Below are 56,478 nucleotides of genomic sequence, written 5' to 3' on the forward strand. Positions count from 1 at the left end.
ATCGATTACGGCCAGTTGTTCTCGGCGACCTCGCTCATGCCCTCGCACGTCATCGCCGACGAACTGGGCCTCGGCGACGCCGGGGTCACCAACGCACTGCAGACCGGTGACGCACCCACGGTGGACCGCATCGCGCAGGCCTGGAACACCGTCTGGGATCTCAAACCGGACCTGGATCTCAAGCGCTTTCCATCGTCGGGGCCGTATCGGCTCGATTCGGTGTCGGACGGCGGCGTCGTCGTCCTGGTCGCCAACGAGCAGTGGTGGGGTGGCAAGCCGATCACGGGCAAGGTCGCGGTGTGGCCGCGCGGCGCCGACATCCAGGAGCGGGTGAACGAGGGCTCGTTCGACGTCGTCGACATCGCGAGCGGATCCTCGGGGCTGCTCAACCTGCCCGACGACTACGTCAGCACCGAAGCCCCGTCGGCCGGCGTCGAGCAGCTGATCTTCGCGCCCGGCGGACCGCTGGCCGCGACACCCAACCGGCGCGCCGTGGCGCTGTGCACGCCGCGGGACGTGATCGCGCGCAACGCCGAGATGCCGATCGTCAACTCGCGGTTGAGCCCGGCCGGCGACGATGCCTACAGCGCCGCCGAGGGAGCCGCCGAAGCAGGCCAGTTCGTGGCGGCCAACCCCGACGCCGCGCGTGCCGCGCTCAACAACCAGCCACTGACGGTCCGGATCGGCTACCAGACCCCGAACGCCCGGCTGGCCGCGACGGTCGGCGCGATCGCGAAAGCGTGTGCGCCCGCGGGCATCACCGTGCAGGATGCCGGTTCTGAATCGGCCGGGCCGCTCGCACTGCGCAACAACGAGTTCGACGCGCTGCTGGCCAGCACGGGAGGCGCCGCGGGCAGTGGCTCGTCGGGCTCGTCGGCCATCGACGCCTATGCGCTGCACGTCGGCAACGGCAACAACCTGTCTCGCTACGACAACGAACGTGTCGACGGCATCATCGACGCGCTCGCGGTGACCTCCGATCCGAAGGAGGTGGCGCGACTGGTGGGCGAAGGCGCGCCGATCCTGTGGGGCGACATGCCGACGCTGCCGTTGTACCGGCAACAGCGCACAGTGCTCACGTCGACCAAGATGTACGCCGTGAGCAGCAATCCGACGCGATGGGGAGCCGGCTGGAACATGGACCGCTGGAAGTTGTCGAAGTGAGCGACGTCTCCGCGCTGGTCGCGTCGCTGACCCGGGAAGTGCCGGACTTTCCGGACCCTGGCATCCAGTTCAAGGATCTGACACCGCTGCTGGCCGACGCCCACGGGCTCAACGCCGTCACCGATGCGCTCGCGGCCAGTGCCGACGGTGCGGACCTGGTGGCCGGTCTCGACGCACGCGGGTTCCTGCTCGGTGCCGCGGTCGCCACGCGGCTCGGCACCGGTGTGCTGGCGGTGCGCAAGGGAGGCAAGCTGCCGCCGCCGGTGCACAGCGTGAGCTACCAGCTCGAGTACGGCACCGCGACGCTGGAGATCCCGGCCGACGGGATTGACATCGCCGGCCGCAACGTTGTGATCATCGACGATGTGCTCGCCACCGGCGGGACGCTGGCCGCCGCGGCGCGGCTGCTGCGGGCCGGTGGTGCCACCGTCACCCGCGCGGCGGTCGTGCTCGAATTGACGGCCCTGGGCGGGCGGAATGCGGTCGCACCGCTGCCGGTTGACAGCCTGCACACCGTGTGAGGGATATCCTCGAAATCTGGCGATGAACGGGAGGTGACACGTGGCTGAGGATTCAGGCACAAGCCAGGTCGTGCAGTCGCTCCCGGCCGCCAAGACCGAGGCGGCGGCCCCCGCCGCGCCGAAACCCGCCGAGACCCAGGCGCTCGACACCACCAAGAGCAGTGCGTCGCGCCGTGTCCGGGCGCGCCTGGCCCGCCGGATGACCGTCCAGCGCAGCACGGTCAACCCCGTGCTGGAACCGTTGGTGGCCGTCCACCGCGAGATCTACCCGAAGGCCGACCTGCAGTTGCTGCAGCGGGCCTACGAGGTTGCCGACCAGCGCCACGCCGACCAGCTCCGCAAATCCGGTGATCCCTACATCACGCATCCGCTCGCGGTCGCCAACATCCTGGCCGAGCTCGGCATGGACACCACGACGCTCGTCGCGGCGCTGCTGCACGACACTGTCGAGGACACCGGCTACACGCTCGAGGCGCTGACCGCGGAGTTCGGCAGCGAGGTCGGCCACCTGGTCGACGGTGTCACCAAACTCGACAAGGTGGTGCTCGGCAGCGCGGCCGAGGGCGAGACCATCCGCAAGATGATCATCGCGATGGCCCGCGATCCCCGGGTTCTGGTGATCAAGGTCGCCGACCGGCTGCACAACATGCGCACCATGCGGTTCCTGCCGCCCGAGAAGCAGGCGCGCAAGGCCCGCGAGACGCTGGAAGTCATTGCGCCCCTTGCTCACCGGCTCGGTATGGCGACCGTGAAGTGGGAGCTGGAGGATCTGTCGTTCGCGATCCTGCACCCCAAGAAGTACGAGGAGATCGTGCGGCTGGTGGCCGACCGTGCGCCGTCACGCGACACCTACCTGGCCAAGGTGCGGGCCGAGGTCGGGGTGGCGCTGTCGGCCATGAAGATCAACGCCGTGGTCGAGGGCAGGCCCAAGCACTACTGGTCGATCTACCAGAAGATGATCGTCAAAGGCCGCGATTTCGACGACATCCACGACCTGGTCGGCGTCCGGATCCTGTGCGACGAGATCCGCGACTGTTACGCCGCGGTGGGCGTGGTGCATTCGCTGTGGCAGCCCATGGCGGGCCGCTTCAAGGACTACATCGCCCAGCCGCGCTACGGCGTCTACCAGTCGTTGCACACCACCGTGGTGGGGCCCGAGGGCAAGCCGCTGGAGGTGCAGATCCGGACGCGTGACATGCACCGCACCGCCGAGTACGGCATCGCCGCGCACTGGCGGTACAAGGAAGCCAGGGGACGCAACGGCGTCCTGCATCCGCACGCCTCGGCCGAGATCGACGACATGGCCTGGATGCGGCAGCTGCTCGACTGGCAGCGGGAAGCCGCGGACCCCGGTGAGTTCCTCGAGTCGTTGCGTTACGACCTTGCGGTGCAAGAGATCTTCGTGTTCACGCCCAAGGGGGATGTGATCACGCTGCCGACGGGATCCACGCCGGTCGACTTCGCCTATGCCGTGCACACCGAGGTCGGGCACCGCTGCATCGGCGCGCGGGTCAACGGCCGCCTGGTGGCGCTGGAACGCAAACTCGAAAACGGGGAAGTCGTCGAGGTGTTCACCTCGAAGGCGCCCAACGCGGGCCCGTCACGGGACTGGCAGACCTTCGTGGTCTCGCCGCGCGCCAAGGCCAAGATCCGGCAGTGGTTCGCCAAGGAACGCCGCGAAGAGGCCCTGGAGACGGGCAAGGACGCCATCGCCAGGGAAGTGCGTCGCGGTGGACTTCCGTTGCAGCGCTTGATGAATGGCGAGACCATGGGCGCGCTGGCCCGAGAGCTGCGCTACACCGACGTCTCGGCGCTCTACACCGCGGTCGGTGAGGGGCACGTGTCGGCGCGCCATGTGGTGCAGCGCCTGCTCGCGCAGTTCGGCGGGGACGACGCGGCCGAGGACGAACTCGCCGAGCGGTCCACGCCCGCCACCATGCCAGTGCGGCAGCGCAGCACCGACGACACCGGTGTCGCGGTCCCGGGCGCCCCGGGCACACTGACCAAACTGGCCAAGTGCTGCACCCCGGTGCCGGGCGACACCATCATGGGGTTTGTGACCCGCGGCGGCGGGGTCAGCGTGCACCGCACCGACTGCACCAACGCGGCGTCGCTGCAACAGCAGGCCGAGCGCATCATCGAGGTCCAGTGGGCGCCGTCGCCGTCGTCGGTGTTCCTGGTGGCCATTCAGGTCGAGGCGCTCGACCGGCACCGGCTGCTGTCCGACGTGACGCGCGTGCTGGCCGACGAGAAGGTCAACATCCTGTCGGCCTCGGTCACGACCTCCAACGATCGAGTGGCCATCAGCCGCTTCACGTTTGAGATGGGCGACCCCAAGCACCTCGGGCATCTGCTCAGCGTCGTGCGCAATGTGGAGGGCGTCTACGACGTGTACCGCGTCACCAGCGCGGCCTGATCCAGCAGGTCGGCATCGGCGCCCGCGGGCGCGGAGATGAGCAGCCCGATCGGCACGGGTATTCCGCTTACCCTGAGCGGCACCGATATTCCACACGTACCGAGGTAGCTGAGCACCATCGTGGTGCGCAACGTGGCGGCATTGGCAGCGTCGTAGCGTGCCTCGGAGGCCAGCAGCGTGTCGATGCGGGGCGGTTCATGGCGCACGGTGGGGCACAGCAGCAGCGCACCGGCCAACTCGGCGCGGAACTGCCGCCGCAGCCCGGGCATGCCGGCGCGTACGGGTGCGGCGTCGATGTGGGCGTTGCGCTGCAGGCGACGGCGCGTGGCCGGTTCGATGTGGGGTGACGAGACGAGGTGGCCGTAGCGGTCGTGGGCTTCGGCACCGACGATCGTGCCGTGACGGTCGAGCAGGCGTTGCGCCGCAGCCAAACTCGCGATGCGTTGCACTGATACCGAAAATCCCTGGCCACGGAGCAGTTCCACGGCAGCCTCGAACGCGCCGCGGACTCCGGGGGTACAGTCGTCGATCCATTCGCCGGCAGGCACGACGAAGCGCGGCGGATCGCTCGCACCGTCGGTTCCCGCGGTGCCGGCGAGCAACCGGTCCAGCGCGCGGATCGGGGCGACGGTGCGCGCGAGGATCCCGACACAGTCCAGCGTGGGAGACAGCGGCGTGAAATCGTTGGGGCCGTATCGGTTCGGGCTGGCGCGGAATCCGACGCATCCGCAGAACGCGGCGGGGATCCGTACCGAGCCCGACGTGTCGGTGCCGATCGCGACGGGTGCGATGCCGGAGGTGACGGCCACGGCGGAACCGGCCGACGAGCCGCCGGGCACGAGCGCGGGATCCAGCGGGTTGGCGGGCGTGCCGAAGTGCGCGTTGATGCCGAGGCCCGAGAACGCGAACTCGCTGAGATTGGCCTTGCCGAGGGTGACCAGCCCAAGACGCCCGGCGCGCCGGACCAGGGGACTGTCCGATGCCGCGGCCGGACGGGCCGCGTGTGACGCCGACCCGCACGTGGTGACGGTGCCGGCAACGTCGAAGAGATCCTTCCACACGATCGGCACCCCATCGAGCTCGCTGCGGGGCCGCCCGGTGCGGCGACGGGCGTCGCTCAGTTCGGCCTCGTGCACGGCCCGCTCGGCGGTGGTGGTGATCAACGCGGCCCGGGCCGCAGGTGCGGCGGCCCGGGTCAGCGATTGCTCGCACCGTTCGGAAGCGCTGGTGGGGCTCGTCATGCGTCGACGTCGTCGCTGACCAGAGCGGGGGACCGGCCCGGGGCCGAGGTGTCCGACAGCGCGCGGCCGCGAGTCTCCTCACCGAGGAGCACCGTGATCGCGAGTCCGATGACGTTGACCGCGGCCAACAGCCACATCACGCCCCCGAGTCCGGTGCCGGTCAGCACGAGCGGCAGAACGAACGTGCTGATAGCCGATCCCACCCTGCTGATGGCCACGACGGTACCGGTCGCGCTGGCGCGCACCGCGGTGGGGAAAAGCTCGTTGGGATAGATGATCTCGATGAAGTTGCAGGCTCCCGACGTGATCGCGTAGAGGGCCAGCAGGGCGAACAAGACCGGAGCCGGCGCGTGGGGATTGGCGGCCATCACGATGAACGCACCGCTCATGATGGCAAATGTCCACAGCAGCAACGGTTTGCGTCCGATCTTGTCGACCAGCAGGAGCCCGGGCACCCCGCCCACCAGGAACAGCACGCTGATGACCAACTCCGCGACGTACACGTTGTGTGCGCCGACACCCATCTCGGCGAGGATGTCCGGACCGAACGTGTACACCGCGAACAACGGGATGACGTGCGCGGTGAAGAACACTCCGACGAAAACCACTCGTCGGAGATAGACGCCACGAAACAGTTCCGAGTACGACGTGGCGCGCGGCTCGGCGGGAATCAGAGACGTGTCGGCCTGCGGACCCCAGACCTGCCGGCAGACCCGCTGCGCGTCGGCCTCGCGGCCCTTGCTCAGCAGCCACCGCGGAGATTCCGGCGTTCCCGCCCGCATCAGCAGGGTGATGACGCCGAACACCGCGGGGCTGGCCAGCATCAACCGCCAGGCGTCAGGACCCAACGCCGACAGGGCCCAGCCCACCGCGGCCGCCGCGGCCGCACCCGCAGCCCACACCACGAACAGCGAACCGAGCAGCCTGCCGCGGTAGCGGCTCGGGATGAATTCGGCCAGAAGGGAACTGGCGATCGGATAGTCGGCGCCGATCGCCACCCCGAGCAGGAAACGCAGCAGCACCAGCTGCCACGCGTCGGTCACGAACGCCGAGGCGACGGACACCGCGACCAGCATGGAAAGGTCGGCGACATACATGATCTTGCGGCCCACGCGGTCGGTGACGTATCCGAAGACCAATCCGCCGACGAAGATACCGATCAGTGCCGCGGCACCGATCAAGCCGACGTCGACGGAGTCGAGACTCAGCCGGTCCTTCATGGAGACGAACGCGATGCCGATGATGGTCAGTGCGAACCCGTCGAGGAACGGTCCGCCCGCCGAAAACACCGTGAGCCGCTTGTGGAATGCGGTCAGCGGTCCGTCGTCGATCAACTGCGACATCACATCTCCTGCCGGGTGAGGGGTTGCAGACGGGCGAAATGTGCGGCGGTACGCGCGAGCGGATCGAGCCGGCTCATTTCCACCCGGCCGTCGGCGTCCAGCACGCCGTGGTCGAGGTGGAACGCGACCACCTCGCCGATCACCAGCCGGTCACTGCCGGGCTGAATGGTGGTGTGCAGGCGGCATTCCAGGCTTATGGGACATTCGGCGATGCGGGGTGGGCGGACGTGCCGGCAGGGTATCGCGGTGACCCTTGCCAACTCGAACTCGTCGACTGACGCGTCGAACTGTTCGCTGGTCAACTCGACGGCCGGTGCCATGGCGGCCGGTGCGATGTTGACCACGAACTCTCCGGTGGCTTCGATGTTGGCGGCGCTGTCCTTGAGGTGACCGCTGCACAGGTACTCGAGGCTCAACAGCACCAGAGGCGGTTCTGAGGAGACCACCGTGAAGAAGCTGAACGGCGCCAGGTTGGGGACGCCGTCCGGGCTGATGGTCGACGTCCAGGCGATGGGACGCGGCACCACTGCGGCTTTCAGCAGCCCGAAGGCTTTGCGTGCGGTGAGTTCTCCGGCGTCGATGACCGTGAATTGCATGACCGGGAACACTAGGGCCGCGGGGATACCCGCGATATGGAGAAATATCTACCGAATCGGGGCGCATGGTGGATGAACAACCATTGGCGTGCGTCGGGGCCGTCGCTTGAATGGCGAGTCATGGAGTTCACGAACACGACGAGACGAACAGCGGTGCCTGCAGGCACCGGCCGCGCGGTGATGCTGCGGCACGGCGACCGGATCCGGGTGGTGGACGTCGAAGGGGGCCAGGTGGGCGACGTATTCGCCTTTGCAGCAGGGGATTTCAGCGAGTACCTGAGCGCGTCACACACTCGTACGACAACCGGCCGGCTGTTCCCCGCGGTGGGCGAGCAGTTCGTCACCAACCGGCGCAGGCCCATCCTGACCCTGGCCGCCGATACCTCACCGGGCATCCACGACATGCTGATCTCGGCATGCGACGCCGAGCGCTATCGCGCGCTCGGTGTCTCTGACCATCGCTCGTGCGCGGAAAACCTGCGAAACGCCGTGGAAGAGCTCGGCGCCGGCGTGAACGATGTCCCGCAGCCCGTGAATGTGTTCATGAACATCCCGGTCACCGATGGCGGTGTGCTGTCATGGTTGCCCGCGGTGAGCCGAGCCGGTGACGCCATAGAGTTCGAGGCGGTCATGGATTGCGTGGTGGTGGTGTCGGCGTGCCCGATGGATCTCAACGGCATCAACGGACACCGGCCCACCTCACTGGCCCTCGAGCTGGCGCCGCTCACGGAGCGGGTCGCGTGATGGCGCCCCATCCCGCGCTGACCGCGGTGCGCCTCGGAGGCCTCGAGCTGGCGAACCGGCTTGCCGTGGCGCCGATGAGCCGGGTCTCGGCCGCGCCGGACGGCACCGCGACCGACGCGATGGCCGACTACTACGCCGAATTCGCGCGTGGCGGCTTCGGATTGGTGATCACCGAAGGTACCTACCCCGACACCGCGCACAGCCAGGGGTATCTCAACCAACCCGGGCTTGCCACCGATGCGCACGTGGCGGGCTGGCAGCGGGTGGTCGACGCCGTGCACGGCGAGGGCGCGCCGATCGTCGCGCAGCTCATGCATGCCGGGGCGCTGTCACAGGGCAACTCCTTTGGTGTGGGCACGATCGCGCCGTCGGCAGTGCGTCCCCGCGGGACGATGCTCGAGGAATACGGCGGGTCGGGCCCCTGGCCGGTGCCGCGGGCGATGGATCACGACGACATCGACGCCGTCGTCGCGGGATTCGCCACGGCGGCCGAGCGGGCGCGCACGGCAGGCTTCGACGGTGTCGAGATCCACGCTGCCAACGGCTATCTGCTCGATCAGTTCCTCACCACGTACACCAATGAGCGCACCGACGCGTTCGGCGGGTCGGTGGCAGCTCGAATCAGGCTGACCGCGCAGGTGACAGCGGCCGTCCGCGCGCGAGTGGGCGCAGACTTCCTGGTCGGCGTGCGCCTGTCGCAGACCAAGGTCAACGACTTCGGCTACCGGTGGCCCGGTGGTGCGGCCGACGCGGAGGTGATCTTCGCCGCGGTCGCCGAGGCCGGCGTCGACTATCTGCACATCGCGAGCGAAGGCCGCGACTTCATCGACACCGCGCGATTCCCGGACGGGCGGACCATCACGGCAGTGGCACGGCAGGTGACGGGCCTGCCGGTGATGGCCAACGGTGGCATGCACGATCACACTCAGGCCGCCGACGTGCTCGAGGGCGGCCATGCCGACCTGCTGTCGCTGGGCCGCGGGGCGCTCGCGAATCCCGATCTACCGCACCGCCTTTCGTCCGGAGCGGTACTGGATCGGTTCGACCATGCGATGTTGTCGCCCATGGCGACGATCGCCAATGCTCACGCGTGGTCGGCCGCCCGATGACCGCACCGTGGCATGGTGAGGCCTGTGCGGTCGCGACATTGACGTTCGACGTCGACGCCGAGACACCGATCCTCGCCGAGGCGAGCCGGTACGCGGCGCACATGATGGCGATGTCGCATCAGTCCTACGGGCCCGAGGTCGGCGTGCCACGCATTCTCGACCTGCTCGACGACTTGTCGGTTCCTGCCACGTTTTTCATGCCGGGCTGGGTCGCCGAACACCGCCCGGGGCTTGCCGCGTCGATCGTCGAACGCGGACATGAGGTGGCCCATCATTCCTACAGTCACCGGTCGCCAGTCAGCATGACCGCCGCCGAGGAGCGCGCCGACTTCGAACGCGCCCTCGCGGTGTTCGCCGCGCAGGACATCGACATCGCCGGCCACCGAGCCGCATTGTGGGGCGCCAGTTGGCAGACGCCCAGGCTCATCGCCGAGCACGGCCTGCAATACGACTCGTCGTTGATGGGTGACGATCGTCCGTATCGGATCGCGACCGAGGCCGGGCCGATCGTGGAGCTGCCCGTGCACTGGTCCCTCGACGACTGGGAGCAGTATGCTTACCTGCCCGATCCGCACATCGGCTCGGTGATCGAATCCCCGGTCAAGGTTGCCGAGATGTGGCGAGCCGAGTTGGACGGCATGCGGCACTATCGCTGCCTGTTCAATCTGTGTGTGCATCCGTTCCTTTCGGGCCGGCCCGGCCGGATCCTGGCCCTGCGGGGATTCATCGAGTACGCCCTGGAGTGCGGTGACGTGCGGTTCGCGCGCTGCCGAGACGTCGCCGAGGCCGTGCGCGCCGATCCGGCGATCGAGCCGCGCACGCTCACCCCGCCGTCCGTCGACGCCTACTGACCGAGTGAGTCGGCCTCCAGCGCGAGGAACAGGTCGACGCGGTCCTCGAGCCGCGTGACATCGCGACCGGTCAGTTCGTTGATCCGGCCGATGCGGTTGCGCAGCGTGTTGACGTGGACATACAGGGCCGCAGCGGTTTTGGCCCAGTGCCCGTCGTTGCCGAGAAACGTCCGCAGGGTGCGTTCCAGTTCTGCGGCGTTCTGTTCGTCGTATACCCGCAGTGGGCCGAGGATGTCGTCGGCGAACCGCCGTAGCACCGAGCGGTCGTGCAAGCCCAGCAGCATGCGATGCGTACCGACGTCGGCGTAGGTGCCTGCCCGGGATTCGGTCGAACGGCGCCACATGACGTGGCAGACCTCCCTGGCTCGGATCAACGGTTCCCGCAGTGCGGTGGCGTCGACGGCCAGGTCGCCGATCCCGACCACGGTGCGGTCGGTGGGGAAGCGGGTCGTGAGAGTCTCGACCAACTCCTCCCCGAGGGGGACCAGCGCCGCGGCATCGTCGTGCCAGCCGAACACCACGACGGTGTCCTGGCTGCCGGGCACCACGACCGCGGGGATCCCGCGATGACTGAAGAAGGCCTCGATCTCGTCGGTCGAGCCGGGTGGCCGCAGCTCGTCGGCGCCGACCACGACCGTGTACACCGCAAGTGGTGCTGACGGGTCGATTCCGAAGGCGCGCAGCCGTTCCGAGACCTCGCGGGCCCGCGCTGCCCCGGACAGCACCATCTCGAGCAGCTCGCTGGAGAAGCGGGATTCGATGGCCTGCAGTGCCTGCTGGCGCGTGACTTCCAGGCTCAGATAACGGGCCGCCTGATCGAGTGCGTCACGTTCGGCCGGCCGCAGTTCGGTCAACGGCCGCAGGCAGAACAGGCCCGCGTCGATGTCGCCCATCGCGCCTTCGACGAGGTACACCGCGGCCGGGCCGACTTCGGGTATGTCCACTTCCAGTGGAGGTGGATGCCGGTTGAGTGCGTCGGCGGCGGTGTGGATCTGAGCGTCGTCTGCGACGATGCCTGCGAGCCGGCGGCCCAACCGGTCCACCACGAGCAGCGGCAGGTCGTGGTCGCGGCGCAACACGTCGAGAATGCCCTGCGCACCACCGCCTCGCGAGATCGAACTGGCCAGCGCATTGCCCCGCCGCACCAGCCTGGACAGGGCGGATTGCCTGGCCTCGGTCTGCACCCGCGCGGCGGCCTGTGTGATCGCGGTGAACGGCACCGCAATGGACACTGTCGCGAGCGGCAACCCGGCCGCGGCGCAGGCCTCGACCAGATCTGTTGGCGCCGAAGGCGTCTGGTCGGTGAGGCCGAAGATCAGGCCGGACGCCCGGGCGCGCTGCAGCGCGTCGACGAACGCGGCTGCGGTGACCGCGGCGTGCCAGAGCCCATTGGTCAACACCAGCTCGGTGGCTCGGATATACGGCGAGGGGTCGGGGAGTTCGGTGTTGTGCAGCCACAACACCTCCTGGTCGACCGCCCCGGGCCGGCCGGCGACCAGCAGCGTCAATTCGAGTTGCGGATCGTCGATCAGCGCACTGAGGCTCAACATCGGTGTACGGACGTCCAATCAGGTTGGGTTGATCATGGATGTTTATACACTCGTTCGCGGGGGTTGGCAGTGTTTCGATGGGCGGAATCCGAGCAAAGGAGCCCTCGATGTCGACTCGACCGACCGAATCGTTGACCACGTCCGAACCACCTCCGTCGCCTGCTGGAGTGCCGTTCGACGCGCACGGCATCGAGCCGGTCTCAGCCGAAGGCCGTGATTGCTCACCATGGGAACTGTTCTGGATCTGGTGCGGCGCCAATATCGCGCCGATCAACTGGGTGCTCGGTGCGCTGGGGATAACCCTGGGTCTCAGCCTGGTGGAGACCCTCGTGGTCGTCGTGGTCGGCAACGTGATCGGTTGTGCGGTCTTCGGTGCGTTCAACGTGATCGGGCACCGCACGGCCGTCAACCAGATGGTGCTGGGCCGGGCTCCGTTCGGATTGTCGGGCGCAGTGGTTCCCGGGCTCGTCCAGTTCCTGCTGACGATGGGCTGGGTGGGCGTCAACACCTGGGTCGTGCTCGACCTCGTGCTGGCGGTCTTGGCCGAATTCGGCGTAACGGGTGGACTGTGGTTGGAAGTCGTTGTGGCAGCAGGGATCATGGCTGTCCAACTCGGGCTGGCGCTCTACGGCTTCTATGCCATTCGCAGCTTCGAAAAGTACACGGTTCCCGCCACAGCGCTGGTGATGGCGATCATGACGGTGCTGGCCCTGGTGTCCACCGACGTGCACTGGTCGCTTGCCGGTGAGGCGATGACCTCAGGGGAGAAGTTCACGGCCGTCACGCAGTTGCTCACCGCGATCGGTGTCGGTTGGGGGCTGACGTGGATTCCTTACGCATCCGACTACAGCCGTTTCGTCCGCGTGACCGCGTCCGCCCGGTCGGTGTTCTGGTCGTCGTCGCTCGGCATGTACGTGCCGACCGTCTGGCTGGCGGCCCTGGGTGCTTGCCTGGCCAGTGCGGGCAGCGGCAGTGATCCGTCGGCGCTTGTGGTCAGCACGTTCGGCGTGATGGCGGTGCCCGTCCTGCTCCTGCTGGTGCACGGCCCGATCGCGACCAACATCCTCAACCTGTACTCGTGCTCGCTGGCTGCGCTGTCGATCGGGGTGCGGGCCGCACGGTGGAAGGTCACGCTGGGCGCCGGTGTGGTGGCGGCGATGGTGCTCGCGGTGTTCATCGAGGCCGACAGTTTCGCGCACGCCTTCGACAACTGGATGGTGTCCATCCTGGTGTGGATCAGCCCATGGGCAGCAGTCATGCTGGTTGACTACACATTGATCCGGCGCGGGGCTCTCGACGTCGGCGGCCTGTACCTGCCGGCGAGCGAATCCCCTTACGCCCGATGGAACAAGGCCGGGTTGATCAGCCTGGCGGCGGGTATCGCGGCCGGCTGGGCGTGGCAGTACGGGCTTGTGCCCGCGATGCAGGGGCCCGTCGCGATCGCGCTCGGCAACATCGACTTCTCGTGGCTTTCGGGCAGTGTGGTGGCCGGTGGGCTGTACTGGACCCTGAGCCGCCGCGCGACCTGACCGATTTTCCTCGCCGAGCAGGGAATCTTGAGTCAGCCCCGCTCCAGGACGGCCCGCAGGAACGTCCGCGTGCGTTCGTTTTCGGGATCGGAGAACAGTTTGTCCGGCGGCGCTTCCTCGACGATGTTGCCGCTGTCGAACATCATCACGCGGTCGGAAACCTCACGCGCGAAGTCCATTTCGTGGGTCACACACAGGAACGTGATGTCGGTGCTGCTGGCGATGTCCTTGAGCAGCGCGAGCACACCGGCGATCAGTTCGGGATCCAGCGCCGAGGTCACCTCGTCGAGGAGCAGCACTTCGGGTTCCATCGCCAGCGCGCGGGCGATCGCGACGCGCTGTTGCTGACCACCGGAGAGCTCGGAAGGATGGGCGTCGGCCTTCTCGGACATGCCGACCAGGTCGAGGAGCCGCCGGGCCCGGGCCTCGGCCTCGTCCTTCGGCAGGCCCAGCGAATGCACGGGGGCTTCGGTGATGTTCTGCAGCACATCCATGTTGGGGAAGAGGTTGAACTGCTGGAACACCATCCCGATGCGCTGCCGGATCTGCCGTTGGTATTTGTCGTCCGCGGGCACTTCGCGTCCGTTGCGGGTCATGTGGCTCAGACATTGTCCACCTACGTTGATATGTCCGTCGCTGACCTGTTCCAGCGTCATCAGCAGCCGCAGAATCGTGGTCTTGCCCGATCCGCTCGGACCGATCAGGCTCACGAATTCGCCTGTACCCACCGAGAAGTCGAGCCCGTCGAGCACCACGTGGTCGCCGAACCGCTTGACCACGTGGTCGAACCGGATCATCTCAGGTGTTGTAGCGGACACGTCGCTCCATCCATCGCACGAGTAGGGACGCCGAATAGCTCAACACCAGGAACAGCACCCCGGCGATCGTGATCGGTTCGACATATCGGAACGCCCGCGAGCCGACTTGATTGGCCGCACCGACGATGTCGAGCACCCCGATGGTGAGCAGCAGCGGCGTTTCCTTGAGCATCGAGATCGTGTAGTTGCCGAGTGCCGGCAGCACACGTGGAACGGCCTGGGGGAGGATCACCGCGGTCCACGTGCGGCGTACCGGCAGGTTCAACGCGACCGCGGCCTCCCACTGCCCGGCCGGCACCGCCTCGATTCCGGCCCGGTAGACCTCGGCGGTGTACGCCGAATAGTGCACGCCGATGGCGATGACCCCGGTGATCAGTGGGTCGAACTTCAGGCCGACGCTGGGCAGCACGAAGAACAGGAAGAAGATCTGCACCAGCAGTGGTGTGCTGCGGATGAATTCGATGAACGCCCAGGTCGCGGTGCGCACCACGGCGACGGGCGATCGGCGCAGCAGCGCCAGGGCCAGCCCGAGCGCATAGGCCACGATCGAGCCGAACACCGTGGCGCCGAGCGTGATTCGCAAGCCGTCGAGGACGATCTTCGGAAAGATCTCGGCGGCGAAGTGCCAGTCCCAGATCACGGGGCGCCCCGCAGACCGGCCAGCGCCCGCCTGGGCGCGGGCCGCCGTCCGACCCGCGCCGCCGTGCGTCGTTCGAGGCCGCGCATCGCATAGGTGATGACGATCGCCAGCGCGAGGTAGAACAGCAACACCAGCGTCCAGATGAGTGCGGCCTGCGAGATGTGGTTGTTGATCAGTACCTCTCGCGCCTGGTACGTCATCTCGTGAACGGTGATGACGGTCAGCAGCGAGCTGCCCTTCAACAGCTGGATGAACAGGTTGTTGAACGGCGGCACCATCTCGGGCAGCGCCTGCGGCAGGATGACGCGCCGCATGCGTTGTGCGCGCGTGAAGTTCAGGGCGACGCAACCTTCATACTGTGCGCGCGGTACGGATTGGATGGCGCCGCGCACGATCTCGGCGCCGTAAGCCCCGTGGTTGAGACCGAGCACGAGGATGCCCGCGGCCAGCGGCACGATCTGATAACCCACCAGGATCGGCAGCACGAAGTAGATCCACAGTAGCTGGACCATTTCCGATGTGCCGCGCCAGATCTCCACATAGCAGCGGGCCACCGCGCGCACCGGGGTGGACCTGGACACCATGGCCAGCCCGGCCGCGAAGGACAGCACCGTCGCGATCACGATGCCGCCAACGGTCGCCTCGACCGTCAGGAGCAGTCCGTCGGCGATGGTACCGACGAACAACCCGATGTTGTCGAACATGGAGTGACCCTCAGGCGGCCGCGCAGAGCTTCTCGGTGGTCACGTCGTCGGGCACCAGGTTGTCCTCGGTGAACCCGAAGGGTTTGACGATCCGCAACCATTCACCGTTGTCCTGGAGCTTCTTCAGCTCGGTGTTGAACGATTCGACGAGATCGTCGTCGCCGGGGCGGAACACGAAGCCGCCTGCCTGAATCCGCTTCTCGCCGTTGACTTCCGGTACGAATCCCGGCGTCACCTCAAGCGGCGCACCCGGATTGTCGGCGAGCATGCGGCGCAGTGAAATATCGGTCAGCGCACCGCAGTACGCACGCTGGTCGCGCAGCGCCTGGAACATCTCGGGCTGGCCGCGATAGGGCTGGATGTTGCCCGCGGGGATGCCCAGCTCCTGCGCGACGGCCTCTTCCACGGTGCCCGACAGCACCGCAAGGGCGACGCCGCGGGCCTTGACGTCTTCGAACGTGTTGATCCGCTGCGGATTGCCTTTGGGCACCAGCAGCGCGGTGGGGGTGACGTAGTCGACGGCCGAGAACTGCGCGTTCTTACACCGGTCGGGCAGGATCGCCATGCCTGCCGCCACCATGTCGTATTGGCTGGCGTTGAGCGCGGGGATGAGCTGGCTGAACTCCACCTGGGTAGCCTCGACGCGGTCGATCCCCATGGATTTGAAGACGGCCTTGGCGACCTCGGGCGCTTCGCCGGTGACCTGGCCGTTCTGGGTGAATCCGTAGGGCACTTCACCGGCGATGCCGATCTTGACGACGCCTGCATCCTTGATCCGGGCAAGCGTGCCGCCGGCGCCGGATTTCGGCACCTCCGTACATGCTGCGAGCAGTCCCGTCGTCGCCAGGGCCGCTGCGCCTGCGACCCCGCCTGCCCGCAGAAAATCTCGTCGTGTCCAGATCATCGTCAATCCTTTTGCATCCACACGTTCACGTCAGTACCGACCACAGTTCGGTTTGAACGTATGCGGATTGAGCGGCGACGTCAAAACCCTGGCGGCTGGATGGCGCTTTCGGATGCATCGGGCTTGCGGCGCAAGAGGTACACCGCGGCCGCCACGACGAGCATGGCCAGGACGGCTCCCGCGACGATGACGACCACCCGGGCGACGATGAAAGACGTTGGAGCCGAGATGGTTTGAGGATCGGACGAATCGAGGCTCAACGGCAACGGCAGCGCGCCGGAACTCAGCACGCTCGCGAGTTCGTGTGCGGAGTCGGCGGTGAACTGCCCGGTGATCTGGGTGCGACCACCGGGGATCGACTCCCTGATCCACGTGCGGGCACCGGCATCGTCGAACTCCATGTCGACGACATACTGACCCATCTGTTTGTCCAACCCTGACGTCGCGCCCGCGATGTCCGCGCCGCTCAGGATCGACTTGTTGAGCAGGTACACGGTTTGGCCGTCGGCCGAGCATGTCACGAGCGGCAGGTTCGGGTCGTCGTGTCCGGCCAGCACGTCATCCTCGCCGCAGCGGGTGGCCTGGAACTGCAGCGCCAGGATCTGCACGGTTTGGTCGGTGGTCTGCCGCAGTTGCTTCTCGTCGGCGATCCGCTGTGGTTCGGTGGCTTTCGGCTGGGTCGGTGGCGGCGGTGTGCCGGCCTTGCTCGGCATCGCGTGGATGACCGGACGGATGTAGAGCTGCCCGGGCTTCAGTATTTCGCGCACGGCTTCGGCGTCGACGTTGCGGTTCGCCACGGTGGCGACGATGGTGCCGTTCTCGGCGACGGCCTTGGTGTGGGTGAGGCCGAGGCCGGCCAACCTGCCTTCGAGCACGGGCAGAGTTTCCGCGACGGCGTCGGGCGACGGCGCCGAGCCGTCGGGTGTCTGCGCCGTGAACGTCAGGCGGGTGCCTTGGCGCTCACCCCAGATGTCCTTGGTGAGGAAAACCGCCAGGAGGTAGCCGACCAGCATCAGCGCGAGCAGACAGACCACGACGATCTTGACGGCTGTGGATCTCTGATCGGGCATCGTCAGTCCAGCCGTGCCGAGGTGATCGTCACGGGCGTCGCGGGCTTACCGTCGGCGCCGCCACCTTCGACGCCGTCCGCGGCGATCTTGTCGAGCGTCGCGAGGCCGGTCTGGTCGACCGTGCCGAACACGGTGTACGTCGGCGGCAGCAGTGAATCCTGGTACACCATGAAGAACTGGCTGCCGTTGGTGTCGGAACCGGCGTTGGCCATGGCGAGGGTTCCGCGTGGGTAGACGACGGGATTGCTCAGTGCCTGCTCGTCCAATTGGTTGACGGGATACTCGTCGGCGAACGAGTAACCCGGTCCGCCGGTGCCGGTGCCCGCCGGATCCCCGCACTGCAGCATCGACAGGCTTCCGGTCGTGAGTCGATGACACGGAGTGCCGTCGAAGTAGCCCTGCTGGGCGAGGCTCGCGAAGTTGTTGACCGTGCACGGCGCCCGGCCGTTGGCCAGTTGCAGGCCGATGTTGCCGCGATCGGTGCTGACGCTGGCGCTGACAGTCGCCGGATCGGTCGGCACCTGTCCGGTGCGCGGCGGGGCGGCCGGTCGGGCCGCGGTCTCATGGGTCGCGGGGTACTGGCAGTTGGCGCCGAGATCGGCAGGCGGACGGAACGCGGGCAACGCGCCGCCGGACGTCGGTGGATTTGGCAGAGTGGGTGCCGCGGTGGCGGTGGATGTCTCCGATTTGGGGAACATCGCGTCGTCGAGCTCTTCGATGGTGTACCGCACCGCGATCACGGAGAACACCAGCGCGACGATGACCGCGATGATCGTCACCACCGTCAACACGTATCCGATGATCAGTCCGGCCATCGCCAAGCCGCGGCCCTGCTCGCCGCTGCGCTTGATCTGTGACAGCGACATGTGGCCGAACACGATGCCCAGCGGGGCGAACAGGAACGCGCACACCACCGACGCGATGGCCAGGCTGTTGGTGCGCGGCGACACCGGCGGCGGATACCCGGGCTGATCCAGGTATCCGCCGGGCGGCGGTGGGAGTGTCACGTCAGTCGAGCGCGACCGACTTGATCTCCACCGGCGTCGCCGGGGCGCCGTCCGTGCCGCCACCTGCGACGCCGCCCGCGGCGATCTTGTCCAGTGTGGCGAGACCCGTTTCGTCGATCGTGCCGAACTTGGTGTAGTTCGGGGGAAGTTGCGAATCCTTGTACACCAGGAAGAACTGGCTGCCGTTGGTGCCGGGGCCGGCATTGGCCATGGCCAGCGTCCCGCGCGGGTAGGAGATGGGCTGCTGCGATTCGGGGCTGCCGGGCGGGAAGTCGGTCGCCGGGTACTCGTCGGCGAACTGATAGCCCGGGCCGCCCGTGCCCTTGCCGGTCGGATCGCCGCATTGCAGCACCGAAAGGCCGCCGGTGGTCAGCCGGTGGCACGGCGTGTCGTTGAAGTAGTTCTGGCTGGCCAGGCTCGCGAAGCTGTTCACGGTGCACGGCGCCTTGGCGTTGTCGAGCTGCAGGCCGATGTTGCCCTGCGTGGTCACCATGCTGACGCTGACCGTGGCGGGGTCGGTGGGCACCTTGCCGGTGCGGGGTGGGTTGACCTGCTTGCTGGCCTTCTCCTGCGCGGCCGGGTACTGGCAGTTCTCGCCGACGCCGGTGGGAGCGGGGCCGCCGGGCGTCGTGGTGGCCGCCGATGCGGTGGTGCTGCCGGAATCGCGATTGACGACCACCAGGGTCACCACGGCAGCGATCGCGGCGACGGCGACCACGGCCGTGCCGGTGATGGCGAAAATGCGCTGTTTACGGGCCTTGGCGGCACGGCGTTCCAGCTGGCGTTCCAGCTTTCGCTTGGCCGCGGCCCGGCGTTGTTCATTGGTCGGCACCGGCGTAGTCCTCTCCGTCGGGTGCAGGGCAATAGGGCATTCCAATTGGCTCCGAGTGTGCCAGGCGATGCTGAACACAGGCCTGCCGACCCGCGGGAACCGCAGATGGGAGACTTGCGGTGTGTGGATCACCGGTTTCCCGGCCGGGATGCTGGCATGCAACTGCTACGTCCTGGCAGAGCGGCCCGGAGCCGACGCGATCGTCGTCGACCCCGGGCAGCGGGCCATGGGCCCGTTGCGTCGCATCCTCGACGAGAACCGCCTGACTCCGGCCGCGGTACTGCTGACCCACGGCCACATCGACCACATCTGGTCGGCGCAGAAGGTGGCAGACACCTACGGTTGCCCGGCCTACATCCATCCCGAGGACCGGTTCATGCTCACCGACCCGATCAAAGGGTTCGGTCCGCGGCTGGCGCAGCTCGCGGTCGGTGTGCTGTTCTCCGAGCCCAAGCAACTCGTCGAGCTGGATCGGGACGGGGCCTTGGTCGACCTCGGTGGCATCGGCGTCACGGTCGACCACACGCCGGGGCACACCAGGGGTTCGGTGGTTTTCCGGGTGTCCGGTGGGCACGACGACGTCGTCTTCACCGGCGATACGCTGTTCCGGTCCTCGGTCGGGCGCACCGATCTGCCGGGTGGCAGCGGACGTGACCTACTCGGTTCGATCGTGACAAAACTGTTGGTGCTCGACGACGAGACCGTGGTACTACCGGGACACGGTCCACGCTCGACGATCGGGCACGAACGCCGTACCAACCCGTTTCTCGAAGGTTTGACTCTGTGACATCTGCATTCCAGGCGCCCAAGGGCGTGCCCGATTACCTGCCACCGGATTCGGCGCAGTTCGTCGCCGTCCGCGACGGCCTGCTGAGCTCGGCCCGGCGCGCCGGCTACGGCGACATCGAGTTGCCGATCTTCGAGGACACCGCGCTGTTCGCGCGCGGCGTCGGCGAGTCCACCGATGTGGTGTCCAAGGAGATGTACACGTTCGCCGACCGCGGCGAGCGCTCGGTGACCTTGCGGCCCGAGGGCACCGCGGGCGTGATCCGCGCCGTCATCCAGCACCGCCTCGATCGCGGTGCGCTGCCCGTCAAGCTCTGCTACTCGGGCCCGTTCTTCCGCTACGAGCGGCCGCAGGCCGGGCGCTACCGGCAGTTGCAGCAGGTCGGGGTCGAGGCCATCGGCGTCGACGATCCCGCGCTGGATGCCGAGGTGATCGCGATCGCCGATTCCGGTTTCCGGGCGCTCGGACTCGACGGCTTCCGGTTGGAGATCACGTCACTGGGCGACGACACATGCCGCCCGGCGTATCGCGAGCTGTTGCAGGAGTTCCTGTTCAAGCTCGACCTCGACGAGGAAACCAAGCGGCGCGCCGAGATCAACCCGCTGCGCGTGCTCGACGACAAGCGCCCCGAGGTGCGGGAGATGACCGCGGACGCGCCGCTCATGCTCGACCACCTGTCCGACAGCGCCAAGCAGCATTTCGACACGGTGCAGGCCTACCTCGAGGCGCTCGGTGTGCCGTATGTGATCAATCCACGCATGGTGCGCGGTCTCGACTACTACACCAAGACGACGTTCGAGTTCGTGCACGACGGCCTCGGCGCGCAGTCCGGGATCGGCGGCGGTGGCCGCTACGACGGATTGATGCGCCAGCTCGGCGGTCAGGACGTCTCGGGCATCGGCTTCGGGCTGGGCGTCGACCGGACCCTGCTGGCGCTGCAGGCCGAGGGCAAGACGGTCGGCCGGTCAAGCGCGGTCGACGTCTTCGGGGTGCCGCTCGGCGATGCCGCCAAGTTGGAACTGGCGAAGCTCGCCGCGCAGTTGCGTGGCCGCGGCGTCCGGGTCGACCTCGCCTACGGCGACCGCGGGCTCAAGGGTGCGATGAAAGCGGCCGACCGGTCGGGCGCCAGGTATGCGCTCGTGGCAGGCGACCGCGACATCGAGGCGGGCACCGTGGGCCTCAAGGATCTCGGCACCGGCGATCAGGTCGACGTGGCCGCCGACTCCGTTGTGGCCGAGGTGATTTCCCGGCTGGCGTAGCACCGCGAGCGCGCTCGTCGTTACAGTGGTCCATGCCGCTGATCGCGCTCGAAGAGCACTACGCGTGGGATCCCGCCAGCGCGGGCAATGTCGTGGGCACGTGGCTGCGCACCAACAACCCGGCGGCATACGAGCGGCTGTATGACCGGTCGGGGCTGCGCCTGGAGCAGATGGATGCCGCCGGGATCGACTTCCAGATCCTGTCGTTGTTCGACCCTGGCGTCCAGGACGAGTCGGACGTCGCGTGCGCCGTCGACCTGGCGCGGCGCGCCAACGACGACCTCGCCGAGACCGTGCGGTCGAAACCCGACCGGTTCGGCGGCTTCGCGACGCTGGCGACCCAGGATCCGGCCGCCGCGGCGGCCGAATTCGAGCGTGCCGTCACCGAATTGGGACTCGTCGGCGGGTTGATCAACGGTCACTGCCAGGGCCGTTATCTCGACGATCCTGACTATCAGGGCCTTTTCGAATGCGCGCAGGAGCTGGGTGCGCCCGTCTACCTGCACCCGACGACACCGCATCCCGCTGTCATGGACGCCTGGTTCGCGCCGTACGTGGGCGCGGGCCTGCACCTGGCATCCTGGGGCTTCGCCGCGGAGACCGGAACGCATGTGCTGCGGCTGATCTACTCGGGGCTGTTCGACAAGTTCCCTGGGCTGCAGATGATCATCGGCCACCTCGGCGAGATGCTGCCATTCGCGGCCTACCGGATCGACCGGTACTACGGACTCGGTGGCGACGCCGACGCCGGTGCACGCTTGAGCCGGCCACCCTCGGACTATCTGCGCGACAACTTCCACATCACGACTAGCGGCAACTTCTGTCCTGCTGCCTTCCGGTGCACGCTCGACGTCATGGGTTCCGACCGGGTGATGTTCTCGGTCGACTATCCGATGGACGACAACCAGGCCGGTGCACGGTTCCTCGCGGACTATCCGATGGACGACCCCACGCGGCGAAAAGTCAGCTCGGAAAACGCGATCCGATTGTTCGGCAGCCGCCTGCCCGCGCACCTCGGGGCCTAGAGGGCGAACACCTGGCCATCCCGGGCCACCGTGACCTTGCCGGTGTAGTTCTTGCCGACCGCGTCGAGCCATTGTGAGTCGGGCAGGTCGGTCGGCGAATAGTGGCTCAGAACAACGTGTTTGGCGTTGGCGGCGGCAGCGACCTCGCCGACCTGTTCGGCCGACGTGTGCGAGCTCTTCAGGTAGTTGGGCGGAAACCTGTTGTGGTAGTACGCGTCATCGAGGCTGAACTGTGCTTCGTGCACCAGGATGTCGGTGTCCTTGGCAAGCGCGATCAGATTGTCGGACTTGGTCGTATCGCCCGAGAACGTCACGGACTTCCCTGACCCTTTGAGGTCGAAGCGGAAGCCGAAGGCCGGGTAGACGTCATAGTGGGACACCAAGGTGGCCGTGACGGTGACGTTGTCGTCGGCGATCACGGGGAACGGGGCGGTCTTGGGTGATCTGTCGCGGTAGTCCGACCCCGGCGGCACCGCGATCTCGACGACCTCGATCAGACCCTCGATGTCGTCGACGCCCATGTCACGGATGAAAATGTTGCTGGTGTAGGCGTAGGCCTGCAGCAGGGCCCTGGTGGTGGCGGCCAGACCGGGCGACGGGTTGGCGGGTTCGATGGTCGCGGGGTCGGGGTTGCCGACCTGGCTCGGCGGCAGTCCGCCGGCCGGGCCGGGACCGTAGACGGTCACCGGCGCCTTGCCCGGTGCGGCCGTGTAGCCGCCGGAGAGGAAGAAGCTGTAGTAGTCGACGATGTGATCGGTGTGCAGGTGCGTGATGAACATGCTCTTGAGGTCGTCGAACCGGAAGCCCGCATTCGTGAAGGCGTTCAGTGACCCCAACCCGCAATCGATTTGATAGACGTCGTCGCCGATCTTGAGCGCCGACGAGATCCCGGTCTTGTGCGGGACCGGTGGCGGGCCGGCCTGGACGCCCAAGGTCACCAGGGCGTTGTCGGGCATCGTGGGGGTTGCCGTCGGCTGTTCGGCCGCACTGCAGGCCGAGGCGCCGAGCACCGCACCGCCGAGGACCGCCGACATCGAGGCCGCCAGCATGGATCGCCGGGAGATCGAAGCGGGCTCGGGGGAGTCGTGACCACCACAGGCGCATTCCACGTCCGTAGGTTAGCGGTGGCGGGTTTGCTGACGCTCGACTTTGCGCGAACGTGCGTGGCTGCGGTCAAGCTCACCGAACGTGCACGGCCGCCGTGAGTATCGCGTCGAGGTCTCCGATGCCACCGTTGAACGGATTGCCCCGCTTGAGGATCCGGTCCCCGTTCGGCGTGGCCGCAACGAGCTGGGGTGAGCTCGAGCCCAGCTGCATGCGGCGCTGGAACTGCACGTGCGCGAGCGGCGCCACCACCACGCCCTCTGCGTCGGTGAACACGCCGCGGGCCCGATCGAAAACGGCCACCGGCCGGTAGTTGCCCAGCGGACGGCCACGTTTGGCCCTGATCCGCCGCACCACCGCCAACGTCGCGGCGGCGAATACCAGGCCGACGGCGAGGAAAACCGCGCTCACGACGAGCGGTATGTCCGACGCGGCCCCGGTGGCTCTCATCCCGAACGTGACGGCGCCGAAGCCGCCGAACGCCGCCGCGAACACCCCGAACACGAATGCCGTTGTCGCCAGGGGGCCGGTCGCCCGGTCGATGACGAGGACGAGTGGGCCCTGTTCGGCCACCACGGTGCCGCCGGTTTCGGCGAGAATCCGGGGCGGCGCGGCGTGGGTCATGGTCGAAGTGTGCCTGTCAGGCCGCGCGAACGTGCGCGAAATGTCGACGCTGCGACTCAGATGGCCATGGCGGCGCGGACGTCGGCTTCGGATGCGGAGCCGCCCGTGCCGCTCGAGGTGATGCGCCCGGACTCCAGGATGTAGTAGCGCTGCGCGGATTCCAGCGCGAACCCGATGTGCTGCTCCACCAACAACACCCCGAGGTCACCCCGTGCGGTCAGCGCCGTGATCGCCGCTTCGATCTCGGCGACCACCGACGGCTGGATGCCTTCGGTGGGTTCGTCGAGGATGAGGCACTTCGGCGTCGTGATCAACGCGCGGGCGATCGCCAACTGCTGGCGCTGACCGCCCGACAGCAAGCCGGCCCGGCGGGGCAGCAGATCCTTGAGTGCGGGGAACAAATCGAGTTGTGCATCGATCAGGGCCTTGCCGTTCTTCCGGCCGTCGGCGATCACCTGCAGGTTCTCGGCCGTGGTCAGCTGACCGAACGACTGCTGCCCCTGCGGGACGTACGCCAGCCCGCGGGCCACCCGCGCGCTCGGCCGCAGCTTGGTGATGTCCTCGCCGTCGAAGAGCACCTTGCCCGCACTGCATTTCAGCAGGCCCACCGCGGCCCGCAGCAGCGTGGTCTTGCCTGCACCGTTGTGGCCCATCACGGCGGCGACCCCGTCCGACGGCACCGCGATGCTTGCACCGTGGATGACATCGGAGCGGCCGTAGCCGGTGTGAACGTCGACGAGTTCGAGCATCAGGAGATTCCTTCCACGCCCGCTGCGGCGCTGCCCAGATACACCTCTTGCACTTTGGGGTTCGCCTGGACCTCGGCCACCGAACCCTCGGCGATCACGCGACCCCGCGCCAGCACCGTGACCGAGGTCGCGAACGCCCGCATGAAGTCCATGTCGTGCTCGACCACCACGACCGTGCGGGCTCCGCCGATGCGGCGCAAAAGGTTTCCGGTTTCCTCGCGTTCTTCGTGGCTCATGCCCGCGACGGGCTCGTCGAGCAGCAGGACGTCGGCGTTCTGTACCAGCAGCATGCCGATCTCCAGCCATTGCTTCTGGCCGTGGGCCAGCACGCCGGCCGGTTTGTCGGCCAGGTCGGCGAGCCCGGTGGTCTCCAGGGCTTCCTCGATCGACGGCAGGACGCTGCGCCTGCGTCGCAGCAATGTCCACGCCGAACGGCCGGCACCCGCGGCGATGTCGAGGTTCTGCAGCACGGTCAGCTGTTCGAAAACGCTTGCGGTCTGGAATGTTCGGCCGACGCCGAGCCGCGCGATCCGGTGCACCTTCTTGCCCAGAAGCTCGACGCCCGTCTTGCTCACCGAGCCGGCGGCGGGCACCAACCCGGTGATGGCGTCGATGACCGTGGTCTTGCCCGCCCCGTTCGGGCCGATGAGGAAGCGCAGGTCGCCTTGGAACAGCGTGAGGTCGACCCCGTCGACGGCCTTGAAGCCGTCGAAATCGACGGTGAGCCCCCGTACTTCGAGGTACTCGGCGGCCATACCCGCGTTGCCGCCCGCCACCGGTTCGAGGTCTGTCACGACGTGGCTCCCACCTTCTCGGGGTCGATCTCGGGTTCGGCTTCGGTCTCGGCCGGTTCCGGCGTTCGGGCGCGGCGGCGCCGCCGCGTGAAGAGCACGCCGAGCCCGGCCAGGCCGGCCGGGAAGAATCCGACGACGATGATGAACAACAGGCCCTGGGCGTAGGTCCACTCCGACGGGAAACGTTCGGAGAACAGGGTTTGCGCCCAGGCCACGCCGATCGCTCCGAGTACCGGCCCGAGCAACGTCGTGCGGCCGCCGATCGCGACGCCGATCAGGAACGCGATCGACGGCACGATGCCGACCTGCGACGGCGCGATGAAGCCGACGATCGGCGCGAACAACGCGCCGGCGATACTCGCGAAGAGTGCGGCCAAGGTGTATGCGACCACCTTGATGTTGGCCGGGTCGTAGCCCAGGAACCGCACCCGTTCCTCGCCGTCACGCACCGCCACGAGCAGTTCGCCGTAGCGGCTGTGCATGAGTTGGCGGACCACGACCACCACGATCAGCAGCGTGGCCGCGGCGATGAAGTACAGCATCCGTTTGTTGACCGGGTCGTTGAGCGTGAAGCCGAAGAACGTGCGGAAGTTGGTCAACCCGTTGCTGCCGCCGATGCTGGTCTGGCCGACCAGCAGAATGGCCAGCGCCGCGGCCAGGGCCTGCGACAGGATTGCGAAATATGCCCCCTTGACGCGGCGTTTGAACACGCCGAGCCCCAGCAGTGCGGCGATGCCCGCGGGTATCACCACGATTGCGAGAAGCGTGAACGCGGGGGAGGCGAAGGGCGCCCAGTAACCGGGCAGCGCCTTCGCGCCGGCGATCTGCATGAAATCGGGCACGTCGTTGCCCCGCAGCTGGGCATCGGCGATCTTGAGGTGCATGCCCATCATGTAGCCGCCGAGGCCGAAGAACACGCCCTGGCCGAGCACGAGCATTCCGCCTCGGCCCCAGGCCAATCCGATGCCCACCGCGACGATCGCGAAGCACAGGAACTTGCCGAGCAGGCTCAGCCGGAAATCCGACAACACGGCCGGGGCCACCGCGAACAGCAGGACGGCCGCGATGCCGAAACCGGCCCACGCCTGCCACCGTCCGAGAACGGTCATACGAGACTCCTTGTCCGTACGGTGAACAACCCCTGCGGGCGCACCTGCAGGAAGACGACGATGATCACGAACACGATCACCTTGGCCAGCGATGCCGTGGTGCTGTACTCGATGAACGAGTTCAGGAAGCCAAGGGCGAACGCCGCGATCACGGTGCCCTTGATCTGGCCGAGCCCGCCAACCACCACGACGAGGAACGCGTCGATGAGGAAGCTCTGGCCGATGGTCGGGCTCGTCGATCCGATCAAGGTCAGGGCGACGCCCGCCACTGCCGCGAGACCCGAACCGATGAAGAACGTCGTGATATCGGTTTTGCGGGACGAGATTCCGCTGGTCTCCGCGAGTTCCCGGTTGGCGACTACGGCGCGGATCCGGCGCCCCATCGGGCTGGTCTTGAGCGCGGTGGCCAGCACCGCCACGCATGCGATGGCCAGCACCAGGATGAAGATGCGCGTCTTGGGCACCACGGCACCGAAGATCTCGACGCCGCCGGACAACCAGGCCGGCGCCACCACGTTCACCGCGGGTGCGCCGAAGATGTCGCGCGCCACCTGCTGCAGGATCAACCCGACGCCGAATGTCACCAGCAGCGTGTCCAACGGCCGGTCGTACATGCGCTGGATCAGGGTGACCTCCAGCAGCGCGCCCATGGCGCCGCCGACGACGAACCCGACGACCAGTGAGATCAGCAGCGAGGCACCGGCATTGGAGATGACCTGCTGCACCACGTAGGCCGTGTAGCAGCCGGCCATGATGAACTCGCCGTGCGCCATGTTGATGACACCCATCTGACCGAACGTCAGGGACAGGCCGAGTGCGGCGAGCAACAGGATCGAGCCGAGGCTCAATCCCGTTGCCAGCTGGCCGATCAGGATATCCATATCAGCTGGACAGCCCGGCGGCCCACGGGTAGGACTTCAGGTACGGGTCCGGCTCGATCGGGCCCTTCGATTCCCAGATGGTGTAGATCAAGCCGTCGGGACGGATCTCACCGATGCGCGCCGTCTTGGTGATGTGGTGGTTCTCGCCGTCGATGGTCACCGTGCCTTCCGGCGCGTCGAACGTCACCCCGCCTGCGTTGTCCTGAATTGCCTTGACGTCGAACGACTTCGCCTTCTCGACGGTATTCTTCCAGAGGTAGACCGAGACATAGGCGGCCTCCATCGGGTCCGACGTCGGCTTGTTCTGGCCGTAGGCCTTCTTGTACGCCGCGACGAACTTCTTGTTCACGGGCGTGTCGATGGTCTGGTAGTAGTTCCACGCGGTGAGCTGCCCGGTGATGTTCTGGACGCCGATGCCGCCCACTTCTTCCTCGGCGATCGACACCGACACCACCGGCATGTCCTGTGGGGTCAGGCCGACGTTGCGGTACTCGCGGAAGAACGCGACGTTGGAGTCGCCGTTGAGGGTGTTGAACACCGCGTCGGCGTTGGCGCTGCGGACCTTGTTGACGATCGTCGAGAAGTCGGTCGAGCCGAGCGGGGTGAGATCCTCGCCCTTGATCTCGATGCCGTTGGCGCCCGCATAGGCCCGGATGATGCGGTTGGCGGTCTGGGGGAACACGTAGTCACTGCCGACGAGGTAGAGCGACTTGACGCCCTTCTCTTTCAGATAGTCCAGGGCAGGCACGATCTGCTGATTGGTGGTGGCCCCGGTGTAGAAGATGTTCTTGCTGGATTCCAGGCCCTCGTACTGCACCGGGTAGTACAGCAGCGAGTTGGCGCTCTCGAAGACCGGCAGCATGGCCTTGCGGCTCGATGAGGTCCAACCGCCGAAGACCGCCGCGACACAGTCGCTGCTGATCAGTTTCTCGGCCTTCTCCGCGAACACCGTAGGCTCTGACGCGCCGTCTTCGCCGATCAGCTGGATTTGCTTGCCGAGCACCCCGCCGCCCGCGTTGATCTCGTCGACCGCGAGTTTGATCGAGTCCCGGACAGTGACCTCGGAAATGGCCATCGTGCCCGACAACGAGTTCAGTGAGCCCACCTTGATGGTCGGGGCCGAGGTGTCCACACATGATTTCGCATTTGCTGCGTCCGTTTCGCTCGCGCGGCTGCCGCAACCCGCCAACAACAGACCGGCAATGGCGATCACGCTGCCCGCGGCCAACGCCGAGCTGCGGAACCTGGCACGTGATCGATGAGCGCTCGCGCGAAGAGCGTGTTCCGGAACTGGCATGGACGACCTTTCCCTTTGCTTGCAGCGCTTCTCGGCCGAATACGCCTCGGCGGCCGCGCGGCAGGTTCAAACACACTGTGCTGGTGTCGAATCGGGACGTTAGAGCGCCGGTGTTACTGAGAAATGTCTGTGTGTGACGAACAAATTAACCTCTAGCTAGGCCACGTTGGTTTGCCGTTGGGGCGAGCCCGCGGTACCCATTCGTCGCACCTGTAACAACGCGGTAGCCTGCGTCGATATGACGAACATGCGAAAAGCGACAACCACGGTCGGTGCGGCGCTGGTTCTGGCGGCCGCGGGTTTGGCGGTCTCCAACGCAACGTCGTATGCGGAACCGGAGGGCCAAGGCCACCAGGTCAAGTACACGCTCACCTCGGGCGCTCCCTACGATTTCGACCTCTACTATCTGGCGACACAGCCGCCCAGCAAGGACGTGTACAACGCCGATCCGTACAAGTACCTGCAGAAGGCCGAAGTCAACGTCGGACCGGACGCGCCCTGGGTGTTCGAGACCACGCTCGCCGATCCGCAGTGGGCCATCTTCACCGTGAGCAGCACGACCCACGGCGGGCGCGCGCAGCCCAACGCGCACTGCGAGATCTCGGTCGACGGCCAGATCGTCAACCAGAACGATCACCCGTACAGCCCGCGGTGCCAGCTCGGCCAGTGGTAGACGGAGGCATGACCTGCCCCATTCCCACCATCTGAGAGCCGCTTGACTCGGCGTTCGAACTGTTGTTCGATGTTCATGTGCGTCTCGGGCGGTTCCGCTGCCGGCCCGCCGCACGTTGACTGGGCAAGCGCCCCCGGCGCGCGCCGGTGCCGTACCCGAAACCGCGGCATCGGCGCACCCAGTCGCACATTCGCACCGCCGTGACGCGGCTGCGGGCGTACCTTTGATCTGCACGTTCATGCCGTGCGGCCGCAGTCGAAGGAGCCCGCGATGGCCGTCGATGAAGACAAACTCAACGCATTTCTGGGTAGGGCAGTCGGCGACCTCGGTGCCGCGATGAGCGCCATCCTTGTGCTGATCGGCGACGAACTCGGACTGTACGCGGCGCTCGCGCGGGAACGGCTGACCTCGGCAGCACTGGCCGAACGGACCGGGACCGACGAGCGCTACGTCCGGGAGTGGCTGGCCAACCAGGCCGCGGGCGGTTACGTCGACTACGACGCCGGCACCGACACCTACCACCTCAACGACGAGCAGGCGCTGTGCCTGGCCAATCCCGACGGTCCGGTGGACCTGCCCGGCGGCTATTCGGTGGTCGAGGATCTGTTCCACATCAAGGACCGGGCCGTGCAGAACTTCCGTACCGGAGGCGGTATGGAGTGGGGTGAACACCACCCCTGCCTCTTCCGCGGCACGGAACGGTTCTTCCGCGCGGGTTACAACGCCCACCTGCTGTCGTCCTGGTTGCCTGCGCTCGACGGTGCGGTGGGCAAGCTCGAGGCCGGGGCCAAGGTCGCCGACGTCGGATGCGGCCATGGCGTCACCACAATCCTCATGGCGCAGGCATTCCCGCAGTCACAGTTCGTCGGCATCGACTATCACGACGCGTCGGTCGAGACCGCACGGGACCATGCGGCACAGGCCGGTGTGGCCAACGCGCGCTTCGAGGTGGCTGACGCGACGACGTACCAGGGCAACGACTACGACCTGATCGCGTTCTTCGACTGCCTGCACGACATGGCGGATCCGGCGGGCGCGGCCCGCCACGCCCGTCAGGCGCTCAAGCCTGACGGGCACTGCCTGCTGGTGGAACCGTTCGCGGAGGACAGCCTCGCCGAGAACCTCAACCCGGTCGGCAGGGTGTTCTACGGCGCGTCCTCACTGATCTGTGTGCCCGTATCCCTCGCGCAACGCGGGCCGGCGCTCGGGGCGCAGGCAGGCGAGCGCCGGCTGGCCGAGGTGATGGTGGGCGACGGCGGCTTCACGCGGTTCCGCCGTGCCGCACAGACGCCGTTCAACCTGGTGTTCGAGGCCCGGCCCTGAGCTATGCGTCACGAACCGCCGCGGCGATGACGGCGGCCAGCTGGGCGGGTGCGCCGACGTGCGCCAGGTGACCCTGTTCCGGCAGCTCGACCAGCCGCGCCTGGGGCAGCGCGGCGGCGAACGGCGCGAACGCCGTGCCGTAGGGCGCCGAGTTCGCGTTGAGCGCACCGAGCACGAGGGTCACCGGTATCGCAAGGTCGTGGAAGCGGTCGAAGGACGGCCGGTGGGCGTTGATGGCCGCCAGTTCGCGGTCGAGTGGTCGGGCGAGCGGACGCAGCACCGACCACGCCGGGTCACGGCGGAGCGCTGCCACATAGTCCGCGGAGAAGCCGGACACGGCCGTGTTGACCAATTCGACTGCCCGGTCCAGGTTTCCGGCCGCGAGAGCGGTGCGGATCGGTTCGACGGCCTCCGGTGCGAACGGCGCTCCGACCGGCTCATACGCGGTGAGCGAGCGGATCTGATCGCTGCCGAGTGCGGTTTCCAAGGCGATGAGCGCACCGTAGCTCCACCCCACGAGATGGACCTCGCCGAATGACCCGATCACGTGGCGCAGATCGTCGACCTCGTCGGCCACCGAATAGTCGGCGCCGAGCGGGGCACTGCCTGCGCGGCCGCGACGATTGAGGGTCACCACCGGATTCGGCAGATCGATGCCGTCGACCACCGGGCGCCAGGTCGAGGCGTCGGCCATGACACCAGGCACCACCAGTATCGGTGTGCCGCGGCCCGGCCGGACCTCGGCCGTCAGCGCGGCGCCCGCGTGATCGACGGTGATGTGGTGGACCTCAGCGAGGGTGAAAGTCATTGCGGTACAGATCCGATCGTGAGAAGGGTGGGCGAGTCACGGTGGTAGAAATCGTGGCCCTTGTCGTCGATGACGATGAATGCGGGGAAGTCTTTGACGCGGATCCGCAGGACCGCTTCCATGCCCAGCTCGCCGTATTCGAGCGGTTCGACCGACGTGATGCAGTCGTGGGCGAGGCGCGCCGCGGGCCCGCCGATCGATCCCAGATAGAAGCCGCCGTGCGTGTGGCAGGACCGCCGAACCACGTCCGACCGGTTGCCTTTGGCGAGCATCACCAATGAGCCGCCGGCTGCCTGGAATTGCTCGACGTAGGAGTCCATGCGCCCGGCTGTGGTCGGGCCGAACGAACCGGAGGCATAACCCTCCGGCGTCTTCGCCGGGCCCGCGTAGTACACGGGATAGCGGCGCAGGTAGTCGGGCAGTGGCTCGCCGGCGTCGAGCCGTTCGCGGATCTTCGCATGTGCCAGATCACGTGCCACCACCATCGTCCCGGTCAAGGACAGCCGGGTGCCGACCGGATGCGCGGACAGTTGTGCACGAGTGTGGTCCAGCGACTCGTCGAGGTCGATGGATACGACGTCGCCGGGGTTTTCGTCGGAGGCATCCGGGAGAAACCGTGCCGGGTTGGTCTCGAGCTGTTCGAGGTACACGCCGTCGCGGGTGATCTTGCCGAGGATGTGTCGGTCCGCGGCGCACGACACCGCGATGGCGATGGGTAGCGAGCCGCCATGGCGCGGCAGCCGTACCACCCGCACGTCATGGCAGAAGTACTTGCCGCCGAACTGTGCACCGATCCCGAGCTTCCGTGTCGCGGTCAGGATCTGCTGCTCGAAGTCGAGGTCGCGAAACCCGTTGCCGGCCGTCGTTCCTGAGGTGGGCAGGTTGTCGAGGTGGTGTGCGGACGCGAGTTTGGCGGTCTTGAGGGCGAATTCGGCGCTGGTACCGCCGATCACGACCGCCAGGTGATACGGCGGGCACGCCGAGGTGCCGATCTCGGCGGCCCTGGCGACCACGAAGTCCAGCAGCGCGGCCGGGTTGAGCAGCGCGGCCGTCTGCTGGAACAGAAAGCTCTTGTTGGCGCTGCCGCAGCCCTTGGCGATGAACAGGAAGCGATAGGCGTCGTCCCCGCCCGCGAGAATCTCGATCTGCGCGGGGAGATTGGTGCCGGTGTTGCGCTCGTCGAACATCGACAGCGGCGCCAGTTGCGAGTATCGCAGGTTCAGCGTCGTGTAGGCGCGGGCGATCCCGCGCGAAAGATGTTCGGCGTCACGCCCGTCGGTGAGAACGTGCCTGCCCCGTTCGGCGTGCACGATCGCCGTTCCGGTGTCCTGGCACATCGGCAGCACGCCGCCGGCGGCGACATTGGCGTTGCGGAGCAACTCGGTGGCGACGTAACGGTCGTTGGCCGAGGCGTCGGGATCGTCGAGGATCGCCGCGACCTGACGGAGGTGGCTGGTGCGCAACAGGTGTGACACGTCCCGGTAGGCCTCGAAGGCCAATTGGTCGAGGACGTCGGGGGCAACCTCCAGGAACTCCCTGCCCACGGCGGTCACGGTACGGATGTCGCCGGTCGCGAGCCGTCGGTAGTCCGCGGTGTCCGGCCCGACCGGCAGCAATGGGGTGTAGCCGATGCTCATCGCCGTTCGATTCGCTCGGCCAGATCGAAGAGCGACTGCTCGGCACCGCGCGTGGTGATCAGCTGCAGACCCACGGGCAGCCCCGAGACGGTGCCGGCCGGCACACTCAGCGCGGGATGTCCGGTGAGGTTCCACGGGCACGTCAGCGACAACAGCGCCGATCGTACTTCGACTGCCTGCCCACCGATTTCGTGCGCACGTTGGCCGATCGCGGTGGCGACGGTGGGGACGGTGGGCATCGCCACCACGTCGAACCGTTCGAACAGCCCGGCAATCGCGGACCGAAAAGCATCGCGTCTGCGGTCGGCGCGCACATACTGCCACGCCGCGGTGTCCCGGCCGCGCAGCAACCGTTCGACCACTTCCGCGTCGATGGTCTGTTCATTGCCCGAAAGGTCGTCCATGCGTTCGGCGTAGGCTTCGCAGGCCTGCAACACGCTCAGCACCGAGAACGCCTCACCTGCCGGGAAGGGGAGCCGCGCGGTGGCTTCGACGGCGATGCCCGCGGCATCCATGGCGTCGCGCGCGGTGATGGCAATCGCTGGATCGCACGGTCCGAACCCGGCCGGGTCGAGCCACGCCACGCGAGGCTCGGCCTGCGAACGGCCCGGCGTGTGACCGGACATGATCGCGTAGGCGTCTGCCACACCGCCCGCCGTGGCGGCGAAGACGCCCACGTGATCGAGTGACGCCGCGAGCGCGTGCACGCCCGCCGTGGGGATGTCGCCGTGGGCCGGCTTGAATCCGGTCACACCGCACAACGCGGCAGGAACCCGGACCGAGCCCGCGGTGTCGGTCCCGACCGCCACCGGCACCATGCCCGCCGCGGTCGCGACGGCGCTGCCGCCACTGGAACCCCCGCTGATCCTGTTGACATCCCAGGGGTTTCGGGAGGCGCCGTGTGCCGATCGGTCGCCGGTGGCGCCGTAGGCGAACTCGTGCAGGACGTTCTTGCCGACGATCACCGCGCCCGCGGCGCGCAGCCTGCTCACGCATTCGGCGTCGGTCTCGGGACGACGTGGATGCGCGAGTGATCCCGACGTGGTCACCTGCCCGGCGATGTCGATGAGATCCTTGACCGAAACGGGGATGCCGTGCAGCACACCGCGGTCGCGCCCCTCCGCGCGTTCCCGGTCGGCGGTGCGGGCCGCGGCCAGGGCGCCCTCGGTGTCGACGGTGGTGAATGCGTTGAGAATCGGGTCGAGTCGCGTGATGGCGGCGAGGCTGTGTTCGACGAGCTCGACGCTCGTCGTGCGGCCGGACCGCAGATCGGCTGCGAGCGACCGGATGTCGCGGCCGCGAAAGTACCCGGGCGACACCGCGGTGTCGACTGTGTCTGTCATGTCAGAATCCTGGGATGAGTTGCAGGGGAGGGACGATCAACGAGGTGGCAACCGCCATGGCGGCAACGTTGCCGATGAACGGATGAAAGTCGGCAGGCATGCGCGCTGAGATCGCCGCGGCCAGTGGCGGACCGACAACGGCGCCCAGGACGGCGCCGGCCAGTACCGAAGCCGGCGTGCCGCCGTAGGTGAGCACGCATGCGGGCGCGACCGATACGACGGGGACGAACGTCGGGTAGAACGGTCTGCGCGCCCAGCGCCGTCGCCATATCGTCACGGCGAGGATCGCGGTGATCGCCTGCGCGGCCAGGATCTGGGGCAGCAGGCCCGATCCGTAGGCAGGCGATGCCGGATCGAGCAGGTATGCGACGACCGCGCCTGCGATCAAGCCGATGCCTGCCCACTCGCTGCCGAAGAACTGGGCCTCGGAGAAGTCGGCCAGGCTGCGGCGCAAAACCCAAGTGGGACCGTGCTTTACAGGTACCTCCGGTGATGGTTCGGCAGGGCGCCGCAGCGGCTCGGGGAGCCACGGCAGGTGCCGGCAGAGCGTGAAGGCGATGACCGCCGCGATCGCCATGCCGCCGGTGACGCCGACCACCGGCGGCACGCCGAGCCTCGGGCAGACGACGCCGGCGCCCACGACCGACAGCGGAGGTGTCACGAGACCGCCGAGGACGCCGCCGGTCAGCACTGTCTTGACGTCCGGGCCGAACATCAGCACGACGGTGGGGGACACCGATACGAACGGCGCGAACAACGGCTGCCACGTACCGGAAGCCATGGTCCACCCCCACACGAGGTTGCTGATGGCCACGCCGAGCATGGCGCTCGCGAGCATCGGCACCCACAGGCCCGATCCGCAGGCCTGGGCGAATCCTTGACCGCTGCGCTTGTGGGTTTGTAGCCAGTGCGCGAGGGCTCCGCCCCCGAGCAGGCCGAGGCCTGCCAGCGCGCTGCTGTAGAAATTGGGTTCGCTTGCTGCTGAGGCGATTACGTTGAGCATGGGGGTGACCGCCCGCATGCTGTCGCTCCACACCAGAGCCGCGAGGAGGCAGACGGCGACGATGAGCGGCCACAACGGCAGGGCGGTGTTCGCGGTACGGGTCAACGGCGAGGTCGTCATGTCGTCGCCTTACCGGGGCAGCGCCGGGCCGCCGCGGTAGCCGAGGAGCTGGTCGTAGAGATCGGTGCGGCGGTCGCGGTGCAGATCGTTGAACTGGTTCCAGATCGGCGCGCCGCGTGAGGCGGTGATGTCGATGTCGGCATAGAGGATCGTGTCCTCGTCCGGTCCGGCGATGCGGTCGATCGGCCAGCCGTTGGTCCCGGCGATCAGCGAGTTTCCCATGAAGCCCGACGTCCGTTCGGTGCCGATGCGGTCGGCGGTGGCGATGAAGACGTTGTTGACGTGGGCGGCCGTCATCGTGAGGTACGCGGCCATGCAGGTGCCGCTCGCGTCGTACAGCGGCGGTGGCGTCCACACCCAGCCGGTCGGGATGCAGATGATGTCCGCACCCTGCTGTGCGACGATCCGGGCGGTCTCGGGGAACCAGATGTCCCAGCACACCAACAGCCCGATCCTGCCGATCCGGGTGGGGAACACCGGAAAACCGAGGTTGCCGGGCGAGAAGAACAGTTTCTCCTCGTTCCACAGGTGCGTCTTGCGGTACTTGCCGAGGTAGCCCTCCGGGCCGACCAGGACTGCGGTGTCGAAGAGTTCGACACCGTCGAGTTCGGGCAGGCATCCGACGATGTACACGTCGTGCGCGGCCGCGAAGTCGACCCAGCCGGCGACGGTCGCGCCCGACGGCACCTGCTCGGCGTGGGCGTAGGCCTCCTCGCGCGATTCGAAGGTGTAGCCCGTGGTCGCCAGCTCCGGGAGCACGATGAGGTTGGCGCCTTCAGTTACCGCCCTGTTCAGGCGCTCGTAGACCGCCTCGGAGTTGGCCTTGAGGTTGTCCACCCCGACCTGGGGGTTGAACTGCACGACGGCCACCCGTGCGGGGCTGTACCGGTGAGATTCAGCGGAGGCGTTCTGATCAGGCATTACACGTCCTTGTCCGAGGGTAGAAGGGGGTCGATGCGGGGAGCTCGACACGTCCGGCCCATTTTGCCCGAACGTTCGGGCCGAACGTTCGGGCTATACTGCTCCGAGTTGCGCATCACTGTCAAGAGGTGGTGGCACGGCAAACAGGAAGTCCGGAGTGGGCAAGTCGAAACAAGCAACGCTGCAGTCGATCGCCGACGACCTCGGCCTGCACGTCTCGACCGTCGCGCGCGTGCTCAACGGCATGCGGGAGGGGGAGCGCGCCGCGTCCGGTGCCACCGCGGAACGCATCCGCCGACGTGCGGCGGAGGTGAACTACCGGCCGAATCCACATGCGGCGAGCTTGCGCACCAAACGCACCAACCTGGTGGGCGTGCTGGTTCCCCGACTGAGCGACGTCGTGCTGGCCACGGTGTACGAGGGCATCGAATCCGCTGCGGCCCAGCGGGGTTTGACGGCGTTCGTGGCAAACACGCAAGACGAGCCGGCCGGCCAGCGTAAGCGCATCGAGATGATGCTCGACCGGCGGGTCGACGGGCTCATCCTCGGCGACGCGCGGGCCGACGACCACACGGTGCTGGAGGAGCTGACCCGGCGCGAGGTGCCGTTCGTGCTCGTGAACCGCAGTGTCGCAGGCTATCCCGCCGCGACGTGCGACAACTACCTGGGCGGCCGTCTGGCGGCCGAGCACCTCCTCGAGCTGGGCCACCGCCGGGTGGGTGTGATCGCGGGGCTCGCACATGCAAGCACCGGAATCGACCGGCCCGCAGGCTTTGTCGATCGCTTTCGCGAGGCCGGTATCGACGTGCCTGCGGAGAACATCGTGTACTCGGGGCTCGACAGCCACGGCGGGCACTGCGCCGCGGACCGCATGCTCGCCGCGGAGTCGCCGCCGACCGCCTTGTTCGCGGTGAACGACTTCGCCGCGATCGGCGCGGCGGGCTCGATTCGCAAGCACGGCTTGCGGGTGGGCGAGGACGTGTCGCTCATCGGCTTCAACAACATCGCCCTTACCGCGGAGATGCACGTTCCGCTGACGTCGATCGAATCGCATGCGTTCGACATGGGCCGCGATGCGGTCGAACTGTTGGCCGGCGTTCTCTCGGGCGCGCCGCCGCAGCAACGGCGGACGAAGCCCGTCCTGGTGGCGCGGGCGTCGACGTGCGAGGCGTCGCTGTCACGATTGACGTGATCAAGCCAGCCCCGATGAGTTTCGCCGCGGGTTCGCGTCTGTATTGGTGACCCGACCGCACGGCAGCGAGGAGCACACCATGACCGCCACCTACACCTTCGACGTTTTCATGAGCCTCGACGGCTACGGCGGTGTCAACGGCGGCGACTGGGGCGGCTACTGGGGTAAGCAGGGCCCGCAGCTGCTCGAGCACCGGCTGGCCCTGTTCGACGAGAAGCAACGGATGGTGTTCGGAGCCAACACGTATCGGCTGTTCGCCGAGATGATGGCAGCCAGCACCGACGAGTCCGAGGTGCGCGATCCGTGGGTCACCCGGATGCGGGACATGCCGGCGACGGTGGTCTCGACGACGCTGCGGGAACCCCTCGACTGGCCGGACGCGACCGTCGTGAGCGGTGATGCCGTCGACGTCGTGGCCCGGCTCAAGGCGGAGTCCGACGTGCCGTTGCGCTCGCACGGCAGCCTGTCGATGAACCGCGCGTTGATGGCGGCCGGTCTCGTCGATTACGTGCAGGTGACACTCTTTCCGGTCATCACCGGGCAGACCGGTGACGACCCGATCTTCCAGGGTGCGGCCGACTTCGACCTCGAGCTGATCGAGAACCGGACGCTCGACGGCCGCACTCAGGAGCTCATCTACCGGCCCAGCGTGCACGTGTCGGCGCGCTAGATTGACATCGCTGTCGAACAAGCGTTCGATGGCGGTATGCGGTGGGACGGTCAGGCTGTCGGCGTGGACGACGGCGCGTTACCCGGCCTGCAGCGCGTCGGTTTCGTTCGTAGCGTGCGGTCCCCGCAGTTCGAGGGCATCACGTTCCACGAGGTGCTCTGCAAATCGGCGCTCAACAAGGTGCCTGCCGCGTCCATGCTGCCGTTCCGGTACACGGTCAACGGCTACCGGGGGTGCAGTCACGCGTGCCGGTACTGCTTCGCGCGTCCCACCCACGAATACCTCGATCTGGATTGCGGCACGGATTTCGACACCCAGATCGTGGTGAAGACCAACGTGGCGGACGTGCTGCGCCGCGAACTGCGGCGCCGCTCGTGGACGCACGAGACGGTCGCGCTCGGCACCAACACCGATCCCTATCAACGCGCCGAGGGGCGGTATGCGTTGATGCCCGGAATCATTGGCGCACTGGCTGACTCGTACACGCCGTTCTCGATTCTGACCAAAGGCACGCTGCTGCGGCGCGATCTACCGCAGATCGAGGACGCGGCCCGGCGCGTGAACGTGAGTGTGGCGGTGTCGCTGGCCATCGGGGATCCGGACCTGCATCATGCGGTCGAACCGGGGACGCCGACGCCGCAGGCCCGGCTCGCGCTCATCGCCGCGATCCGCGAAGCGGGCCTGGACTGCCACGTCATGGTCGCGCCGGTGTTGCCGTATCTGACCGATTCCGTCGAGCATCTCGACGGGTTGCTGGCCCGCATCGCCGAGGCAGGGGCCACCAGTGTGACGGTGTTCGGTCTGCACCTGCGGGGGACGACGCGCGGCTGGTTCATGTCGTGGCTGCAACGCGAACATCCGGAGCTGCTGAGCAGCTATCAACGGCTGTACCGCCGCGGCGCGTACCTGCCCGCCGAATACCGCGACATGCTGCGCGACCGGGTCCGGCCGCTCGTGCGCAAGCACGGTTTGGCGGGAGCGCCACGAATGGCGGCAACCGCTCCGCCGCCGGTGGCGCCGACCCCGGTGCAGGCCACCCTGTTCTGATCGCGTCAGCTCTTGTTGCGCTTGACCTGATTGAACGGCACCCCGCGGTCCGCGGCGTACTCACGGGGAAAACCGAGCACCCGCTCGCCGATCACGTTGCGGGCGATCTCGTTGGTGCCGCCGCCGAGCGAGGCCTGCTGACGTGCCAGGAAACGCTCGCCGTACTTGAACAGGCCGTCGTCCTCGTCGACCACACCGGCGCTTTCGGCGAGCGCGAGCGCGGTGTCCATCTCGAACTGGATGGTCACGGCATGCGACACCCGGATGATCGAACCCGCCGCGGGCGGCAGCGAGCCGTCGAGCACGCCGTGGTAGACGTGATCGATCAGCTGCTCCTGCACAGCCCGGCGGACGAGCGCCCGCCCGGCCATCTCGCGGTGCCGCTCGGTGTCCCCGGCGACCGCGAGCAGCGCGGAGTAGTCGACCGGAAGATCGCTCGTCCCTTCGGCTCCGATGCCGCTGGAGAACTCCGACCCGCCGCCGACCGCCCGGCGTTCGTGGTACATCTGCCGGGACGCGACAGCCCACCCGCCGTTGACCTCGCCGACGACCGCGTCGTCACCCAGCTCGAGATTGTCGAAGAACTCCTCGCAGAACTCGTCGCTGCCGTCGACCTGCTTGATGCGGCGCATGGTGATGCCCGGGCTCTTGATCGGCACCAGGAACATGGTGAGGCCCTCGTGCTTGGGCACCTCCCAGTCGGTGCGGGCCAGCATCAGACCGTAGTCCGCGGCGAAGGCGCTGGTGCTCCAGGTCTTGGCGCCGTTGATGATCCACTTGTCGCCGACGCGGTCGGCACGGGTGATCACGCCGGCCAGATCCGAGCCGCCGCTCGGTTCGGACAGCAGCTGCACCAGGATTTCGTCACCGCGGATCGCCGCTGAAATACGTTGCCGCTTCTGCTCTTCGCTGCCGGTGTCCAGCAGCGTCGCCGCGCAGATCGTGAAGGTCGGCGTGTTGAGGATGATCGGCATCTCGTAGTTGCGCGCTTCGTTGTCGAAGGCCCGTTGGTATTCGATCGGCAGACCGAGGCCACCGTATTCACGGGGGAAACAGATGCCGGCGAACCCGCCTTCGTAGAGCTTGCGCTGCAGTTCCCTGGCCCGCTGCCACGGCGCTTCGGCGCCGCGATCGTTCTCGGGAGGATTGCGTGGGTCGATGGTCGGCATGTTGGCGGCCAGCCAGGTTCGCGCGCGCTGCGCGAACTCGTCGACGGTTTCGGTCGCGGCTGTCGGCGCCCCGATCGAGGATGTGTCGGTCATCAGGCTGGCTCCAATTCCGTGCTCAGTGCGTACACCCGCAGGTTGTGGTCCTCGGGGCTGCCGAACATCGAGCGGTTCAGCGTCGCGCGGCGCAGGAACAGGTGAAGGTCGTGCTCCCAGGTGACGCCGATGCCGCCGTGGAGCTGGATGCAGTCCTGCACCATGGCCGGAGCATGTTCGCCGACATAGGATTTCGCGACGCTGACGTTGAACGCGGCGTCGGGGGAGTGCTGGGCCACGGACTTGACCGCGGCGGCTGTGGTGGCGCGGCAGGTCTCGAACCAGATCTTGAGGTCGGCGAACCGATGCTTGAGCGCCTGGTACGAGGCCAGTGGCCGGCCGAACGAATGCCGGTCGAACGCCCATTGGATGGTGAACCCGAGGACGGTGTCGAGGAGCCCGACGACCTCCGCGCATTGCAGCACCGACGCGATCTGGCACTGCCGTTCGATGATTCTCTTCGTGTGGTCGGGCGAACCCACTGCCGCCTCGGCGGGGATCTGCACACCTTCGAAGGTGATCCGGGCGTGGCGCTTCACCAGATCGAGCGAGCGCTGCGGCTCCACGGTCACGCTCGGCGTGTCGATGGGCACCAGGAACTGGCGTGGCACACCGTCGCACGATGCCACCGCGAGAACCAGCGAGCTCTCCGTACCGGCCTCGACGCGGTCTTTGGCTCCGTCGAGCCGATACCCGGTCGCGGTCGGGGTTGCGGTCAGCCCGGGATCGAGTGGATCCCAGGCCTTTCCGGGTTCGTACACCGCCCACGACGCGACCGCCTCACCTGCGACCAGCGATTCGATTGCCGCCTCGTGGTTCTGCGGCGCTTCGACCAGGCCTGCGAGCACCACGCTCACGGGATGCAGCGGTCCGGGGGCGACGCTGCGGCCGGCTTGTTCGGCCAGTACCGCAAGGTCGGCGACACCGTCACCCGACGGACTGCCGCCGCCGAGATCCTCGGGTACCAGCAAGCCGGCCCACCCCAACTCGGCTGCGCGGCGCCACCAGGCGGGGTCGAACGCGACGCCGTCGGCGTGCAGTTGCCGCACCCGGCTCAGCGGTACTTCCTTGTCCAGGAATGCTTGCGCCGTCGAGGCGAACAGCATCTGTTCCGGGTTGGCGCTCATGTAGTCGGTTCAACCTCTTCGTGTGGGACCACCGGGTAATCGAGGATGCGGGACTGCATGTCCACCCCCTGGGAGAGCCGTATTCGTCATAATCGGTAATGACGTTACCACGCGGTGATCTGGGCGGACGAGGCGCGAGCTCACGCCGGTTTCGACAGTCCGCGCACGCGAGAATCGAACATGGCCGGCGGCCTGGCCATTGCGCCGTCTCTTTCGTCATGCTCAACTAGCGAGAATGGCGTTACCGTTTCTGCAGAAGCAATGGGCGGTCTGATGAGTGAGTGGTTCCTGTTCTTGCCGCAGGTGCGGATGGAGATCAGCGACATCGTCGTGCGTGCGCAGGTCGCCGAGTCCTGCGGATTCGACGGCATCGCCTTCATCGACCACCTCGAAGCGCCCGGTGCCACGCACCAAAAAATCTGGGAGGCAATGACCGTCGCGACCTGGGTGGCCGCCCAGACCGAACGGCTACGGATCGGGCACCTGGTGCTGTGCGATGCGTTCCGTCACCCGGCGGTGCTGGCCAAACAGGCGTTGACGCTGTCCGCGGCCTCCGACGGGCGGTTCGAACTGGGCCTGGGGTCGGGTTCCTGGCCGCAGGAGTTCGCGCGGTTCGGCATCGAGAACGCCGACGATGCCGCGGCCCGCACCGACAGGCTCGCACGTGACCTCGAGTTGTTGTGCGAGTACTGGGGCGACGGCGACGCTGCGCAACTGCCCCGTCCAGCTCACCGAATCCCGTTGATACTCGGCGGAACCGGCAAACGCACGATGGAACTGGTGCGCAAGTACGCCGATTGGTGGAACATCCCGTCGCACAGACTGGACCGCTTGCCGCGGCTGATGCCGGAAGTGGGCTCGGCCCGGGTCTCGCTGCAGCAGATGGTCGGCTTCGTCGGCCGGGGTGCCGACCGCGCGGCGATCACCGAGCGCAGCACCCGGTTGTTCGGACACCTCGGCAACGGTTTGGTGTGCGGTGAAGCCGCCGAACTCGTCGACCACTTCGCCGGGCTTGCCGCCCAAGGCGTCGAACGCTTCTACGTATGGTTCGCCGATTTCGCGGCGCCGCAGACCCTCGCCGAGTTCGCCGCCAATGTGATCAGAGAGGACCGTCCATGACCACCGAATCCGCGGAAGCCACCCAGTGGACCCTGCCGATGCTGCTCGATCTGTTCGACGCCGAACCTGACGGCGAGAACCGGTTCGCGGCGCAGACCGGGCTTGCCGGTGCCGACGAGCGTCAGGTGGTCGAAGGCACGCAGATCCTCGCGGCGGCGATCGTCGCCGCCGCAAAACGCTTCCCGGAAAAGTCGATCCGCTCGGCCCACGCGGTGTTCGCGCGGGCCATCGTGGTCGGACCGCCCGTAGAACTCGACGTCGACGTCGTCAGCGAAGGCCGGTCGACCGCGACCGCGGTGATCGCCGCGAGCCAGAACGGCAAGCGCTGCATCACCGTCACGGTGCTCGCCGACGTGCCGTCCGCGGACGTCATCCGCCATCACCTGCCGCGACCCGACGTCGCGGGCCCCGCCGATGCGAACGTGTCGCCGATGCCCATGGCCGGCCGTGAACTGCGCCTGGTCGACGTCGTCGACGTCAACAGCCCCGACGAGGTCGGCCCGCCGGAGCTCTACGCGTGGCTGCGCTACGACCCGATCCCTACCCGGGACGATCTGGCCAAGGCGCTCATCGCGTATTTCACCGGTCACCTCGGGATTTCGACCACCATGCGGGCCCACGAGGGCATCGGTACGGCACAAGCGCATCTCACGGTGTCGACCGCGCCGATGACCGTGACAGTCAGCTTCCACGAACCCGTCCGGTGGGACGGCTGGATCCTGTACAGCCACGAGAGCACTCAGGTCGGTGCGGGCATGTCGTATGTCCGCGGCGCGGTGCACACCGAGGAGGGTGACCTCATCGCGTCGTTCAGCCAGGACGCGCTGATCCGCCCGCTGCGCACGACCGACACGGGCATCTCGGCGCATTCGCGGCTGTAGTTTGTCCACCGAGGATCAGACCTTCAGATAGCCCTTGTCGGCCGGGACCTGGGCAGCGGTGACCAGAGCCGACGCATCGCCGGCCAGCCACACCACGATGTCGGAGATGTCGCTGGGCGCGATGAGCGAATCCGTCGGCAGGGCGCCGGGGGAGAAACTGTGGATGTAGTGCGGATGATCCTGCAGTAGCTGATACATCGACAGGTCGTTGCCCATCGGGGTGTCCGTGCCGTACGGGTGGATCGAGTTCACCCGAATGCCGAACTCGCCCAGTTCGACTGCCAGGGCATTGGTCAGCCCGACGACACCGAACTTGCTGGCACAGTAGTGACCGCAACCGGGCACGGCCTTGACACCGGCTGCCGAACTGATGGTGATGATCGAACCGCCGTTGCCTGCCTCGATCATCGGTGGCACCACAGCCTGCACGGTGTTGAACACTCCGGTCAGGTTGATGTCGAGGATGTCCTGCCACTGCTGCGCCGGAATCTCCCACAGCCGGCCCCAATTGAGCACACCGGCGTTGGCGACGACGATGTCGAGACGGCCGAACTGCTCGACGGCATCGGCGACCACGCGGCGCTGCCCGGCGGCGTCACGCACGTCCACCTCGGCGGCAAGGATCTTGCGGCCTTCCGCTTCCACAAGCGCGACGGTCTCAGCCAGATCCTCCTGCGTGGCGGCCGGATAACCGTTGTGGTCGGCGACGGGTGCGCACGCGTCGATCGCGACGATGTCGGCACCGGCGCGCGCCAACCGTACACAGTGCGAGCGGCCCTGCCCGCGGGCGGCGCCGGTGACGTAGGCGACCCGGCCGGCCAGCGGGGCTTCCGATGTGCTCATGCGGGCTGCTCCTCGCGTACCGACACGGAATGGGCATGGCCGCCGAAGGTGTAATCCGACAACGGCGAATGGCGGGCGAACCGCCGGGATCCGGTGATGGTCTGGGGCCGGTAGTAGGTGGTGTCGTGCTGGGAATTCACGAAGTACGTGTTGAGTCCCGCCGTGGCGGTGTAATAGAGGTGCGCGACCCTCCCGCGGCGCCGCATGCGCTGGTTCCACGCGTTGAACGCGTCTTGGCTGACCTCGACCACCCGCGCACCGCGGTGCCGGGCCTCGTCGATGATCCGTACCGCGTGTGCGGCCATGGTTTCGACGTAGTCGGGCCAGGCGAACCCGACGAACCCGACCGGCCCGACGATCTCCCACCGGTTGGGCAGCCGCGGATGTGCGGTGCCTGCGTAACTGCGCAGGCCGTGCGTCTGGTAATACCGCGCCAGGTCGAAACCGTTGGGCCCCAGCACGGTACCTGGCCGATACGTTTCCGGATCGGTCCACAGTTCATATCCCGTGGCCAACACCAGCAGGTCGGCCGGATGGTCGATGCCGTCGGCGGTGCGGACACCCGTCGCGGTGACGCGCTCGATGCGGGCGGTGATCAGGTGGGTGTTCGCGTTGTTCAGGGCCGGCAGGAACGCGCTGGAGATCACGGGGCGCTTGGCGAGGATGCCGTAGCGCGGCACGAGCTTCCGGCGCGTCCGCGCGTCTACGACCACGGCACGCAGCAATGCCCGGTACAGGAACCGGCACCAGATGTCGTAGAGCGGCATGATCCGCGTCAACACGCGGTCGGGGAACCGTGAGAACACGTGCACGATGGGCGCCACCATGAACACGTCCATGGCCAGCCGTCCCGCGGTGTTGACCGCCCGCAGAACGCCGGGCAGCCGCAGAACCCGCCGCAGCACCGGCCCGATGTCGAAGTCGATCTTGGGCAGCACCCACGCCGGAGTGCGCTGGTACACATCGAGGTTGGCCGCCCCATCCGACAGCGCGGCGGCGATCTGCACTCCTGACGATCCGGTCCCGATCACGGCGATCCGTTTGCCGCGCGTGTCGTATGAATCGTCCCACGCGTTGGGGCGCAGGACGGTTCCGGTGAAGTCCTCGATGCCGTCGATGTCGACGGTGTGCTTGGCGTTCACGTAGCCGCCGACCGAACTGACCAGGAACCGTGCCGTGATCGGGGATCTCCCGCGGATCTGCAGCCGCCAGAACGCGTTCGTGTCGTCCCATTTCTGCTGTGTCACTTCGGCATCGGCGAGCAGGTGGTCGTAGAGCCCCAGCTCGGTGGCCGTGTCCTGCAGATAGCGGTAGATCTCCGGTCCCGGCGCGAACAGCCGCGTCCAGTGCGGGTTGGGCGCGAACGACAACTGGTACCACAGTGTCGGGATGTCGACCGCGAGGCCGGGGTAATGGTTGTCGCGCCAGGTTCCGCCGAAGTCGTCGCCGCGTTCGATGATGACGAAGTCGTCGATGCCCTTCTGCCGCAACAGATGTGCGGTGGCTATCCCGCCGGGCCCGGCGCCGATGATGGCCACCTCGTAGTCGGGTCGCGTCATGGCCGCCCTCTCAGTCCGTCGACGATGTGATCGGTGACGAAGCGCCGCACCGCGCGCGGGCTGTCCGGATTGACTCCCATCGGCGGCATCAGTTCGAAGCTGAACAGGATGCGCACGATCCACTCGCCGGCCCGCGCCGGGTTGACGTCCGGCCCGATCTCGCCGCGGCCCTGGGCCGCCCGCACGAGCGGTTTCCAGAACGCGATCGAGCGGTCCAGGAGTTCCTCGCCCGCGTTGCGCAGCAACAGCACCAGGATGCTCTCGTTGACGCCGCGCGGACCGACCGAGTCGGAGTGCTGACGGTGTGCGCAGACCACCACCGCGGCCGCGGCCACTTGATCGGCCAGGCTGGCCTCACGCACGACCTGGGTGGTCATGGTCTCGATGAACCCCGAGGCCAACTCGTCGAGCGCGGTCCTGATCGCGTTGTCGCGGCTGCCCAGGGCATTGTGCACCGTGCCGCGGGATACGCCGGCGGCTTCGGCGACCGCGGTGAGCGTGAATTGCCGTGGGCCCAAACGTCTCAACGTGTCGATCGTGGCGGCCAGCAGCGCGGGGGACACTGTTCGGCCCGGCTCGCGCATTTGCACACATTATCGAGATGTGTTCAATGCGGTCAATGGCCTGGTGTCAGGCCACGTCGTGGGCGTGGTGGACGATGTCGTGCAGGTGGTAGACGGCAATCGAGGCCACAGTGAACTCGCTGCCGTTGCTTCGCAGTCCGCGCCGCGACCAGGCGTCGCCGGGCACCTGGTCGTAGGTGTCGGCCACCGTGGTCGCCGCGTCGAACAGTTCGGTCGCGACCACGGCCGGATCCTGTGACCCGTAGGCGTCGGCGACGGCGGTGGCGTCCTGATCCCAGTTGGGGAACTGCGGATCGGTCTCGGTGAGCATCAGGCGCACCCGGTGCTCGAAGATCCGGTGCACGTCACGGACGTGGCAGCCGTACTCCAGCGTCGACCACACGTCCGGGCGTGGCCGCACGCCGACGTCCGCGCGGTGCAGGCGCGGCACCCAGGCCGCGGCGTCCTCACGGATGCGCCCGGCCACCTCGGTGGGCCGCACCGCGGCCGGGTCGAATCCGCACTCCGGGCACGCGCGCGCGAGCACCCAGGTCCAGTCCTTGGTGTCAGGTTCGATCGCGCCGCTCATGCCGTCTCCAGCGCCGTGCGTAGTACATCCAACGGCAGGCCGCCCAGATCCAGTGCGCGGCTGTGGAATTCCCGCAGCGACACGCCGTGCCGCACGGTGTCGTCGCGAAGCTGCTGCCAGAATCGCTGGCCGACGGCATAGGACGGGGCCTGCCCGGGCCAGCCCAGGTACCGATCGAGTTCGAACCGCAGCGTTTCCTCGCCGGACGCCGAATGCGAGGTCAGGAAGTTCCACGCCCGCTCGGCGTCCCACACGTGGCCGTCGGGCGCGGTCATGCCGCAGTGCACACCGATGTCGATGATCACCCGGGCGGCCCGGAACCGCTGTGCGTCAAGCATTCCCATGCGGTTACCCGGATCGTCGAGCCAGCCCAGCTCGGCCATCAGCCGTTCGGCGTACAGCGCCCAGCCCTCGCCGTGGCCCGACACCCAGCAGCCCAGCCGGCGCCACCGGTTGAGCTGATCGGCCAGCAGCACCGCGCGGCCGACCTGGAGGTGGTGCCCGGGCACGCCCTCGTGGAAGACCGTGGTGGTCTCCTGCCACGTGTGGAATTCGTCGACGCCGGGCGGTACCGACCACCACATGCGGCCCGGACGGCTCCAGTCCTCGGCCGGGCCCGTGTAGTAGATGCCGCCGGTCTGGGTGGGCGCGATCCGGCATTCCAGCCGGCGCAGCGGTTCCGCGATGTCGAAATGGGTTCCGGCCAGCGATTCCACGGCGCGATCGGACAGCTCCTGCATCCACCCGCGCAACGCATCGGTCCCGGTCACGGTGTAGCGGGGCTCCTGATCGAGGCGGTGCAGCGTCTCCGCGACAGTGGCGCCCGGGTACAGCTGCTGCGCGATCGACTCCTGCTCGGCCACAACGGCTTCGAGTAGCTCGATGCCCCAGTGGTAGGTCTCGTCGAGATCGATCGCGGTGCCGAGAAACCACCTTGACAGCAGCTGATAGGTGTCCCGTCCGCACGCGTCGCCCGACTTGGCGTGCGGCGCGATGTCGTCGCGCAGCACGGTTCCCAACGCGCGGTAGGCGTCAGCGGCCGCAGACGCGCGCCGATGCAGTTCGTCGTGCAGCGTCGCGTTCGACGGCGCCGCGCCGGCGGCCATGTCGATGAACAGTTGCTGAACTTGTTCGGCCTGTTCGATGCCGCGGCTGACCTGGCGAACCGCCGGTGCATGTCCGGCGGTGACCGCGGCGCGCAACGCGTCGGCGTAACCCGCGACGCGGTCGGGCACCCTCGCCAGCCGCCGCGAGATCAGCGCCCAGTCCTTGTCGCTGTCGGTGGCCATCAGGTCGAAGACGTCGCGCATCGTCTGAAGCGGCGAGGCGATGACGTTGAGCTCGCCCAGATCCAACCCGGCCTCGTGCAGTTCGACCGTCATGCCCAGTCGTTCGCGCAGGGCCGCGATGGTCACCACATCGATGTCGTCGGCCGGTGCGGTGCCGTCGAGCTCGCGCAACGTCGCGCGGGCCGCGTCCGCACGCGCCGTCACCCCGTCCGGCGAGTAGTCGGTGATGTCGGCGTCGTACTCGTCGTCGGCGCTCTTGATGCCCAGTTCGGTTGCGGCGCAGGGATCCAGCCGCGCATAGGTGTCGAGATAGCGTTCGGCCACCGCGTCCACCGCGGTCTTGGCCCTACCCAAGGTTGTTGGTGGCGAACGTGTCGCACTTGTTCGGGTCGCCGGTCCGGTAGCCCTCGGTGAACCAATGCTGCCGCTGCTCGGAGGATCCGTGCGTCCACGCCTCGGGGTTCACCCGGCCGGTGGCCTGCTTCTGGATCCGGTCGTCACCCACTGACGACGCCGCGGACAGCGCATCGGCAATGTCCTTGTCGCTCAACGGCTCCAGGAACGGAACACCGGTGCTCTCCTGCTTGGTCACCGAGGCGTAGTGCGCCCACACCCCGGCGTAGCAGTCGGCCTGCAGCTCGGTACGGACACCGGCACCGGTCGCGCCTTCGGGATCCTGCTGTGCGCGGCCCAGCACGCCGAGCAGGTTCTGCACGTGGTGGCCGAACTCGTGGGCCACCACGTATTCCTGCGCCAACGGTCCGCCGCTGGAACCGAACTGGTCGACGAGCACCTGGAAGAAGTCGGTGTCGAAATACGCGGTCTCGTCCACCGGGCAGTAGAACGGCCCGACGTCACTGGTGGCCGGCCCGCACCCGGTCTGTACCTGGCCCGTGAACAGCCGCACGTGCGGCCGCTTGTAGCCCTTCAACAATTGCTGCCATACGCCGTCGACCGAATTGCCCGTCGCGATCACGCGGCACTGCACGATGTTGTTGGCGTCGGCACCGGTCTTGCACTGGCTCACGTCGAAGCCTTGCGCGTCGGCACCCTCGGTTCCGATTTGCTGCTGCTGCGGCATGATCGTGCCGGGGTCGATGCCCAGGAACATCGCGATCACGACGATCACCAGGCCGCCGAGCCCACCGCCGATCGCCAGGCCACGGCCGGGGCCACGCCCCCCACCACTGGTCGATGTGGTGCTGGTGTCGATCTGCATACCCTCGTTGAAGGTCATCGGATAGCTCCATCGCATTCGCCGGTAGGTCGTGTTCGACAGCATGTTTAGCTTGCCACACTACGATTCGACTCGTGTCCGTCGTCGCGGAACAAACGACCATCGCCCACACCTCGCTGGGGCGGCTACGCGGCACCGTCGAAGGCGGTGTCGGCGTATGGCGAGGTGTTGACTACGCCCAACAACCGATCGGTGACAAGCGCTTCCTGGCGCCCCAACCGCTGTGGCCGTGGACGGGGGTGCGCGATGCAATCGATCACGGCCCGTTGCCGCCGCAAGGCCGTTCGTTCGTCGGGGGCGGCCGGGACGATCCCAAGATCCGTGACGAGGCGTGCCTGACACTGACCGTGTGGTCGCCCGACACCAGCGGTTCGCTGCCGGTCATGGTCTGGATTCCCGGTGGCGCGTTCGTGTACGGCGCGGGTCAGCTGCAGCTGTACAACGGCTCGCGATTGGCCGCCAACGGCAATGTCGTCGTCGTCAACGTCACCTATCGCCTCGGCGTGTTCGGCGGATTCGAGCTGGGTGACCTCGGCGACGGCTTCGACGACAACCTGTGCCTGCGGGATCAGATCGCGGCGCTGCGCTGGGTACGCGACAACATCGACGCGTTCGGCGGGGATCCGGCGCGCGTGACGGTTTTCGGTGAATCAGCCGGGGCCACCTCGGTGCTGGCGCTGCTGGCCAGTCCCGCGGCCCGCGGTTTGTTTGCCCGCGCGATCGCGCAGAGTCCGGCCTTGCCGCTGATCGCCGACCGGGACACCCGGGCCCGGCAGGCGCGCCGGTTCCTCCATCAGCTCGGGGTCGGTGCGGAGGTGCTCAAGTCGCTGCCGCAGCGGCAGCTGCGGCGCGCCGCGGGCCGGCTCCAGCTGGAGAGCGCCGAACAGACACCGACGTTGGCCTATGGGCTGACCCACGGCGTCGAGCTGCTGCCGCAGCACCCCATCGATGCCGCGAGAGCCGGGGCGACCCTGCCGGTACCGCTGATCATCGGCACCAACAGCCACGAGGCGTCGATGTTCGCGTGGGGCAAGCCGCCGATGCTGCCGACCACACCCGAGGGGGTGGAGGGATATTTCCGCAGGCGTGCGCCGCAGGCGCGGGATCGGGTGCTGGCCGCCTACCCGGGCTTTCCGCGCCGGAACTCGCTGGTCGCGTTCGGGTCGGACGCCATGTTCGGGGCACCGACCTGGGCGTTCTCCGACGCCTACAGCGAGCACGCGCCCACCCACGTGTACCGGTTCGACCACACCACCTGGACCTTGAAGGTGCTCGGCCTCGGTGCCACGCACGGCAGTGAGATCGTGCACATCCAGCACAGCTACGGCTCGTATCTCGGCCGTAAACTGCACCCGCTCGGGCGCCGCGTGCAGCCGTCGGTCGGGCGGCGCATGCAACGCACCTGGCTGGATTTCGCGACCGCGGAAGTCGCGGACTGGCCGCACTACGACGTCGAGCAGCGGTTGACCCGCGTGATCCGGTCGGCGCGCGACGAAACCGTGTCCGATCCCGATGCGGTCAGACGGACGGCGTGGGAGGGCCTGTACTGAGCCCTGCCACGAACTTCTCGATCGCGGCCGCGGTCGTGCCGGGCGCCTCGCGCGGCACGAAATGGCCGACGCCGGCCAGCAGTTCGCGTCGATAGCCGGCCTCGAAATACCGAGCCTGGTTCTCGGTGGTCCGGCAGAGGTTGTCCATGTCGTCGAGCCCGTGCAGCACGAGCGTGGGCACCCGGATCGGTGGATGGGTGGCGAGCCGTTCCTCGAGCTGCTGGTATTCGGGAGCGCCCGGTTGTTCGCCCCACCGCTGCAGATAGGCGTGTGCGGTGATCAGCGGCCAATCCGCGTTGTCCCACGCCCGCGCGGTTCTGGCGAACTCGGTTTCGGTGAACTCCCAACCCGGTGACCATTTCCGCCACAGGTAGCGACATATCTCCCGGCGGTCCTCGTCGAAGGCCCGGCGTCCCCGGTCGGTCGCGACGAACCATTCGTACCAGTAGGCCTCGGCCAGGTCGTATGCCAGGGGAGCGGTCGGGCCGCTGCTGGCGTAACCGGCCGACATGGCGATCAAAGCGCGGACCACATCGGGACGCAGCGCCGCGGCCCCGTACCCGGCGCGGGCACCCCAATCGTGCCCGGCAACCACCACCGGACCGAGTTCGAGGGCTTCGACGAACCGCACCAGATCGTCGGACAGTGCTGCGGTCTGACCACTGCGCATGGTTTCAGCGGAGCGGAATCTGGTCTCGCCGTGGCCGCGAAGATGCGGCACCACCAGGCGGTACCGCGATTCGAGTGCGGGGATGACATCGCGCCAGCACCCCGCGTCGTCCGGCCAGCCGTGAACCAAAACGACCACCGGGCCGCCGGTTTCGCCGGCCTCCTCGTAGGCGATATCGAGATACTCGGTGCGGACCGTCTTCGTCATCGCTTGCTCTCTCGTGTGCGCGTGTCGTCGGTTGTCGCGCCTCCTTCATCGGGCGCGTTGGCCGTATACCCACGCGTGCGGGATGGCTACCCGGCGGTCGAGGTCGCGAAGCGTTGGTCGGTGTAGCGGCGCAGATTGTGCAGGAACCGCTGGAACAGCCAGCTCATCACGGGTTGTCCGAGCGTCATGCCGACGCGCCCGGACAGCCCGCTGGGCTTCATCGCCATGACCCAGGTGAGGTGGCAACCGTCGGCGGTCGGCACCACCCGGTAGTCCTCGGCGAAGGCGGAGATCGCGTTCGAGGTGCTGGTGTTGAATCGGAAAGCCATGTGGGAGAAGGGCTCCCAGGCCAGGAACTCCTCGTCGCCCACGATGTGGCCCCGCATGGTGACGGTGCGGGTGGTGCCGATGCCGCGCGGTTCGGGGCTGGTCCACTCCACGTCGGTGATCACGGTGGCCCAGTGCGGCCACGATGTCTCGTCGGCGAGCACATCGAAGAGTTGCTCAGGCGTGATAGCAAGGTCGACGGTGCTGACGAAGCGGAACGGTGCGTGGTCGATGAAGTCGAGGTCGACGCGCTCGCATTCGTAGATCCGGGCCATGACCAGACACCTTAGGGCGAATGTCTACTGGCGGATCAGCCCGGGCCGTCGCCTGCTGCGGCCAACAAGGGCACCACGACGTCGCTGATCGGCGTGTCAAGGCCGTGCCGCGCGGCCTTGCGGCGGATGACCTCGTTGCGGATGTCCCATTCGAGCGGACGGCCGGCTTCCCGATCGGTGAGCATCGACGTGGTCAGATCTTCGGGAGACTGCGCCAGCATGCCGACGATGTCATCCACCACGGCGTCGGGCAGCATCGCGCCGTCGGCCCGGGCGACCGCAAGGCACTCGGCCAGATACGTGCGGGCCAGCGCGGCGACGTCGTCGCGGCGGAACATGCCCGAGCGCCGGCCGGAGAGCACCATGAACCCGACCACGGCGTTCACCAGCAGCTTGTGCCAGGCCGCGCTCGTGAAGTCCGGGTCGAGTTCGACGGCGCCGTCGGCGAACAGCGCCGCCACGGTGCCGGCAGCGGGACTCTCGGGCAACACCAGCCGCAGTGGGTTGCGCAGCCGCACCCAGCCCTGCGGCGTCGTCTCGGCGGAGATCCAGATCGCGGCGGGCACCACAGTGGCGGTGGGGCAGTACCGACCGACGCGCTCGACCTGCTCGACGCCGTTCTGCAGCGCACACACCACGGTGTTGGCGTCGCAGAGGCGCTTGAGCCACTGTGCTGCCGCGGCGTTCTGGGTGTCCTTGACCGCCAGGAACACCACCTCGACCGGGCTGGATATCCCGGTCGGATCGGTGCGCACCGGCCCTGGCACGATCACCGGCGCGGCGCCGTCGGGCCTGACCTCGATCGACTCCCGCGGCGTGCGGCCGTAGACCGCGACCTGGTGTCCGGCGGTGTGCAGATGGGCCGCCACGGCCGAACCGATGGCGCCGGGACCGATGACGGCGATAGCGGAGTTCACGATCGCCAAGTTAATCGTTGTGGAGACCCCTCTACACTTGTCACTCGGTCCACACCTCTTCAACTAGGAGTTTTTGTGCTGCGCACTCATGCCGCCGGTTCGTTGCGGCCCGCCGATGCCGGTCAGACGGTGACCCTGGCGGGTTGGGTCGCGCGCCGCCGCGACCACGGTGGTGTGATCTTCATCGACCTGCGGGACGCGTCGGGTGTGTCGCAGGTCGTGTTCCGCGAAGGTGACGTGCTCGCCGCCGCGCACCGGTTGCGCGCCGAGTTCTGTGTCGCGGTCACCGGAGTCGTCGAGGTCCGGCCGGAGGGCAACGAGAACCCCGAGATCCCGACCGGGCAGATCGAGGTCAACGCGACCTCGCTGACCGTGTTGGGGGAGAGCGCACCGCTGCCGTTCCAGCTGGACGAGACCGCGGGTGAGGAAGCGCGCCTGAAGTACCGCTACCTCGACCTGCGCCGGGAGGGTCCGGGCAACGCGATTCGGTTGCGCTCCAAGGTCAATGCCGCCGCGCGTGGCGTGCTCGCCGAACACGACTTCGTGGAGATCGAGACGCCGACGATGACCCGGTCGACGCCCGAGGGGGCTCGCGACTTCCTGGTGCCCGCGCGGCTGCAACCCGGTTCGTTCTACGCCCTGCCGCAGAGCCCGCAGCTGTTCAAGCAGCTGCTCATGGTGGCGGGCATGGAGCGGTACTACCAGATCGCCCGCTGCTACCGCGACGAGGACTTCCGCGCCGACCGCCAGCCCGAGTTCACCCAGCTCGACATGGAGATGAGCTTCGTCGAGGCCGACGACGTGATCGCGATCTCCGAGGAAGTGTTGCGGGCCGTGTGGTCGACGATCGGCTACGACCTGCCGCTGCCGCTGCCGCGGATCAGCTATGCCGAGGCCATGCGCCGGTTCGGCTCCGATAAGCCCGATCTGCGGTTCGGCGTGGAACTCGTGGAATGCACCGAGTACTTCAAGGACACCACCTTCCGCGTGTTCCAGGCGCCGTACGTCGGCGCGGTCGTCATGCCGGGCGGGGCATCGCAGCCGCGCCGCACGCTCGACGGGTGGCAGGAGTTCGCCAAGCAGCGCGGCCACAAGGGCCTGGCCTACGTGCTCGTCGGCGAGGACGGCGCGCTGGGCGGCCCGGTGGCCAAGAACCTCACCGACGCCGAACGCGACGGCCTGACCGCACATGTCGGGGCGAACCCGGGTGACTGCATATTCTTCGCGGCCGGCCCGGCCAAGGGCGCGCGTGCGCTGCTCGGAGCCACCCGCATCGAGATCGCCAAGCGCCTCGACCTCATCGACCCCAACGCGTGGGCCTTCACGTGGGTGGTCGACTGGCCGCTGTTCGAGTCCACCGACGAGGCCACGGCCTCCGGCGACGTCGCGGTCGGATCGGGCGCATGGACCGCGGTGCACCACGCGTTCACCGCACCCAAGCCTGAGTCGGAGGCGACGTTCGACACCAACCCCGGCGCCGCGCTCGCCGACGCCTACGACATCGTCTGCAACGGCAACGAGATCGGTGGCGGGTCGATCCGTATCCACCGCCGCGACGTCCAGGAACGCGTGTTCGCGATGATGGGCATCGACCACGACGAGGCTCAGGACAAGTTCGGCTTCCTGCTGGACGCGTTCAGCTTCGGTGCGCCGCCCCACGGCGGCATCGCGTTCGGCTGGGACCGCATCACCGCGCTGCTGGCCGGCGTCGACTCGATCCGCGAGGTCATCGCGTTCCCCAAGTCGGGCGGCGGCGTCGACCCGCTGACCGACGCGCCCGCGCCGATCACCGAGCAGCAGCGCAAGGAATCGGGCATCGACTTCAAGCCCGAGAAGAAGGAAAAGCAGGAAAAGGCCGGCTGAATCCGGTCAGCGGATCGCCAGGTCACCGAGACTGTATGCAGGGACACCATCGGGCCGGATCGTGTCTCTCAGTACAGTTTCGGCGGCGGACACGGGAATAGACCGCGTGTCGGCGAGGCTTGTCCAGGCATGACCGAGATCGACAAAGAGAAGCTCTACACCGACACCGCGGCGCTCGATGAGTTCAACCGCAACGTGGTCGAGGAATTCCGCGCCAACGGCGGCAAGGTCGGCGGCCCGTTCGAAGGCGGCGATCTGCTGTTGCTGCACACGACCGGGGCCAAGTCGGGCAAGCCGCGACTCTCGCCGCTGGCGTACCTGACGGTCGACGGCAAGATGCTCATCGTCGGTTCGTACGCCGGCGCCCCGAAAGATCCGGCCTGGGTGCACAACCTGCGGGCCAACCCGAAGGTACGCATCGAGGTGGGTACCGAGACCTACGACGCGACGGCTCGCGAACTGCCCGACGACGAACGCGACGCGACGTACCCGAAAGTCGCCGAACTCGCACCGGTGTTCGCCGAATACCAGGCCAACACCACCCGGGCGATCCCGTTGTTCGAGCTCGTGCGGGCCTAGCACCGACGTTCGAGCTAGCCGAGCCGCTCGATAATCGTCGCGTTGGCCATGCCGCCGCCCTCGCACATGGTCTGCAGGGCGTAGCGGCCGCCGCGCTGGTGCAGAGCGTTGACCATCGTCGTCATGATGCGTGCGCCACTGGCGCCCAACGGGTGCCCGATCGCGATCGCGCCGCCGTTGACGTTCGTCCGGGCCAGGTCGGCCCCGGTGTCGGCG

55 protein-coding genes (2 of these 55 only partly in view) are annotated in these 56,478 nt (G+C 67.6%); 20 read left to right on the forward strand and 35 right to left on the reverse strand.

The window, feature by feature from the left end:
• The 3 genes in view from G6N67_RS29305 to G6N67_RS29315 are tightly spaced (at most 40 nt apart) and all read left to right on the forward strand, a layout consistent with a single transcriptional unit that may run on beyond the window.
• A protein-coding gene (locus tag G6N67_RS29305; RefSeq protein WP_036441165.1) for an ABC transporter substrate-binding protein crosses the window boundary here: on the forward strand, positions 1–1,164 show its 3' portion. 504 nt of this gene lie to the left of the window's left edge; the window shows 1,164 of its 1,668 coding nt (coding positions 505–1,668); its start codon lies beyond the left edge, outside the window; its stop codon occupies positions 1,162–1,164.
• The gene (locus G6N67_RS29310; RefSeq protein ID WP_051579240.1) at positions 1,119–1,685 is read left to right on the forward strand and encodes an adenine phosphoribosyltransferase; all 567 of its coding nucleotides are present in this window, start codon (positions 1,119–1,121) and stop codon (positions 1,683–1,685) included. Before G6N67_RS29305 ends, G6N67_RS29310 begins: the two co-directional genes overlap by 46 nt.
• 40 nt (positions 1,686–1,725) lie before the next feature.
• Positions 1,726–4,101 (forward strand): RelA/SpoT family protein, encoded by a 2,376-nt coding sequence (locus G6N67_RS29315; protein WP_036441170.1) that lies wholly within the window; start codon positions 1,726–1,728, stop codon positions 4,099–4,101.
• Here the strand turns inward: G6N67_RS29315 and G6N67_RS29320 are convergent.
• From G6N67_RS29320 to G6N67_RS29330, 3 genes are read right to left on the reverse strand one after another with little or no spacing between them, the layout of a single operon-like run.
• Entirely contained in the window at positions 4,068–5,342 is a 1,275-nt protein-coding gene (locus G6N67_RS29320; RefSeq protein ID WP_051579241.1) for an amidase family protein, read from the reverse strand. The genes G6N67_RS29315 and G6N67_RS29320 overlap by 34 nt on opposite strands.
• Positions 5,339–6,685 (reverse strand): MFS transporter, encoded by a 1,347-nt coding sequence (locus G6N67_RS29325; protein WP_051579242.1) that lies wholly within the window; start codon positions 6,683–6,685, stop codon positions 5,339–5,341. The genes G6N67_RS29320 and G6N67_RS29325 overlap by 4 nt, the downstream gene beginning before the upstream one ends.
• Positions 6,685–7,281 (reverse strand): flavin reductase family protein, encoded by a 597-nt coding sequence (locus tag G6N67_RS29330; protein WP_036441174.1) that lies wholly within the window; start codon positions 7,279–7,281, stop codon positions 6,685–6,687. The genes G6N67_RS29325 and G6N67_RS29330 overlap by 1 nt, the downstream gene beginning before the upstream one ends.
• Before the next feature lie 120 nt (positions 7,282–7,401).
• Here G6N67_RS29330 and G6N67_RS29335 point away from each other — a divergent pair, with 120 nt between their 5' ends.
• The 3 genes from G6N67_RS29335 to G6N67_RS29345 are packed head-to-tail and all read left to right on the forward strand — an operon-like array spanning position 7,402 to position 9,985.
• The gene (locus tag G6N67_RS29335; RefSeq protein WP_036441177.1) at positions 7,402–8,025 is read left to right on the forward strand and encodes a DUF1989 domain-containing protein; all 624 of its coding nucleotides are present in this window, start codon (positions 7,402–7,404) and stop codon (positions 8,023–8,025) included.
• Positions 8,025–9,134 (forward strand): oxidoreductase, encoded by a 1,110-nt coding sequence (locus tag G6N67_RS29340; protein ID WP_036442191.1) that lies wholly within the window; start codon positions 8,025–8,027, stop codon positions 9,132–9,134. Before G6N67_RS29335 ends, G6N67_RS29340 begins: the two co-directional genes overlap by 1 nt.
• Positions 9,131–9,985, forward strand: coding sequence for a polysaccharide deacetylase family protein (locus G6N67_RS29345; RefSeq protein WP_036442193.1), 855 nt, complete (start codon positions 9,131–9,133; stop codon positions 9,983–9,985). Before G6N67_RS29340 ends, G6N67_RS29345 begins: the two co-directional genes overlap by 4 nt.
• Here G6N67_RS29345 and G6N67_RS29350 read toward each other — a convergent pair.
• Positions 9,979–11,535: a PucR family transcriptional regulator gene (locus G6N67_RS29350; RefSeq protein WP_036441180.1), complete on the reverse strand. Its 1,557-nt coding sequence runs from the start codon at positions 11,533–11,535 to the stop codon at positions 9,979–9,981. The two genes, G6N67_RS29345 and G6N67_RS29350, sit on opposite strands and share 7 nt — an antisense overlap.
• Positions 11,536–11,642: 107 nt before the next feature.
• On the opposite strand from G6N67_RS29350, the gene G6N67_RS29355 reads away from it, so the two are divergent.
• Complete coding sequence (locus G6N67_RS29355; protein WP_036441186.1) at positions 11,643–13,064, forward strand: cytosine permease; 1,422 nt, start codon at positions 11,643–11,645, stop codon at positions 13,062–13,064.
• 32 nt (positions 13,065–13,096) lie between these two features.
• Here the strand turns inward: G6N67_RS29355 and ehuA are convergent, their stop codons facing one another.
• From ehuA to G6N67_RS29390, 7 genes are all read right to left on the reverse strand, one after another.
• Positions 13,097–13,861 (reverse strand): ectoine/hydroxyectoine ABC transporter ATP-binding protein EhuA, encoded by a 765-nt coding sequence (ehuA, locus tag G6N67_RS29360; RefSeq protein ID WP_036441189.1) that lies wholly within the window; start codon positions 13,859–13,861, stop codon positions 13,097–13,099.
• A gap of 1 nt (position 13,862) precedes the next feature.
• The gene (ehuD, locus tag G6N67_RS29365) at positions 13,863–14,522 is read right to left on the reverse strand and encodes an ectoine/hydroxyectoine ABC transporter permease subunit EhuD (protein ID WP_036441192.1); all 660 of its coding nucleotides are present in this window, start codon (positions 14,520–14,522) and stop codon (positions 13,863–13,865) included.
• Positions 14,519–15,226 carry an ectoine/hydroxyectoine ABC transporter permease subunit EhuC gene (gene ehuC, locus G6N67_RS29370; protein ID WP_036441195.1) on the reverse strand — a complete coding sequence of 236 codons (708 nt, stop codon included), beginning with the start codon at positions 15,224–15,226 and terminating at the stop codon, positions 14,519–14,521. The genes ehuD and ehuC overlap by 4 nt, the downstream gene beginning before the upstream one ends.
• 10 nt (positions 15,227–15,236) lie before the next feature.
• Positions 15,237–16,130, reverse strand: a complete 894-nt coding sequence (gene ehuB / locus G6N67_RS29375) for an ectoine/hydroxyectoine ABC transporter substrate-binding protein EhuB (protein WP_051579244.1) — start codon at positions 16,128–16,130, stop codon at positions 15,237–15,239.
• An 80-nt stretch (positions 16,131–16,210) separates the two neighbouring features.
• On the reverse strand, positions 16,211–17,200 hold the full coding sequence (locus G6N67_RS29380; RefSeq protein ID WP_051579245.1) for a SecDF P1 head subdomain-containing protein: 990 nt from the start codon (positions 17,198–17,200) through the stop codon (positions 16,211–16,213).
• A 2-nt stretch (positions 17,201–17,202) separates the two neighbouring features.
• Positions 17,203–18,207 carry a peptidylprolyl isomerase gene (locus G6N67_RS29385; protein ID WP_036441198.1) on the reverse strand — a complete coding sequence of 335 codons (1,005 nt, stop codon included), beginning with the start codon at positions 18,205–18,207 and terminating at the stop codon, positions 17,203–17,205.
• Between the two features lies 1 nt (position 18,208).
• Positions 18,209–19,039 carry a peptidylprolyl isomerase gene (locus G6N67_RS29390; protein ID WP_036441201.1) on the reverse strand — a complete coding sequence of 277 codons (831 nt, stop codon included), beginning with the start codon at positions 19,037–19,039 and terminating at the stop codon, positions 18,209–18,211.
• 121 nt (positions 19,040–19,160) lie between these two features.
• On the opposite strand from G6N67_RS29390, the gene G6N67_RS29395 reads away from it, so the two are divergent.
• From G6N67_RS29395 to G6N67_RS29405, 3 genes are read left to right on the forward strand one after another with little or no spacing between them, the layout of a single operon-like run.
• Positions 19,161–19,826 carry an MBL fold metallo-hydrolase gene (locus G6N67_RS29395; RefSeq protein WP_036441204.1) on the forward strand — a complete coding sequence of 222 codons (666 nt, stop codon included), beginning with the start codon at positions 19,161–19,163 and terminating at the stop codon, positions 19,824–19,826.
• Entirely contained in the window at positions 19,823–21,085 is a 1,263-nt protein-coding gene (gene hisS, locus G6N67_RS29400) for a histidine--tRNA ligase (protein WP_036441206.1), read from the forward strand. Before G6N67_RS29395 ends, hisS begins: the two co-directional genes overlap by 4 nt.
• Positions 21,086–21,117: 32 nt before the next feature.
• Complete coding sequence (locus G6N67_RS29405; RefSeq protein WP_036441208.1) at positions 21,118–22,110, forward strand: amidohydrolase family protein; 993 nt, start codon at positions 21,118–21,120, stop codon at positions 22,108–22,110.
• Here the strand turns inward: G6N67_RS29405 and G6N67_RS29410 are convergent.
• The 7 genes from G6N67_RS29410 to urtA all read right to left on the reverse strand — a co-directional run bounded on the left by G6N67_RS29410 (position 22,107) and on the right by urtA (position 28,668).
• On the reverse strand, positions 22,107–23,159 hold the full coding sequence (locus G6N67_RS29410) for an MBL fold metallo-hydrolase (protein WP_036441210.1): 1,053 nt from the start codon (positions 23,157–23,159) through the stop codon (positions 22,107–22,109). The two genes, G6N67_RS29405 and G6N67_RS29410, sit on opposite strands and share 4 nt — an antisense overlap.
• A 130-nt stretch (positions 23,160–23,289) precedes the next feature.
• On the reverse strand, positions 23,290–23,838 hold the full coding sequence (locus G6N67_RS38945) for a hypothetical protein (RefSeq protein ID WP_179976761.1): 549 nt from the start codon (positions 23,836–23,838) through the stop codon (positions 23,290–23,292).
• Positions 23,839–23,894: 56 nt separating this feature from the next.
• A complete protein-coding gene (gene urtE / locus G6N67_RS29420) occupies positions 23,895–24,587 on the reverse strand; it encodes an urea ABC transporter ATP-binding subunit UrtE (protein ID WP_036441213.1) in 693 nt (230 codons plus the stop codon).
• On the reverse strand, positions 24,587–25,342 hold the full coding sequence (gene urtD / locus G6N67_RS29425) for an urea ABC transporter ATP-binding protein UrtD (protein ID WP_051579285.1): 756 nt from the start codon (positions 25,340–25,342) through the stop codon (positions 24,587–24,589). The genes urtE and urtD overlap by 1 nt, the downstream gene beginning before the upstream one ends.
• A 35-nt stretch (positions 25,343–25,377) precedes the next feature.
• A complete protein-coding gene (urtC, locus tag G6N67_RS29430) occupies positions 25,378–26,490 on the reverse strand; it encodes an urea ABC transporter permease subunit UrtC (protein WP_036441223.1) in 1,113 nt (370 codons plus the stop codon).
• The gene (gene urtB / locus G6N67_RS29435) at positions 26,487–27,371 is read right to left on the reverse strand and encodes an urea ABC transporter permease subunit UrtB (RefSeq protein ID WP_036441227.1); all 885 of its coding nucleotides are present in this window, start codon (positions 27,369–27,371) and stop codon (positions 26,487–26,489) included. The genes urtC and urtB overlap by 4 nt, the downstream gene beginning before the upstream one ends.
• 1 nt (position 27,372) lies before the next feature.
• Positions 27,373–28,668: an urea ABC transporter substrate-binding protein gene (urtA, locus tag G6N67_RS29440; protein WP_051579246.1), complete on the reverse strand. Its 1,296-nt coding sequence runs from the start codon at positions 28,666–28,668 to the stop codon at positions 27,373–27,375.
• A gap of 238 nt (positions 28,669–28,906) precedes the next feature.
• Between urtA and G6N67_RS29445 the strand changes: the two genes are divergently transcribed.
• Together G6N67_RS29445 and G6N67_RS29450 are read left to right on the forward strand one after the other, a co-directional pair.
• Entirely contained in the window at positions 28,907–29,341 is a 435-nt protein-coding gene (locus G6N67_RS29445) for an Rv2576c family protein (RefSeq protein WP_036441233.1), read from the forward strand.
• 270 nt (positions 29,342–29,611) lie between these two features.
• Positions 29,612–30,664 carry a class I SAM-dependent methyltransferase gene (locus G6N67_RS29450; protein WP_036442202.1) on the forward strand — a complete coding sequence of 351 codons (1,053 nt, stop codon included), beginning with the start codon at positions 29,612–29,614 and terminating at the stop codon, positions 30,662–30,664.
• A 1-nt stretch (position 30,665) separates the two neighbouring features.
• Here G6N67_RS29450 and G6N67_RS29455 read toward each other — a convergent pair whose 3' ends face one another.
• The 5 genes from G6N67_RS29455 to G6N67_RS29475 are packed head-to-tail and all read right to left on the reverse strand — an operon-like array spanning position 30,666 to position 36,496.
• On the reverse strand, positions 30,666–31,472 hold the full coding sequence (locus tag G6N67_RS29455) for an alpha/beta fold hydrolase (RefSeq protein WP_036441235.1): 807 nt from the start codon (positions 31,470–31,472) through the stop codon (positions 30,666–30,668).
• The gene (locus G6N67_RS29460; RefSeq protein WP_036441238.1) at positions 31,469–33,109 is read right to left on the reverse strand and encodes a FumA C-terminus/TtdB family hydratase beta subunit; all 1,641 of its coding nucleotides are present in this window, start codon (positions 33,107–33,109) and stop codon (positions 31,469–31,471) included. Before G6N67_RS29460 ends, G6N67_RS29455 begins: the two co-directional genes overlap by 4 nt.
• Entirely contained in the window at positions 33,106–34,452 is a 1,347-nt protein-coding gene (locus tag G6N67_RS29465) for an amidase (protein WP_036441241.1), read from the reverse strand. The genes G6N67_RS29460 and G6N67_RS29465 overlap by 4 nt, the downstream gene beginning before the upstream one ends.
• A 1-nt stretch (position 34,453) precedes the next feature.
• Positions 34,454–35,575: a hypothetical protein gene (locus G6N67_RS29470; RefSeq protein WP_036441244.1), complete on the reverse strand. Its 1,122-nt coding sequence runs from the start codon at positions 35,573–35,575 to the stop codon at positions 34,454–34,456.
• Positions 35,576–35,584: 9 nt separating this feature from the next.
• The gene (locus G6N67_RS29475) at positions 35,585–36,496 is read right to left on the reverse strand and encodes a nitrilase family protein (RefSeq protein WP_036441246.1); all 912 of its coding nucleotides are present in this window, start codon (positions 36,494–36,496) and stop codon (positions 35,585–35,587) included.
• Positions 36,497–36,653: 157 nt separating this feature from the next.
• Between G6N67_RS29475 and G6N67_RS29480 the strand changes: the two genes are divergently transcribed.
• The 3 genes from G6N67_RS29480 (at position 36,654) to G6N67_RS29490 (ending at position 39,405) form a co-directional block, all read left to right on the forward strand.
• Positions 36,654–37,688 carry a LacI family DNA-binding transcriptional regulator gene (locus G6N67_RS29480; RefSeq protein WP_036441249.1) on the forward strand — a complete coding sequence of 345 codons (1,035 nt, stop codon included), beginning with the start codon at positions 36,654–36,656 and terminating at the stop codon, positions 37,686–37,688.
• 79 nt (positions 37,689–37,767) lie between these two features.
• A complete protein-coding gene (locus tag G6N67_RS29485; RefSeq protein ID WP_036441252.1) occupies positions 37,768–38,358 on the forward strand; it encodes a dihydrofolate reductase family protein in 591 nt (196 codons plus the stop codon).
• A 36-nt stretch (positions 38,359–38,394) separates the two neighbouring features.
• Complete coding sequence (locus tag G6N67_RS29490; RefSeq protein ID WP_036441255.1) at positions 38,395–39,405, forward strand: Rv2578c family radical SAM protein; 1,011 nt, start codon at positions 38,395–38,397, stop codon at positions 39,403–39,405.
• Between the two features lie 5 nt (positions 39,406–39,410).
• Here the strand turns inward: G6N67_RS29490 and G6N67_RS29495 are convergent, their stop codons facing one another.
• Both G6N67_RS29495 and G6N67_RS29500 read right to left on the reverse strand, forming a co-directional pair.
• Entirely contained in the window at positions 39,411–40,667 is a 1,257-nt protein-coding gene (locus G6N67_RS29495; RefSeq protein WP_036441258.1) for an acyl-CoA dehydrogenase family protein, read from the reverse strand.
• The gene (locus tag G6N67_RS29500; RefSeq protein ID WP_036441263.1) at positions 40,667–41,794 is read right to left on the reverse strand and encodes an acyl-CoA dehydrogenase family protein; all 1,128 of its coding nucleotides are present in this window, start codon (positions 41,792–41,794) and stop codon (positions 40,667–40,669) included. Before G6N67_RS29500 ends, G6N67_RS29495 begins: the two co-directional genes overlap by 1 nt.
• 273 nt (positions 41,795–42,067) lie before the next feature.
• On the opposite strand from G6N67_RS29500, the gene G6N67_RS29505 reads away from it, so the two are divergent.
• Complete coding sequence (locus G6N67_RS29505) at positions 42,068–42,913, forward strand: LLM class flavin-dependent oxidoreductase (protein ID WP_036442204.1); 846 nt, start codon at positions 42,068–42,070, stop codon at positions 42,911–42,913.
• Positions 42,910–43,794, forward strand: a complete 885-nt coding sequence (locus G6N67_RS29510; RefSeq protein WP_036441264.1) for an acyl-CoA thioesterase — start codon at positions 42,910–42,912, stop codon at positions 43,792–43,794. Before G6N67_RS29505 ends, G6N67_RS29510 begins: the two co-directional genes overlap by 4 nt.
• Positions 43,795–43,809: 15 nt before the next feature.
• On the opposite strand, the gene G6N67_RS29515 is transcribed toward G6N67_RS29510, so the two are convergent.
• The 6 genes from G6N67_RS29515 to ypfJ are packed head-to-tail and all read right to left on the reverse strand — an operon-like array spanning position 43,810 to position 49,874.
• A complete protein-coding gene (locus tag G6N67_RS29515; protein WP_036441266.1) occupies positions 43,810–44,637 on the reverse strand; it encodes a mycofactocin-coupled SDR family oxidoreductase in 828 nt (275 codons plus the stop codon).
• On the reverse strand, positions 44,634–46,196 hold the full coding sequence (locus tag G6N67_RS29520) for a flavin-containing monooxygenase (protein WP_036441269.1): 1,563 nt from the start codon (positions 46,194–46,196) through the stop codon (positions 44,634–44,636). Before G6N67_RS29520 ends, G6N67_RS29515 begins: the two co-directional genes overlap by 4 nt.
• A complete protein-coding gene (locus tag G6N67_RS29525; protein ID WP_036441273.1) occupies positions 46,193–46,780 on the reverse strand; it encodes a TetR/AcrR family transcriptional regulator in 588 nt (195 codons plus the stop codon). Before G6N67_RS29525 ends, G6N67_RS29520 begins: the two co-directional genes overlap by 4 nt.
• Positions 46,781–46,826: 46 nt before the next feature.
• Positions 46,827–47,348, reverse strand: a complete 522-nt coding sequence (locus tag G6N67_RS29530) for a DinB family protein (RefSeq protein WP_036441275.1) — start codon at positions 47,346–47,348, stop codon at positions 46,827–46,829.
• Positions 47,345–48,991, reverse strand: coding sequence for a DUF885 domain-containing protein (locus G6N67_RS29535; protein WP_036441277.1), 1,647 nt, complete (start codon positions 48,989–48,991; stop codon positions 47,345–47,347). Before G6N67_RS29535 ends, G6N67_RS29530 begins: the two co-directional genes overlap by 4 nt.
• Entirely contained in the window at positions 48,984–49,874 is an 891-nt protein-coding gene (ypfJ, locus tag G6N67_RS29540; RefSeq protein WP_036442206.1) for a KPN_02809 family neutral zinc metallopeptidase, read from the reverse strand. The genes G6N67_RS29535 and ypfJ overlap by 8 nt, the downstream gene beginning before the upstream one ends.
• A 74-nt stretch (positions 49,875–49,948) precedes the next feature.
• Between ypfJ and G6N67_RS29545 the strand changes: the two genes are divergently transcribed.
• Complete coding sequence (locus G6N67_RS29545) at positions 49,949–51,424, forward strand: carboxylesterase/lipase family protein (RefSeq protein ID WP_036441280.1); 1,476 nt, start codon at positions 49,949–49,951, stop codon at positions 51,422–51,424.
• Here the strand turns inward: G6N67_RS29545 and G6N67_RS29550 are convergent.
• The 3 genes from G6N67_RS29550 to G6N67_RS29560 form a co-directional block, all read right to left on the reverse strand.
• Entirely contained in the window at positions 51,393–52,301 is a 909-nt protein-coding gene (locus tag G6N67_RS29550) for an alpha/beta fold hydrolase (protein ID WP_036441283.1), read from the reverse strand. The two genes, G6N67_RS29545 and G6N67_RS29550, sit on opposite strands and share 32 nt — an antisense overlap.
• Before the next feature lie 86 nt (positions 52,302–52,387).
• Positions 52,388–52,903 carry an SRPBCC family protein gene (locus G6N67_RS29555; protein ID WP_036441289.1) on the reverse strand — a complete coding sequence of 172 codons (516 nt, stop codon included), beginning with the start codon at positions 52,901–52,903 and terminating at the stop codon, positions 52,388–52,390.
• A gap of 35 nt (positions 52,904–52,938) precedes the next feature.
• Positions 52,939–53,820: an oxidoreductase gene (locus G6N67_RS29560; protein ID WP_036442208.1), complete on the reverse strand. Its 882-nt coding sequence runs from the start codon at positions 53,818–53,820 to the stop codon at positions 52,939–52,941.
• A gap of 75 nt (positions 53,821–53,895) precedes the next feature.
• Here G6N67_RS29560 and aspS point away from each other — a divergent pair, with 75 nt between their 5' ends.
• Together aspS and G6N67_RS29570 are read left to right on the forward strand one after the other, a co-directional pair.
• Positions 53,896–55,683, forward strand: a complete 1,788-nt coding sequence (aspS, locus tag G6N67_RS29565) for an aspartate--tRNA ligase (RefSeq protein WP_036441291.1) — start codon at positions 53,896–53,898, stop codon at positions 55,681–55,683.
• A 129-nt stretch (positions 55,684–55,812) separates the two neighbouring features.
• A complete protein-coding gene (locus G6N67_RS29570; RefSeq protein WP_036441293.1) occupies positions 55,813–56,262 on the forward strand; it encodes a nitroreductase family deazaflavin-dependent oxidoreductase in 450 nt (149 codons plus the stop codon).
• Positions 56,263–56,276: 14 nt separating this feature from the next.
• Here G6N67_RS29570 and G6N67_RS29575 read toward each other — a convergent pair whose 3' ends face one another.
• Positions 56,277–56,478, reverse strand: the 3' end of a protein-coding gene (locus G6N67_RS29575) for a thiolase family protein (protein ID WP_036441295.1). The gene runs 986 nt beyond the window's last position; only the last 202 of its 1,188 coding nucleotides appear in the window; its start codon lies beyond the right edge, outside the window; it ends in the stop codon at positions 56,277–56,279.

This window comes from Mycolicibacterium mageritense, from assembly GCF_010727475.1.
Lineage (GTDB): Bacteria > Actinomycetota > Actinomycetes > Mycobacteriales > Mycobacteriaceae > Mycobacterium > Mycobacterium mageritense.

Coding starts and splice junctions, on each gene's coding strand:
- G6N67_RS29310 (WP_051579240.1), top strand. CDS start 1,119: ATGGGGAGCCGGCTGGAACATGGACCGCTGGAAGTTGTCGAAGTGAGC.
- G6N67_RS29320 (WP_051579241.1), bottom strand. CDS start 5,342: ATGACGAGCCCCACCAGCGCTTCCGAACGGTGCGAGCAATCGCTGACC.
- G6N67_RS29325 (WP_051579242.1), bottom strand. CDS start 6,685: ATGTCGCAGTTGATCGACGACGGACCGCTGACCGCATTCCACAAGCGG.
- G6N67_RS29330 (WP_036441174.1), bottom strand. CDS start 7,281: ATGCAATTCACGGTCATCGACGCCGGAGAACTCACCGCACGCAAAGCC.
- G6N67_RS29335 (WP_036441177.1), top strand. CDS start 7,402: ATGGAGTTCACGAACACGACGAGACGAACAGCGGTGCCTGCAGGCACC.
- G6N67_RS29340 (WP_036442191.1), top strand. CDS start 8,025: ATGGCGCCCCATCCCGCGCTGACCGCGGTGCGCCTCGGAGGCCTCGAG.
- G6N67_RS29345 (WP_036442193.1), top strand. CDS start 9,131: ATGACCGCACCGTGGCATGGTGAGGCCTGTGCGGTCGCGACATTGACG.
- G6N67_RS29350 (WP_036441180.1), bottom strand. CDS start 11,535: ATGTTGAGCCTCAGTGCGCTGATCGACGATCCGCAACTCGAATTGACG.
- G6N67_RS29355 (WP_036441186.1), top strand. CDS start 11,643: ATGTCGACTCGACCGACCGAATCGTTGACCACGTCCGAACCACCTCCG.
- ehuA (WP_036441189.1), bottom strand. CDS start 13,861: ATGATCCGGTTCGACCACGTGGTCAAGCGGTTCGGCGACCACGTGGTG.
- ehuC (WP_036441195.1), bottom strand. CDS start 15,226: ATGTTCGACAACATCGGGTTGTTCGTCGGTACCATCGCCGACGGACTG.
- ehuB (WP_051579244.1), bottom strand. CDS start 16,130: ATGATCTGGACACGACGAGATTTTCTGCGGGCAGGCGGGGTCGCAGGC.
- G6N67_RS29380 (WP_051579245.1), bottom strand. CDS start 17,200: ATGCCCGATCAGAGATCCACAGCCGTCAAGATCGTCGTGGTCTGTCTG.
- G6N67_RS29405 (WP_036441208.1), top strand. CDS start 21,118: ATGCCGCTGATCGCGCTCGAAGAGCACTACGCGTGGGATCCCGCCAGC.
- G6N67_RS29410 (WP_036441210.1), bottom strand. CDS start 23,159: ATGCTGGCGGCCTCGATGTCGGCGGTCCTCGGCGGTGCGGTGCTCGGC.
- G6N67_RS38945 (WP_179976761.1), bottom strand. CDS start 23,838: ATGACCCACGCCGCGCCGCCCCGGATTCTCGCCGAAACCGGCGGCACC.
- urtE (WP_036441213.1), bottom strand. CDS start 24,587: ATGCTCGAACTCGTCGACGTTCACACCGGCTACGGCCGCTCCGATGTC.
- urtD (WP_051579285.1), bottom strand. CDS start 25,342: ATGGCCGCCGAGTACCTCGAAGTACGGGGGCTCACCGTCGATTTCGAC.
- urtC (WP_036441223.1), bottom strand. CDS start 26,490: ATGACCGTTCTCGGACGGTGGCAGGCGTGGGCCGGTTTCGGCATCGCG.
- urtB (WP_036441227.1), bottom strand. CDS start 27,371: ATGGATATCCTGATCGGCCAGCTGGCAACGGGATTGAGCCTCGGCTCG.
- urtA (WP_051579246.1), bottom strand. CDS start 28,668: ATGCCAGTTCCGGAACACGCTCTTCGCGCGAGCGCTCATCGATCACGT.
- G6N67_RS29445 (WP_036441233.1), top strand. CDS start 28,907: ATGACGAACATGCGAAAAGCGACAACCACGGTCGGTGCGGCGCTGGTT.
- G6N67_RS29450 (WP_036442202.1), top strand. CDS start 29,612: ATGGCCGTCGATGAAGACAAACTCAACGCATTTCTGGGTAGGGCAGTC.
- G6N67_RS29455 (WP_036441235.1), bottom strand. CDS start 31,472: ATGACTTTCACCCTCGCTGAGGTCCACCACATCACCGTCGATCACGCG.
- G6N67_RS29460 (WP_036441238.1), bottom strand. CDS start 33,109: ATGAGCATCGGCTACACCCCATTGCTGCCGGTCGGGCCGGACACCGCG.
- G6N67_RS29465 (WP_036441241.1), bottom strand. CDS start 34,452: ATGACAGACACAGTCGACACCGCGGTGTCGCCCGGGTACTTTCGCGGC.
- G6N67_RS29470 (WP_036441244.1), bottom strand. CDS start 35,575: ATGACGACCTCGCCGTTGACCCGTACCGCGAACACCGCCCTGCCGTTG.
- G6N67_RS29475 (WP_036441246.1), bottom strand. CDS start 36,496: ATGCCTGATCAGAACGCCTCCGCTGAATCTCACCGGTACAGCCCCGCA.
- G6N67_RS29485 (WP_036441252.1), top strand. CDS start 37,768: ATGACCGCCACCTACACCTTCGACGTTTTCATGAGCCTCGACGGCTAC.
- G6N67_RS29490 (WP_036441255.1), top strand. CDS start 38,395: ATGCGGTGGGACGGTCAGGCTGTCGGCGTGGACGACGGCGCGTTACCC.
- G6N67_RS29495 (WP_036441258.1), bottom strand. CDS start 40,667: ATGACCGACACATCCTCGATCGGGGCGCCGACAGCCGCGACCGAAACC.
- G6N67_RS29500 (WP_036441263.1), bottom strand. CDS start 41,794: ATGAGCGCCAACCCGGAACAGATGCTGTTCGCCTCGACGGCGCAAGCA.
- G6N67_RS29505 (WP_036442204.1), top strand. CDS start 42,068: ATGAGTGAGTGGTTCCTGTTCTTGCCGCAGGTGCGGATGGAGATCAGC.
- G6N67_RS29510 (WP_036441264.1), top strand. CDS start 42,910: ATGACCACCGAATCCGCGGAAGCCACCCAGTGGACCCTGCCGATGCTG.
- G6N67_RS29515 (WP_036441266.1), bottom strand. CDS start 44,637: ATGAGCACATCGGAAGCCCCGCTGGCCGGCCGGGTCGCCTACGTCACC.
- G6N67_RS29520 (WP_036441269.1), bottom strand. CDS start 46,196: ATGACGCGACCCGACTACGAGGTGGCCATCATCGGCGCCGGGCCCGGC.
- G6N67_RS29525 (WP_036441273.1), bottom strand. CDS start 46,780: ATGCGCGAGCCGGGCCGAACAGTGTCCCCCGCGCTGCTGGCCGCCACG.
- G6N67_RS29530 (WP_036441275.1), bottom strand. CDS start 47,348: ATGAGCGGCGCGATCGAACCTGACACCAAGGACTGGACCTGGGTGCTC.
- ypfJ (WP_036442206.1), bottom strand. CDS start 49,874: ATGACCTTCAACGAGGGTATGCAGATCGACACCAGCACCACATCGACC.
- G6N67_RS29550 (WP_036441283.1), bottom strand. CDS start 52,301: ATGACGAAGACGGTCCGCACCGAGTATCTCGATATCGCCTACGAGGAG.
- G6N67_RS29555 (WP_036441289.1), bottom strand. CDS start 52,903: ATGGCCCGGATCTACGAATGCGAGCGCGTCGACCTCGACTTCATCGAC.
- G6N67_RS29570 (WP_036441293.1), top strand. CDS start 55,813: ATGACCGAGATCGACAAAGAGAAGCTCTACACCGACACCGCGGCGCTC.